General features: G+C 62.6%; 49 protein-coding genes and 1 tRNA gene (2 of these 50 only partly in view). 29 read left to right on the top strand and 21 right to left on the bottom strand.

Annotated elements, in window-relative coordinates; translation table 11 throughout:
• From RC54_RS15170 to RC54_RS15155, 4 genes are all read left to right on the top strand, one after another.
• Positions 1–65: the 3' portion of a CaiB/BaiF CoA transferase family protein gene (locus tag RC54_RS15170; protein WP_061789735.1), read on the top strand. The gene continues 1,126 nt to the left of window position 1, outside the view; 65 of the gene's 1,191 nt are visible here — the last part of the coding sequence; its start codon lies beyond the left edge, outside the window; its stop codon occupies positions 63–65.
• Positions 65–910, top strand: a complete 846-nt coding sequence (locus RC54_RS15165; protein ID WP_061789736.1) for an HpcH/HpaI aldolase/citrate lyase family protein — start codon at positions 65–67, stop codon at positions 908–910. The genes RC54_RS15170 and RC54_RS15165 overlap by 1 nt, the downstream gene beginning before the upstream one ends.
• A gap of 66 nt (positions 911–976) precedes the next feature.
• Positions 977–2,101: a zinc-dependent alcohol dehydrogenase family protein gene (locus RC54_RS15160; protein ID WP_061789737.1), complete on the top strand. Its 1,125-nt coding sequence runs from the start codon at positions 977–979 to the stop codon at positions 2,099–2,101.
• Between the two features lie 320 nt (positions 2,102–2,421).
• Complete coding sequence (locus RC54_RS15155) at positions 2,422–3,453, top strand: TRAP transporter substrate-binding protein (RefSeq protein ID WP_058895933.1); 1,032 nt, start codon at positions 2,422–2,424, stop codon at positions 3,451–3,453.
• An 82-nt stretch (positions 3,454–3,535) separates the two neighbouring features.
• On the opposite strand, the gene RC54_RS15150 is transcribed toward RC54_RS15155, so the two are convergent.
• Positions 3,536–3,799 (bottom strand): hypothetical protein, encoded by a 264-nt coding sequence (locus RC54_RS15150; protein ID WP_044529125.1) that lies wholly within the window; start codon positions 3,797–3,799, stop codon positions 3,536–3,538.
• A 191-nt stretch (positions 3,800–3,990) separates the two neighbouring features.
• The gene (argC, locus tag RC54_RS15145; protein ID WP_061789738.1) at positions 3,991–4,923 is read right to left on the bottom strand and encodes an N-acetyl-gamma-glutamyl-phosphate reductase; all 933 of its coding nucleotides are present in this window, start codon (positions 4,921–4,923) and stop codon (positions 3,991–3,993) included.
• Positions 4,924–5,080: 157 nt separating this feature from the next.
• Here argC and RC54_RS15140 point away from each other — a divergent pair, with 157 nt between their 5' ends.
• Positions 5,081–6,004, top strand: a complete 924-nt coding sequence (locus RC54_RS15140; RefSeq protein WP_058895931.1) for a LysR substrate-binding domain-containing protein — start codon at positions 5,081–5,083, stop codon at positions 6,002–6,004.
• 30 nt (positions 6,005–6,034) lie between these two features.
• On the opposite strand, the gene RC54_RS15135 is transcribed toward RC54_RS15140, so the two are convergent.
• From RC54_RS15135 to prfB, 6 genes are all read right to left on the bottom strand, one after another.
• Positions 6,035–6,469, bottom strand: coding sequence for a response regulator (locus RC54_RS15135; RefSeq protein WP_058895930.1), 435 nt, complete (start codon positions 6,467–6,469; stop codon positions 6,035–6,037).
• 125 nt (positions 6,470–6,594) lie between these two features.
• Entirely contained in the window at positions 6,595–7,134 is a 540-nt protein-coding gene (locus RC54_RS15130) for a DUF4118 domain-containing protein (RefSeq protein WP_058895929.1), read from the bottom strand.
• A 107-nt stretch (positions 7,135–7,241) separates the two neighbouring features.
• On the bottom strand, positions 7,242–8,153 hold the full coding sequence (locus RC54_RS15125) for an alpha/beta hydrolase (protein ID WP_058895928.1): 912 nt from the start codon (positions 8,151–8,153) through the stop codon (positions 7,242–7,244).
• A 413-nt stretch (positions 8,154–8,566) separates the two neighbouring features.
• Entirely contained in the window at positions 8,567–9,238 is a 672-nt protein-coding gene (locus RC54_RS15120; RefSeq protein ID WP_058895927.1) for a glycine zipper 2TM domain-containing protein, read from the bottom strand.
• 274 nt (positions 9,239–9,512) lie between these two features.
• On the bottom strand, positions 9,513–11,054 hold the full coding sequence (gene lysS / locus RC54_RS15115; protein WP_061789739.1) for a lysine--tRNA ligase: 1,542 nt from the start codon (positions 11,052–11,054) through the stop codon (positions 9,513–9,515).
• 73 nt (positions 11,055–11,127) lie between these two features.
• Positions 11,128–12,232 (bottom strand): peptide chain release factor 2 gene (gene prfB, locus RC54_RS15110; RefSeq protein ID WP_123020458.1). Its coding sequence is split into 2 segments (ribosomal slippage): positions 11,128–12,150 and positions 12,152–12,232, totalling 1,104 coding nucleotides; the frame shifts between segments, so codons are not numbered across the junction.
• A 181-nt stretch (positions 12,233–12,413) separates the two neighbouring features.
• Here prfB and RC54_RS15105 point away from each other — a divergent pair.
• A complete protein-coding gene (locus tag RC54_RS15105; RefSeq protein WP_058895925.1) occupies positions 12,414–14,369 on the top strand; it encodes a PhoX family protein in 1,956 nt (651 codons plus the stop codon).
• A 78-nt stretch (positions 14,370–14,447) separates the two neighbouring features.
• Positions 14,448–15,179, top strand: coding sequence for a hypothetical protein (locus tag RC54_RS15100; protein WP_058895924.1), 732 nt, complete (start codon positions 14,448–14,450; stop codon positions 15,177–15,179).
• On the opposite strand, the gene RC54_RS15095 is transcribed toward RC54_RS15100, so the two are convergent.
• The 4 genes from RC54_RS15095 to RC54_RS15080 form a co-directional block, all read right to left on the bottom strand.
• A complete protein-coding gene (locus tag RC54_RS15095) occupies positions 15,150–16,814 on the bottom strand; it encodes a diguanylate cyclase domain-containing protein (RefSeq protein WP_269465385.1) in 1,665 nt (554 codons plus the stop codon). The two genes, RC54_RS15100 and RC54_RS15095, sit on opposite strands and share 30 nt — an antisense overlap.
• A gap of 207 nt (positions 16,815–17,021) precedes the next feature.
• Positions 17,022–18,716, bottom strand: coding sequence for a single-stranded-DNA-specific exonuclease RecJ (gene recJ, locus RC54_RS15090; RefSeq protein WP_058895923.1), 1,695 nt, complete (start codon positions 18,714–18,716; stop codon positions 17,022–17,024).
• A complete protein-coding gene (locus RC54_RS15085; RefSeq protein ID WP_061789741.1) occupies positions 18,713–19,744 on the bottom strand; it encodes a hypothetical protein in 1,032 nt (343 codons plus the stop codon). The genes recJ and RC54_RS15085 overlap by 4 nt, the downstream gene beginning before the upstream one ends.
• A gap of 72 nt (positions 19,745–19,816) precedes the next feature.
• Positions 19,817–21,937 (bottom strand): ATP-dependent helicase, encoded by a 2,121-nt coding sequence (locus tag RC54_RS15080; protein ID WP_061789742.1) that lies wholly within the window; start codon positions 21,935–21,937, stop codon positions 19,817–19,819.
• Between the two features lie 345 nt (positions 21,938–22,282).
• Between RC54_RS15080 and RC54_RS15075 the strand changes: the two genes are divergently transcribed.
• The 10 genes from RC54_RS15075 to pnuC all read left to right on the top strand — a co-directional run bounded on the left by RC54_RS15075 (position 22,283) and on the right by pnuC (position 34,361).
• Positions 22,283–23,548 (top strand): lipoprotein-releasing ABC transporter permease subunit, encoded by a 1,266-nt coding sequence (locus RC54_RS15075; protein WP_058895920.1) that lies wholly within the window; start codon positions 22,283–22,285, stop codon positions 23,546–23,548.
• The gene (gene lolD / locus RC54_RS15070; protein ID WP_058895919.1) at positions 23,541–24,251 is read left to right on the top strand and encodes a lipoprotein-releasing ABC transporter ATP-binding protein LolD; all 711 of its coding nucleotides are present in this window, start codon (positions 23,541–23,543) and stop codon (positions 24,249–24,251) included. Before RC54_RS15075 ends, lolD begins: the two co-directional genes overlap by 8 nt.
• Before the next feature lie 94 nt (positions 24,252–24,345).
• Positions 24,346–25,518 (top strand): acetylornithine deacetylase, encoded by a 1,173-nt coding sequence (gene argE, locus RC54_RS15065; RefSeq protein WP_123020457.1) that lies wholly within the window; start codon positions 24,346–24,348, stop codon positions 25,516–25,518.
• Between the two features lie 298 nt (positions 25,519–25,816).
• Entirely contained in the window at positions 25,817–26,623 is an 807-nt protein-coding gene (locus tag RC54_RS15060) for a TatD family hydrolase (protein ID WP_061789503.1), read from the top strand.
• Positions 26,623–29,112, top strand: coding sequence for a DNA internalization-related competence protein ComEC/Rec2 (locus tag RC54_RS15055; RefSeq protein ID WP_061789504.1), 2,490 nt, complete (start codon positions 26,623–26,625; stop codon positions 29,110–29,112). Before RC54_RS15060 ends, RC54_RS15055 begins: the two co-directional genes overlap by 1 nt.
• Before the next feature lie 111 nt (positions 29,113–29,223).
• Positions 29,224–30,042, top strand: a complete 819-nt coding sequence (locus tag RC54_RS15050; protein ID WP_174526098.1) for an alpha/beta fold hydrolase — start codon at positions 29,224–29,226, stop codon at positions 30,040–30,042.
• 178 nt (positions 30,043–30,220) lie between these two features.
• Positions 30,221–31,873, top strand: coding sequence for a CTP synthase (locus RC54_RS15045; protein ID WP_058895914.1), 1,653 nt, complete (start codon positions 30,221–30,223; stop codon positions 31,871–31,873).
• Positions 31,874–31,987: 114 nt separating this feature from the next.
• Positions 31,988–33,271, top strand: coding sequence for a phosphopyruvate hydratase (gene eno, locus RC54_RS15040; protein ID WP_017450249.1), 1,284 nt, complete (start codon positions 31,988–31,990; stop codon positions 33,269–33,271).
• Between the two features lie 53 nt (positions 33,272–33,324).
• On the top strand, positions 33,325–33,717 hold the full coding sequence (gene ftsB / locus RC54_RS15035; RefSeq protein ID WP_061789506.1) for a cell division protein FtsB: 393 nt from the start codon (positions 33,325–33,327) through the stop codon (positions 33,715–33,717).
• A gap of 35 nt (positions 33,718–33,752) precedes the next feature.
• Positions 33,753–34,361, top strand: a complete 609-nt coding sequence (pnuC, locus tag RC54_RS15030; protein WP_061789507.1) for a nicotinamide riboside transporter PnuC — start codon at positions 33,753–33,755, stop codon at positions 34,359–34,361.
• Positions 34,362–34,368: 7 nt separating this feature from the next.
• Here the strand turns inward: pnuC and RC54_RS15025 are convergent, their stop codons facing one another.
• The 3 genes from RC54_RS15025 to RC54_RS15015 all read right to left on the bottom strand — a co-directional run bounded on the left by RC54_RS15025 (position 34,369) and on the right by RC54_RS15015 (position 37,637).
• Positions 34,369–35,982 (bottom strand): GGDEF domain-containing protein, encoded by a 1,614-nt coding sequence (locus tag RC54_RS15025; protein WP_058895911.1) that lies wholly within the window; start codon positions 35,980–35,982, stop codon positions 34,369–34,371.
• A 278-nt stretch (positions 35,983–36,260) separates the two neighbouring features.
• A complete protein-coding gene (locus RC54_RS15020) occupies positions 36,261–36,914 on the bottom strand; it encodes a response regulator (protein ID WP_058895910.1) in 654 nt (217 codons plus the stop codon).
• Positions 36,915–36,977: 63 nt separating this feature from the next.
• Positions 36,978–37,637, bottom strand: a complete 660-nt coding sequence (locus RC54_RS15015; protein ID WP_058895909.1) for a sensor histidine kinase — start codon at positions 37,635–37,637, stop codon at positions 36,978–36,980.
• A gap of 205 nt (positions 37,638–37,842) precedes the next feature.
• Between RC54_RS15015 and RC54_RS15010 the strand changes: the two genes are divergently transcribed.
• A tRNA-Arg gene (locus RC54_RS15010) sits at positions 37,843–37,919 on the top strand.
• Positions 37,920–38,019: 100 nt separating this feature from the next.
• On the opposite strand, the gene RC54_RS15005 is transcribed toward RC54_RS15010, so the two are convergent.
• Entirely contained in the window at positions 38,020–38,466 is a 447-nt protein-coding gene (locus tag RC54_RS15005; protein ID WP_058895908.1) for a response regulator, read from the bottom strand.
• Between the two features lie 549 nt (positions 38,467–39,015).
• Between RC54_RS15005 and RC54_RS15000 the strand changes: the two genes are divergently transcribed.
• The 7 genes from RC54_RS15000 to RC54_RS14970 all read left to right on the top strand — a co-directional run bounded on the left by RC54_RS15000 (position 39,016) and on the right by RC54_RS14970 (position 45,867).
• Entirely contained in the window at positions 39,016–40,665 is a 1,650-nt protein-coding gene (locus RC54_RS15000) for a methyl-accepting chemotaxis protein (RefSeq protein ID WP_174526099.1), read from the top strand.
• A 242-nt stretch (positions 40,666–40,907) separates the two neighbouring features.
• Positions 40,908–41,453, top strand: a complete 546-nt coding sequence (locus RC54_RS14995; protein WP_017450257.1) for an iron transporter — start codon at positions 40,908–40,910, stop codon at positions 41,451–41,453.
• 114 nt (positions 41,454–41,567) lie between these two features.
• Positions 41,568–41,909 (top strand): cupredoxin domain-containing protein, encoded by a 342-nt coding sequence (locus RC54_RS14990; RefSeq protein WP_017450258.1) that lies wholly within the window; start codon positions 41,568–41,570, stop codon positions 41,907–41,909.
• 57 nt (positions 41,910–41,966) lie between these two features.
• Positions 41,967–42,845: an FTR1 family iron permease gene (locus RC54_RS14985; RefSeq protein ID WP_061789509.1), complete on the top strand. Its 879-nt coding sequence runs from the start codon at positions 41,967–41,969 to the stop codon at positions 42,843–42,845.
• 57 nt (positions 42,846–42,902) lie between these two features.
• Positions 42,903–44,240 carry a 4Fe-4S binding protein gene (locus tag RC54_RS14980; RefSeq protein ID WP_058895905.1) on the top strand — a complete coding sequence of 446 codons (1,338 nt, stop codon included), beginning with the start codon at positions 42,903–42,905 and terminating at the stop codon, positions 44,238–44,240.
• A gap of 163 nt (positions 44,241–44,403) precedes the next feature.
• Positions 44,404–44,739 carry a zinc ribbon domain-containing protein YjdM gene (locus tag RC54_RS14975; RefSeq protein WP_058895904.1) on the top strand — a complete coding sequence of 112 codons (336 nt, stop codon included), beginning with the start codon at positions 44,404–44,406 and terminating at the stop codon, positions 44,737–44,739.
• A gap of 120 nt (positions 44,740–44,859) precedes the next feature.
• Complete coding sequence (locus RC54_RS14970) at positions 44,860–45,867, top strand: bile acid:sodium symporter family protein (RefSeq protein ID WP_061789510.1); 1,008 nt, start codon at positions 44,860–44,862, stop codon at positions 45,865–45,867.
• Positions 45,868–45,961: 94 nt separating this feature from the next.
• Here RC54_RS14970 and RC54_RS14965 read toward each other — a convergent pair whose 3' ends face one another.
• Entirely contained in the window at positions 45,962–47,011 is a 1,050-nt protein-coding gene (locus RC54_RS14965; protein WP_058895902.1) for an NADP(H)-dependent aldo-keto reductase, read from the bottom strand.
• 192 nt (positions 47,012–47,203) lie between these two features.
• On the opposite strand from RC54_RS14965, the gene RC54_RS14960 reads away from it, so the two are divergent.
• On the top strand, positions 47,204–48,478 hold the full coding sequence (locus RC54_RS14960; RefSeq protein WP_058895901.1) for an MFS transporter: 1,275 nt from the start codon (positions 47,204–47,206) through the stop codon (positions 48,476–48,478).
• Positions 48,479–48,494: 16 nt separating this feature from the next.
• Here RC54_RS14960 and RC54_RS14955 read toward each other — a convergent pair whose 3' ends face one another.
• Positions 48,495–51,695: a bifunctional diguanylate cyclase/phosphodiesterase gene (locus tag RC54_RS14955; RefSeq protein WP_058895900.1), complete on the bottom strand. Its 3,201-nt coding sequence runs from the start codon at positions 51,693–51,695 to the stop codon at positions 48,495–48,497.
• Positions 51,696–52,314: 619 nt separating this feature from the next.
• Here RC54_RS14955 and RC54_RS14950 point away from each other — a divergent pair.
• Positions 52,315–53,421 (top strand): S-(hydroxymethyl)glutathione dehydrogenase/class III alcohol dehydrogenase, encoded by a 1,107-nt coding sequence (locus tag RC54_RS14950; RefSeq protein WP_017450265.1) that lies wholly within the window; start codon positions 52,315–52,317, stop codon positions 53,419–53,421.
• A gap of 10 nt (positions 53,422–53,431) precedes the next feature.
• Positions 53,432–54,280 (top strand): S-formylglutathione hydrolase, encoded by an 849-nt coding sequence (fghA, locus tag RC54_RS14945; protein WP_061789511.1) that lies wholly within the window; start codon positions 53,432–53,434, stop codon positions 54,278–54,280.
• A gap of 185 nt (positions 54,281–54,465) precedes the next feature.
• Here the strand turns inward: fghA and RC54_RS14940 are convergent, their stop codons facing one another.
• Positions 54,466–55,389, bottom strand: a complete 924-nt coding sequence (locus RC54_RS14940) for a Gfo/Idh/MocA family protein (protein ID WP_058895890.1) — start codon at positions 55,387–55,389, stop codon at positions 54,466–54,468.
• 38 nt (positions 55,390–55,427) lie between these two features.
• Positions 55,428–56,414: an aldo/keto reductase gene (locus tag RC54_RS14935; protein ID WP_058895889.1), complete on the bottom strand. Its 987-nt coding sequence runs from the start codon at positions 56,412–56,414 to the stop codon at positions 55,428–55,430.
• Positions 56,415–56,529: 115 nt separating this feature from the next.
• On the opposite strand from RC54_RS14935, the gene RC54_RS14930 reads away from it, so the two are divergent.
• A complete protein-coding gene (locus RC54_RS14930; RefSeq protein ID WP_061789512.1) occupies positions 56,530–57,447 on the top strand; it encodes a LysR family transcriptional regulator in 918 nt (305 codons plus the stop codon).
• On the opposite strand, the gene RC54_RS14925 is transcribed toward RC54_RS14930, so the two are convergent.
• On the bottom strand, positions 57,444–57,671 hold the 3' end of the coding sequence (locus RC54_RS14925) for a DHA2 family efflux MFS transporter permease subunit (protein ID WP_058895887.1). Its footprint extends 1,347 nt past the window's final position; 228 of the gene's 1,575 nt are visible here — the last part of the coding sequence; the start codon falls outside the window, past its right edge; it ends in the stop codon at positions 57,444–57,446. The genes RC54_RS14930 and RC54_RS14925 overlap by 4 nt on opposite strands.

Genomic DNA, 57,671 nt, shown 5'->3' with positions numbered 1-57,671 from the left:
TCCTCGGGCAACTGGGATACGACGCCGCAGGCATCACCGCCCTGCGTGAACGGGGAGCCGTGTGATGAGCACCAAGCCAGACTGGGCGATTGCCAGCAGCTACCTGTTCGTGCCGGCCAACCGGCCCGAGCGCTATGCCAAGGCACTGCAGAGCGGGGCCGATGCCGTCATCGTCGATCTGGAAGATGCCGTGGCACCGTCTCAGAAGGAAGCGGCGCGTGCCATGCTGGCGCACTGGCTGCAGGAGCAGGCTGCCCAGCCGCGCATATGGGTACGCATCAATGCCGCCGATACGGTTTGGCACCAGCAGGACCTGTTGACGTTTTCTGCACCATCGCTGGCCGGCATCGTGCTGCCCAAGGCGGAAGATGCGGCCACGGTGGCGTCCGTTGCCGCGCACCTGGGCGCGGGATGCCGCTTGATCGCCTTGATCGAGAGTGCGGCCGGTCTGGCCGCCATGCGCCAGATTGCTGCCGTGCCCGGCGTGCAGCGCCTGGCCTTCGGTTCCATCGACGCCCAGCTCGACCTGAGGATGCAATGCGGCCCGCAAGAAGAGGAGTTGATGCCTCTGCGGGTGGAGATGGTGATGGCCTCGCGCCTGGCGGGGATTGCGCCGCCCATCGATGGCGTGACCACCGATTTCAATGACGACGCCTTGCTCGCGCGCATGGTGCAGCAGGCGCGGCGCCTGGGCTTCGGCGCCAAGCTGTGCATCCACCCGCGTCAGGTGGACGGGGTCCGGCACGGCTTCATGCCCAGCGACCAGGAACTGGCCTGGGCTGAGGAAGTGATGGCGGCGGTGCGCGCCAGCGATGGCGGTGCCATTTCGTTCAAGGGCAAGATGATCGACAAGCCGGTGATTCTGCAGGCTGAACAATTCCTGCGCGTGGCCGGGCGCTGGTTTGATTGAGCGCGGATTGCGCTGGCCGTGGCTCGTGTAACCTAGGCGTTTTCCAACCAGGAGGGAGACGACATCATGAAGATCCATGCCGCCGTGCTGCGCGAGATGACCGAGGTCCACCCGTTTGCGGTGAGCCAGCCGCTGAAGATCGAACAACTCGACCTTGATCCACCCGGCCCCGGTGAAGTGCTGGTGAAGATGAAGGCCGCCGGCCTGTGCCACTCCGACCTGTCGGTCATCACTGGCGTGCGTCCGCGTCCGGTGCCCATGGCGCTGGGACATGAGGCCTCGGCCGAGGTGGTGCAGGTGGGCAGCGGCGTGACCGACCTGCGCGCGGGCGATCTGGTGGTGCTGGTGTTCGTGCCCAGTTGCGGCCATTGCCTGCCCTGCATGGAAGGCCGCCCGGCGCTGTGCGAGCCCGGCGCGGCGACCAATACGGTGGGTCAATTGCTGAGCGGCCAGCGCCGCTTGCATGATGGCAGCGGGCACGTGCATCACCATCTCGGGGTGTCGGCCTTTGCCGATCACGCGGTGGTGTCGCGCCGCTCCTGCGTGAAGATCGAGGCCGATATCGATCCGGTGGAGGCGGCCCTGTTCGGTTGCGCGGTGCTGACCGGGGTGGGGGCGGCGGTCAATACGGCCGAGGTCAAGGCCGGGACCACGGCTGCGGTGCTGGGCCTGGGCGGGGTGGGTCTGTGCGCCATGCTGGGGGCGCTGGCGTCGGGCGCGCGCGAGGTGATCGCGGTCGATCTGCACGATAGCAAGCTGGAAGTGGCGCGTGCACTCGGTGCCACGGCCACCGTCAACGCCCGTGATCCAGACGTGGTGGAGAAGGTCAAGGCGTTGACCCGCGGCGGCGTCGATTACGCCTTCGAGATGGCCGGCTCGGTACAGGCCATGGAAGCGGCCTATCGCATGACCCGGCGCGGAGGCATGACGGTCACCGCCGGCCTGCCGGCGCCGAATCAGAACTGGGCCTTGCAGCAGGTCAGCCTGGTGGCCGAGGAGCGGACCGTCAAGGGCAGCTATATCGGCTCCTGCGTGCCGGTGCGCGACATCCCGCGCTACATCGGCCTGTACCAGGCGGGCAAGCTGCCGGTGGACAAGCTCATGGGCCAGCGCCTGGCGCTGGCCGACATCAATCGCGGTTTCGATCGGTTGCACAGCGGGGAGGGCTTGCGCGACCTGATCGTCTTTTAGGGCCTGTTCACATTTAATCTGCGAGATGCGTTGCCCCCAGAAGGCGTGGTGGCAAGGCGCGCGTCAGGGCTGGTGGTGGTGCCACCAGCCCTGACGTGCAACGCGGCCAGCGCGCCTTCTGGGGGCAACCCTCCGGGAGAGGCCGGCAAGCGTCGCCTGCCGTTGTTGCAGCTCCTTGCCGTAGCACCGCTACGGCGCGTCGCCGCGCCTAGGCAGACAACGCTTGGCGACCTCTCGCACTCGCAGATTAAATGTGAACAGACCCTAACGCCAAAGGGCTGAGGTCATCGGCCTGCTGGCTTCAACCAGAGGAGACACGCATGACCATCATCCCACGGCGCGCGGCATTGGCCGCCTGCGTCTTTGCCACGCTGACCTTGCCGCTGGCGGCCAAGGTCGCGCTGGCCCAGTCCACCATCGTCATCAAGTTCAGCCACGTGGTGGCCAATGACACGCCCAAGGGCAAGGGCGCGGAACGCTTCAAGGAACTGGCCGAGAAAGCCACCAATGGCCGCGTCAAGGTCGAGGTCTATCCCAATAGCACGCTCTACAAGGACAAGGAAGAACTGGAAGCCCTGCAACTGGGTTCGGTGCAGATGCTGGCGCCTTCGCTGGCCAAGTTTGGACCGCTGGGGGCCAAGGAGTTCGAGGTGTTCGACCTGCCTTACATCTTCCCCAACAAGGCGGTCTTGAAGCGTGTCACCGAAGGGCCGATCGGGCAGGGCCTGTTTCAGCGCCTGGAAAGCCGGGGCATCAAGGGCCTGGCCTATTGGGATAACGGCATGAAGGTGATGACGGCCAACCGTCCCCTGCACCAGGTAGCCGACTTCCGGGCGTTGAAGATGCGCATCCAGTCTTCCAAGGTGCTGGACGAACAGTTCCGGGCGCTCAAGGCCAATCCGCAGGTGCTGGCGTTTTCCGAGGTGTACCAGGCGATGCAGACCGGGGTGGTCGATGGCAGCGAGAACACACCCTCCAATATCTATACGCAGAAGATGTATGAGGTGCAGTCCAACCTGACGGTGTCCGATCATGGGTATATCGGTTACGCGGTGATCGTCAACAAGAAGTTCTGGGATGCCTTGCCGGCAGATGTGCGCACGCAACTGGAAGGGGCGATGAAGGAAGCGACCATCTACGCCAACAACATCGCCCAGAAAGAAAACGACGATGCGCTGGCCGCCATCAAGGCCAGCGGCAAGACCAAGGTCTATACCTTGAGCGAAGAAGAGAAGACCCAATGGCGCCGCGCGCTGCTGCCGGTACACAAGTCCATGGCTACGCGCGTGGGGCCCGAATTGATCGAGGCGATCTATAAGGAAAGCGAGGCGGCCGGGGTCAAGATGAATTGAAGCGCTTGCCGCAATAGCCCGATACCACGGCCTGCGAGGATGCAGGCCGTTTTTTTAGGTGGGCTACCGAGGGCTGTAAAACTTACTTTTTCTTGCGTTCGACAATGTAATGCTCGGCCGCGGTAACGGCGTTCTGCAGGGCTTCCATCTTGGAATTGCCCGGCTTGAAATCACCGAACTCGTGGGTGGTGCGGTCCGGTAAGTCGATATGGACGAAGGCCGTCCATTTGCCGTCAGTACGCAATACCGGAGTCAGTTTGATGGTCGCGTCGAGATACTTGCACGCGATGGCGCCTAGGGTGGTGGACATCTTGCTTGGAAGCGGGGCGGCGGCAAGTTCTGCCATGACCGGGGCCCTGCTGTTTGGGTGGCGAATCAAGTGCGCAATGATGCCACAGCCTGAACGATCCTGCCGTGCAGGATGTCAGGGTTTTACCAGATTTTACGAGTCAATGGCTTGACGCAAGGCGTCGCCTGGAGGCAGTGCCTTGCTGGTCAAGCTTGTTTTGCTTGCTTTTTACCTAAGCAATAAGCGAGTCAATTGCCGCCCAGCAGCAAGTCCAGGTTCTGCACGGCTGCGCCCGAGGCGCCCTTGCCCAGGTTGTCGAATACCGCGCACAGCAGGATGTGGCCTTCAGTGGCATTGCCGAACACGCCCAGCGTCATGTCGTTGCTGCCGTTGTGGCGCGTCGGATCGAGCTGGGCCGTGGCAGCGCTTTGTTCGGCATCGAGCACGTGGACGTGGCGCGCCCCGGCGTAATGCGCCTGCAGCACAGCGCGCAGGCGCTCCAGGCTGGCCTGTGCCGGCAGCAGGCGTTGATGCAAGGCGATGGACAGTACGATGCCCTGGCCGAAGGCGCCATAGGATGGCACGAAGATGGGGCGCTGCGACAAGCCAGCGTGCAATTGCATTTCCGGCGGATGCTTGTGCGCCAGGCCCAGGCCATATGTCACGAAAGGTGCGGCGCTGGCGGCTTGCGGGCCTTCGTACTGTTCCACCTGGGCACGACCGCCACCCGAATAGCCGGAGACTGCATGGATGGCCAGCGCATAGTCGGTCGGCACCAGGCCGGCTTGCACCAGCGGACGCAACAGCGCAATGGCACCGGTCGGATAGCAGCCGGGATTGCTGATGCGCTGCGCGCTGGCGATGGCTTCGGCCTGGCCGGGCGCCATTTCGGGGAAGCCATACACCCAGCCTGGGCTGGTGCGATGGGCCGAGCTGGCATCGATGACACGGACCTTGGTATTTTCAATCAGCGCCGCCGCTTCGCGGGCGGCAGCGTCGGGCAGGCACAGCAGGGCGATATCGGCGCTATTGATGGCCTCGGCGCGGCGCCGCGCATCCTTGCGCTCGGCCGGCGGCAGGGTCAGCACGCGCAGGTCGGTGCGACCGCGCAGGCGTTCGTGGATCTGCAGACCGGTAGTGCCTTGGTCGCCGTCGATGAAGATGAGGGGAAGAGTGCTCACGCTGTGCTCCAGTGCAGGAAGGGTTGCGCCGATGAAAGCGGCGGGGGTGGCCAGTGAGTTGCATGGTGCGCCCAATCGTATAATTGGAAAAGTTGAATATGATAAAGAGATCGTTCAGCTTTTCTGAATCAACGTTCTTGTCCCCTGGAGTCTTGTCATGCGTGAATTGAGCCTGGACCGCTTGCGCACCCTGGTCGCCATCGCCGACCTGGGTTCCTTTGCCGCCGCCGCACGCGCCTTGCACTTGGCGCCGCCCACGGTGAGCCTGCACATCAGTGAACTGGAAGAGCGCATCGGCGCGCCGTTGCTGTTGCGCCAGCGCAGTCAGGTCCGGCCTTCGGGGATAGGAGCGACCTTGGTAGCACGCGCACGCCAGTTGCTGGCGGCGGCCGAACAGGCGCTGGAAGAAGTGGGACGGCAGGTGCAGGGCCTGGCTGGACGGGTGCGCCTGGGGGCGTCCACCGGGGCCATCGCCTATCTATTGCCGCAGGTGCTGGAGCGGCTGGGACAGAGCCATCCCGGCATCGATGTGCAGATCCACATCCTGACCTCGCAGGAAACTCTGTCGCAACTGGTCGAGGGCAGCCTGGACATCGGCCTGGTGGCCTTGCCGCAGTCGCCCGTGGGCGGCTTGACGGTGAAGCCCTGGCGGCGTGATCCGGTGATGGCTTTCGTACCGGCGGCGTGGCACGCACCGCGGGTGGTGACGCCGGCCTGGCTGGCGGCGCAGCCCTTGATCCTCAACGCCCCGGAAACCCGGCTCTCGCGCCTGAGTGCAGAATGGTTCGCCGCCGCCGGCGAACATCCGTTGCCGCGCATCCAACTCAATTTCAACGATGCCATCAAGAGCCTGGTGGCCGCCGGCTATGGCGCCACGCTCTTGCCGCACGAGGCCAGTGCCCAGGGCCGCACGGTGCCGCTGGATCCGCGCATCGTGATGCGGCCCTTGCGTCCGGCGCTGTGGCGTCCGCTGGGTATTGCGCATCGCGCCGCGCAATTGGAACCGGCTACCCTGCACGTATTGCAGGCGCTGTGGGAGCTCAAGCAGTTGAAGAAGATTAATTCACATACGCAGTGCTAGGGTCTGCGCATGACCCTGGCGTTGGCCGCTTCAGAGCATTTCGGGCTGGCGTAGGCGTTGTTGCACGCAGCGGGTGACCAGGTTCATGTAGTCGCTGGCGCGTGGCGGCTTGGCGGCGTACCAGATGCGGCAGTCCTGATCTTGCGCGAAGTCGGTCGACAGTGGCGCGGCGGTAAACAGCACCAGCGGGATCGATGACAATTGCTGGTAGACGCACAGGGTGCGCAACAATTCATATCCTTCGGTACCGCCAAAGCTGCGCGGATCCAGCAGGATCAGCGCCGGCAGGTCGCGCGAGTGGCACAGGGCTTGCGTCAGCAGCGAGGCATTGGCCAGTTCCGCATCGTCGAACCATTCGAACTGGCAGGGCAGGTGACTGCGCCAGAGCGCAAAGCGGGCCGCTTCGATGGCGTCCAGATCGGCGTCGACGAGCAGGATACGGGGCAGGTGATGGGTCAGGGACATGGCGGCCTCCTTGCTGTGATGCGTACATCTTAGGAGAGGCCGGCGGGGAGGGATATCAGGGGCTTCCTGATGAGTTGACCTTGCCTGGCGTCAATGGCGCCAGGCAAGACCGTGAGGGCGCTGGGTCAGGCGTTCTCGCCGCTGCCGGAGTTGCTGGCGGGGCTGGTGTTGTTCTCGAACTGCTTGGCATATTCGGCGCGGCGCGCCTGGTCGGATTCGATCAGCAGGCGGTAGCGGGTTTCCGAGACGCGCTGCTGCAGCACGGCGGCATAGCGTTCGCGTTGCAGCCATTCGATGATCAGCGAGGCGGTGGCGACGATGACGATATAGACCAGGATCATGAAGATGTCCTTGTCGTTGAGTCCATCCATCGCATAGAAGGGCTTGCGGAAGAAGAACATGGCCGTTGGAATACTGATGGCCAGCAGGCTCAGCGAATACACGTAGCCGAACAGATAGCTGATGACGATGCAATTGACCGCAAAAAACAGCATCGACAATGCTTCGTCGACGAACGGCGCCAGTGCGTAGCGCAGCCCGAAGGCGGCCACGAAGCCGAAGGCGCTCACGTACAGTGGTCGCAATCCCTGCGGGCGCCAGCTCTTGGCGTTCTTCAATCGGATCAGGCTCATGATGGCTTTGGAATGGTGGCGCGTCGTATCCATCTTGGTTCACATTACACGTGCGTGCAATGAGCTCATGTTAAGAATGCAGTCTGTCAATACGCTTACCGGCGCGAAAAAGCGACCGGGGCGTTGTTTCTATGCCTTAATCAGTGACGTCTATCCTTCAGCGGCGAGGAATGCCCCAGGTATTTGCGGGAGAGCTCGTTGCCATGGATCTCGATGCTGCGCTTGATGAACATCACGGTCTCGTTGGTGACGATCTCGCGTTCATTGTCCACCGTGATGATGTGATAACAGTCGCCCAGCCAGACCACCTTGCGCACTTCGGCATTGATGTGTTGCAGGATTACCTCGGCATTGCGCGGGGAGGCGGTTTCATCGTCGATGGAATGAATGATCAGGGTATCTGTGCGTACCAGCGGCAGCGACTGGCGCACGAAGGCGATCATGCGCAGCGCGGCGCGCAGGTGGCGGGCCGGGATGGCGGCGGCGCCGACGGCGGCTACGCCATCCTTTTCCAGCGCGGCGGCCACGCGGCGGCGCATCTCGAAGTTCTTGATGCCGTAAGGTTCGCTTTCCTTGTAGGACCAGTTGCGCACGCCCAGGTCGTAGACCACGGTCAACAGCTTCCAGTACCAGGGCACCGACCAGCCGTCATATTGCAGCACCGGCGAGAGCAGCACCACCGACAGCAATTCCTTGCTGCGTGCGGCCACCGCCAGGGCCAGCGTAGCCCCCATGGACAGGCCGCACAGCGAGACGGTGCGGAATTCTTCCTTCAGGCGGGCCACCCGGCTTTCGACCACGGCGCACCAGTCTTCCCAGCGGGGGGAGACGCGCGGATTGGTCAGAGCTGCCGAATAATTGTCGATGTTCAGGGGGATGACGGTGCAGCCGGCCTTCTTGAGCTGCTTGGGAATCGAGCCCATTTCCAGCTGCGAGCCGCACAGGCCGTGCAGCAGGATCACTGCATGATCCTTGTGGGGGCCGCCATGGCGGTCGTCGGCACGGGTCGTATCGACCTGGCCACTGGTGTCGGTGGATGACTGTGAGTCCATAAATCTTCAAACGCTTTCGCGCCGCATGGGCGCGGCCTGGCGAATCATTCGCCCCCGTTCAGTACGAGCTGGCGGGCCGACGCTTGGCGCGTTCTTTATCCCGACTGCCTATTCCGCTGCCGTCCAGGCGGATGACTTTGCGCGAAAGTCTAACTGCCCGGCAGGAATGTTGCCAGCGTTTATCAAAAATCCTTCCCAGGGATGCCGGCTGAGGGTGGCTTGGCATTCCGTTTGACGGGAATATCACCGGTGGATGACAGGATAACGTTGTTTGTACGCAATTGGTGTACATCACTTCATATCAAATCTTGCCGAGTGATGTTTTATGCAATACATCAAAAGTATCAAACTACCAAGAAAAAAGCCCTTCGAGGGGCTCGAAGGGCTTTGCAGGGCTTGCCAGTCAGCAGCGATCAACCGCGGCCTTCCAGATGACCGTTGACCACGCGCACCTGGTCACCCACGCGCCAGTTGTCGCCGCTTTGCGGGAAGCTGCGGGTCTTGCCGGTTTCCATGCGCACATCGACCACGTAGCTGGTGGTGGCGCGCACGTTCTTCTCGACTTCGTTACCAGCATAGCCGCCACCGACGGCGCCGGCGATGGTGGCCAGGGTGCGACCGGTGCCGCCGCCGATCTGGTTGCCCAGCAAGCCGCCGACCACGGCGCCACCAGCGATACCGACGCCGCTGGTGGGAGCGGTATGACGCACGGCACGCACGCCGATCACTTCACCGCAGCTGCTGCAGATGGCCGGAGCGCGTTGTGCCACCGGGGCTGCGGCTTGGGCCGGGTAGGCGCCTTGCTGCGGCTGGTAGGAGGTGGTCGGACGAGCTTGCGGCTGGGCCAGTTGTTGTTGGCTCATGGGCTGGCCGGGATTCTGGCCGGGTTGTTCCAGAGAGGCCAATTGCTGCGGCGAATTGGCGCTACGGGAAGTGGGCAGCAGGCCGGTCATGGCGGCCACGCCGATCAGGCTGACCAGGATCACGGCCACCGAGGCGCCGGCGACCAGGGGATGCAGGCGGCCGGAGGAGGGCTTGGCCACGGCGGTGTTGCTGCTCAGGTTTTGTGTGGTGTTGGTTTCCATGATGACCTCTCTAGTTGTTCTGTTGTGGTTGATAAGTGGATGACTGGATTATGGAGTGGTCATCGGCCAAAAAAAATCCCGATTCTGTGTCAGTTGTAAAAACTTGTAATGACGCAACAGGCGCCTCTGTGGCGGGTTTTCGGCTAAACAGCAGTGCTTGGAGATATGCGGCAGGCAAGCGCCAGCGGGGCGGAGAGGTTCTGCATCCCGGGCGGGATGCGGAGGAGGGCACGTCGATGGACGGCGGCAGGCAAGGCCGCCGCCCACTGCCGGATCAGTCTTCGCGGCGCAGGTGCGGGAACAGGATGACGTCGCGGATGTTGGGCGAGTCGGTGATGAGCATCATCAGGCGATCGATGCCGATGCCGCAGCCGCCGGCCGGGGGCATCCCATATTCCAGGGCGCGGATGTAGTCGGCGTCGTAGTACATGGCTTCTTCGTCACCGGCATCCTTGGCCGCTACCTGAGCGTGGAAGCGCGCGGCCTGGTCTTCGGCATCGTTCAATTCCGAGAAGCCGTTGGCGATCTCGCGGCCGGTAATGAAGAGTTCAAAGCGCTCGGTGATACCGGCCACCGTGTCGGAAGCACGCGCCAGCGGCGAGACTTCGACCGGGTAGTCGATGATGTAGGTCGGGTTCCACAGCTGCGATTCAGCAGTTTCTTCAAACAGCGCCAGTTGCAGTGCGCCGATGCCGGCACCGGCCAGCGGGGCCTGGTCGGTCTTGACGCCGAACTTCTTCAGTTCGGTGCGCAGGAAGTCGATGTCTGCCAGTTGCGCCTCGGTGTAGTCGGGGGCGTACTTCAGGATCGCGCCGGTGATGGTCAGGCGGTCGAAGGGCTTGGACAGGTCCAGCTCGCGACCCTGGTAGGTCAGCACGGCAGTGCCGTGGGCGTCGATGGCGGCCTGGCGGATCACCTGTTCGGTGAAGCCCATCAGCCATTGGTAATCCACGTAGGCGGCGTAGAACTCCATCATCGTGAATTCAGGATTGTGACGCGGCGAGACACCTTCGTTGCGGAAGTTGCGGTTCACCTCGAAGACGCGCTCGAAGCCGCCCACCACCAGGCGCTTCAGGTACAGCTCGGGAGCGATGCGCATGAACATCTGCATGTCCAGCGCGTTGTGGTGGGTGATGAAGGGCTTGGCCGCCGCGCCGCCCGGGATCGGGTGCAGCATCGGGGTTTCTACTTCCATGAAGCCGTTGGATTCCATGAAGCGGCGGATCGACGACATCGCGGCGGTACGCGCCTTGAAGGTGCGGCGGGTCTCTTCGCTCATGATCAGGTCGACATAGCGCTGGCGATACTTCATTTCCTGGTCGGCCAGGCCGTGGAACTTGTCCGGCAGCGGACGCAGCGACTTGGTGATCAGCTTCAGCTTGGTGACCTTGATCGACAGCTCGCCGGTCTTGGTTTTGAACAGCGTGCCTTCGGCACCCAGGATATCGCCCAGGTCATAGTGCTTGAAGGCGGCCATGGCGTCTTCGCCGGTCACGTCTTTGGTAACGTAGAGCTGGATGCGGCCATCGGCGCGTGCGCCCGAGGCATCCTGCAGGGTGGCGAAGGCCGCTTTGCCCATGACCCGCTTCAACATCATGCGGCCGGCGACGGTGACGGTGACCGGCTCGGCTTCCAGGGCTTCGTTCTCGAAGCCGTCGTATTGCGAATGCAAGTCGGAAGCCTTGTTGGCCGGACGGAAATCGTTGGGGAAGGCGATGCCCTGTTCGCGGATGGCCGCCAGCTTGGCGCGGCGCTCGGCGATGATGCTGTTCTCGTCGGCTGCCGGCTGGGCGGCGGGGGTGTTTTGCGTGGTCATGGTTGGAATTCTTGAAGGTTGAACGGTCAGTCCGGGAAAGCCCGGCCGCGCAGTGCTACGCGACCGGTCTGCATCAGACGCCCTGTTTCAGCGAGGCCGCGATGAAGTCGTCGATGTCGCCATCGAGCACGGCCTTGGTGTTGCCGGTTTCGAAGTTGGTGCGCAAGTCCTTGATGCGGGACTGGTCCAGCACGTAGGAGCGGATCTGGTGGCCCCAGCCGACGTCGGTCTTGGAGTCTTCCAGCTTCTGCTGCTCGCTCATGCGCTTGCGCAGTTCCAACTCGAACAGCTTGGCGCGCAGCATGTCCCAGGCTTCGGCCCGGTTGCGGTGCTGGCTGCGGTCGTTCTGGCATTGCACGACGATGCCCGAGGGCGCGTGGGTCAGACGCACGGCGGAGTCGGTCTTGTTGATGTGCTGACCACCGGCACCGGAGGCGCGGTAGGTGTCCACCCGCACGTCGGCCGGGTTGATCTCGATCTCGAAGGATTCATCCACTTCGGGGTAGACGAACAGGCTGGAGAAGGAGGTGTGGCGGCCATTGGACGAGTCGAAGGGCGACTTGCGCACCAGGCGGTGCACGCCGGTTTCGGTACGCAGGAAGCCATAGGCGTATTCGCCCTCGACCTTGATGGTGGCGGTCTTGATGCCGGCCACTTCACCGTCGGACTGTTCCAGAATCTCGGCCTTGAAGCCCTTGCGTTCGCAATAGCGCAGGTACTGGCGCAGCAGCATGGAAGCCCAGTCCTGGGCTTCGGTTCCGCCGGCACCGGCCTGGATGTCGATGAAGCAGTTGTTGGCGTCCATGGGGCCGCTGAACATGCGGCGGAACTCCATCTCTTCCACCATCTTCTTCAGGTTCTCGGCATCATCCTCGATGGCGACGATGGTGTCCTCGTCCTTTTCCTCGCGCGCCATCTCGAAGAGGTCGCGGGCATCGGTGAGTTCGCTATCGATCTTGATGAGGGTGTGGACGATCGCTTCCAGCGATTTCTTTTCCTTGCCGAGGTCCTGGGCTCGCTTCTGGTCGTTCCAGACGTTGGGGTCTTCCAGTTCGGCGTTGACTTGTTCGAGTTTCTCCGACTTCACATCGAAGTCAAAGATACCTCCGAAGCTCGGTGGCGCGGGTGGCCAGGTCGTCGAGCAGGGATTGGAGGGAATTGAGGCGTTCTGCTTCCATGATGGTTTCTTTTGCGATCAAACCTTGAATTATACAAGAGGAGGAGGGCAGTTTCACCCGTCACGCGCCTGTCATTTTCCCTCGTTACCATCGGCGCGCTTGTTTGACTGACAAAATCCTGACGGCAGCGCCCGGCGTTGCCCGACACCTGCTATCTGCTAGCCAATACGGAGAACCTTCGATGAGACAGCCTGCCCCCACCGCCCACCCATCCACCGCCGATCAGCCGCAAGCTGCTCGCCGTGGCCTGCTCAAGGCACTCGCCGCCGCACCGCTGCTGCCGCTGACCGGTGGCCTGTCGGCCTCGGCCCTGCTGGCCGGCTGCGCCACTGCAGGGGCGGGCAAGCCCTTCGCCTCGGCACGTTTCACCGGAATGCCGGCGCCGACCCTGGCCAATCCGGCCGCCATGGCCAGCACCACCGTCGGCTCGGCCCTGGAAGTCAGCTTTGCCGATGGCAGCAAGCAAAGCTACAAGTTGGCCTACCAACCCTTCTTCATGACCGGTGACATGGTGCCGGATGGCAAGGGCGGTACCATCCTGGCAGGCGGCTATCTGGACATCCACAACCAGCCCATCATCGACCGCTCGGTTGCGGGCCGGGAGCGCCAGTTCTATTCCGATTGCCCGGACGGCTCCTCGCTGCTGACCCTGCAAAATGCCAAGGTCCCCGGCGTGAAGGGCAATGCGGTATTTGCTGTGGTGCAATTCGAATACACCACCCGCGACCAGAAGCAAGCCGCCATGTATGGCCAACTGCCGTCGCCCATCGCCGTGCTGACGCTGGATCAGGACCCTTCCTCGGGCAAGCTTTCCCTGGTGCAATACCACAATGTCGATACCTCCCAGGTCAACGGCCTGTGGATCACCTGCGGCGCCAGCCTGTCGCCCTGGAATACTCACTTGTCGTCCGAAGAATATGAACCGGACGCATCGGCCATCGCCGCCAACCCGCAATTCAAGGCGTTCAGCAAGAACCTGTATGGCGATGAGAACCGCGCCAATCCCTACCACTACGGGCACCTGCCGGAAGTGACGGTCAACCCGGACGGCACCGGTTCCATCAAGAAGCACTATTGCCTGGGCCGCATCTCGCACGAACTGGTGCAGGTCATGCCCGACCAGCGCACCGTGCTCATGGGCGACGACGCCACCAATGGCGGGCTGTTCATGTTCATCGCCGACCGCGCCGCCGACCTGTCGGCAGGCACGCTCTACGTGGCGCGCTGGGAGCAGGTCTCCGGCGTCGGTCCGGGCGCCGGCAAGCTGTCCTGGGTGCGCCTGGGCAGCGCCACCAGCGCCGAAGTCAAAGCCATGGCGGAGCGCTACAAGGCGTCCGATATCATGGATATCCGCACCACCGATCCGGCCGATGGCTCCTTCTCCAAGATCCCCTTCAATGGCAAGTTCAACTGGGTGCGCGTCAAGCCGGGAATGCAGAAGGCGGCCGCCTTCCTGGAAACCCACCGCTATGCGGCCCTGGCCGGTGGCAGCCTGGGCTTCACCAAGATGGAAGGCACCACCGTCAATGCGCGCGACAAGATCGCCTATTCGGCCATGTCCTACATCCAGACCTCGATGCTCAATGGCTCCGGCCACATCAAGGTTGAAGGCCCCAAGGCTGGTGCCGTGTATGCCCTGAACCTGCGTGGCGGCCAGCGCGATGCCGGTGGCAACGCCATCGACAGTGAATGGGTGGCCATCGACATGGCGCCGCCCGCCGCCCTGGTCGGCGTCGACCTGAAGACCCCGGATGCCCTGGGCAACCTGGCCGACCAGGAACACATCGCCAACCCGGACAACATCAAGTTCTCCGAAAAGCTGCGCACCTTGTTCATCGGTGAAGACAGCGGTATGCACGTCAACAACTTCCTGTGGGCCTACAACGTCGATACCAAGGCGCTCACCCGGGTGTTGTCCTGCCCGGCCGGGGCCGAGTCCACCGGTCTTCATGCAGTCGATGAAATCAATGGCTGGACCTACGTGATGAGCAATTTCCAGCACGCCGGCGATTGGGAGAAGGGTTTGCATGACAAGGTCAAGGACACGCTCGATCCGCTGGTGCGTGCCAACTACAAGGATCGCTTCGGCGCCACCGTGGGCTACCTGACCGGCCTGCCGCACACTGGCAAGGCATAAGCCTGGTCCCAGGCGGGCGGCAACGGAACGCATTCTGCTAGGAGCAGTCCTACCAGCTTGTTTTCGTCCTGCCCGCCGATGACCAGAAAGCTGTTTCCCCTCCTGCCGTTCACTTTGCTGTGCACCGTCTTCCTGGCTGGCTGCGCCTCCACTCCTGCGCCGCATGGCGAGGTAAAAGGAGCCGAAGCCAGTTCCCGCGAGATGGGCCAGTCCGACAGCAATCGCGTGGCCACGCTGGCCATGCGGGCTAATCTGGATAGCCTTTATCTGTTGATGTCCAAGCTGTATCGGCGCAATCCGGCCGAATGGAAAAAGACTGCCGCCAGCCGCGAAGAGGCCGAAAAGAAGGTGCGCCAGGCCATCGAGCAGCGCCAGGCCTGGCCCGAGCTGCAAGGCAAGCGCGATATCCAGGCCATGACGCTGGCCTTGTCGGCCGATTTCAAGGGAGATCGGGTCGCAGCCTTCATTGATGCCACCGCCGATATGATCATTGTCGCCCACGGCAACAAGATCGAATTCTTCCTGGTCGATGGGCTCGATGCCCAGCATCTCTACAATGCCGCGCGCAATGTGGAAATCGCCGCCTGGGTGCTGGCCAGTCGCCGTAGCGCAGCCGGCGTGCCGCTGCTGCTGTCCGACGAAATCGGCAGCGAAGCGCGCAACCTCAGTTTTGAGCGTGAATTCGGCAAGATCGTGGGGCGCCTGGATCTGCTGGCCGAATTCATGACCGAGCGTTATCGCCGGGCTGGCATCAGCTATGTGCAGAACCTCTTGGGTGGCTCATTCCTGCAGTTCCTGCCGGTGCGCTGACGCGTTGGCCGAGCTGGTTGGGCGTGCCGGAGCGATCACGTAGCCGCCGCGCCCATTGCCCTTGGCAGCATACATGGCCTGGTCGGCAGCCTGCAGCAGGCTGTCGGCGTCGCAACTGCCATCACATACCGCAATGCCCACCGAGACCCCCAACTGGTATTCGCCCTGGGCCAGGTGCAGCGGTTCGGAGACCACCTTGATGCATTTCTCGGCCAGCACCTGGGCGCCATGCTCGTAGGGCTGGCCGAGGTCGGTGATGAGCAGCACGAATTCGTCGCCGCCGACCCGTGCCAGCGTATCGCCGTGGCGTGCCACCTGGCGCAGACGTCGCGTCACTTCCTGCAGCACCAGATCGCCAGCCTTGTGGCCCAAGGTGTCGTTGATGGGTTTGAAGCCATCCAGGTCCAGGAACAGCAGCGCTACCCCGGTGCGGGCGCGGCAAGCGTGCGTGAGCGCGGCTTCCATGCGTTCGGCCAGCATCATGCGGTTGGGCAGGCCGGTCAGTACGTCGTGGTGGGCCTGGTGCTGCAATTCGGCCTGGTGCAGTTTGAGTCGCGAGAGCAAACCGTTGAAGGCCAGGGTCAGGTGCCCGACTTCGTCACGCCGCACTACCGGCAGCGGCGAGAGTGGCAATTCGCCGCGGGTCATGCGATCAGCCAGGGCGGCGGCACGCCGCAGCGGGCGGAAGAACCAGACATAGGCCAGCCACAGGAACAGCACCACCGCTACGCCCTGGATGATGCCCCCACGCCCGATCAGGGCGCGCGTGTGCTCCACCGTCGGTAGCGCCGCCGCCAGCGGCAGCGTGACCGCCACCAGCCAGTCGGTGCCGGGGACCGAAGCAAAGGCCTGGATCTCGTTGATGCCATTGGCCGCCAAGCCCACGCCATTGCCGCGGAAGCCTTGCAGGGCCTGGTCCATCAACGGGTCTTGCCCGGTGGGCGGCAGTTGGGTGTAGAGCAGGGCGGCATCGCTGGCGGCGATGATCGTTCTCTGGGAAGGTGAAATCAGCAGGAAACTGCCGCTGCTGCCGCTGGGGCCCAGCCGGGCGCGTTGCAGGTGATCGAGAAAGCCTGGAGCATTCAGTTCGGTACTGCCGCCCAGCACGCCCACCACCTTGCCGTTGGCATCGCGCAGTGGGGTCAGCATGGCGATGATGGGCTTGCCGCTGGCCGGGCTGGTCAGCGGCGGACAGATCACGGTGGCGCCTTGCAAGACCCGTTCATAGTCGCCGTAGCGGGTCAGCGAGAGCGTGCGCCGGCCATTGAGGGCTGGGTAGTCGACCACGATGACGCCATTGCCATCGGCTACGAACAGTCCCTGGCCGAACAGGGGTTGCAATAGCTGATGGTCCTGCAGCCAGTGTTGCAGCTGGGCGTGATCAGCCAGCACGGCGGGGGTAATGTGTCGCGCCAGGCCTTCCAGGTAGCGTACCCGCTCCTGCACGCGATAGCCGATGTCATCGGCCAGGTAGCTGGCGATGGTGCTTTGCTGGTCGGCCGCGACCTGGGCTTGCTCCTTTTCCAGGAAGCCGATCAGGATGTAATAGCGCATGACGGCACTGCCCACGATCAGCAGGATGCCGAACAGGACCAGGCGGGTCGCCAGGCTGCAATGGATGCGCTTGATGTTCATCGGGAATTTGATCTTGTTGTTCTTGCCTGGAGCGTCTTAGCTGTCCACTCTTCCGCTGTCATTGCCGGAAGTCGCTCCAAAACAACATTGTGCCACTGCAACGCCGCAATGTTGGTCTTTTTTTGTATTTGTTGTCGGGCTGCGGTCCCGCGCCAACCTTGGGTTTGCGGCGCGGGAAAGTCATTTTTTGTGAGTATGTCGTCAGTGCTAGGCCGGTTCGGCGTGCTCCACCATCAATTGCACCGTGGTCTTGCCGTTGTACTCGTTGGCATCGAGCCGGAAGGCGACCTGGGCGTGGTCGGGCAGGGCATCGGTGTGGCCGAACCAGATGGCGTCGTATTTGCGACCGCCTTTTTCCAGTTGCAGCTTGAGATGCTTGTCCTTGAGGATGCGCTGGTTGAGCACCCGGAAATGGTCGCAGAACACCGGTGGCGCAAAGCCCTGGCCCCATACCTGCTGGTCCATCAGGCCGATGAATTCCACTGAATAGTAGGCATCCTCCAGCGCGCCGTCGGTTTCGATGACGCGCTCCAGCTGGTTTTGCGTGAGCCAGTCGCGGCCCACCGCTTCGAATGCCTGGGAAAAGGCGTCGAAGGCTTCGGCATGGATGGTCAGGCCGGCCGCCATGGCGTGGCCGCCAAACTTGGTCATGACCGAGGGCGCGTGCTTGGACACCAGATCCAGCGCATCGCGCAGGTGGAAGCCGGCAATCGAGCGACCGGAACCTTTGATGAAACCTTCGTCACCGGGGGCGAAGGTGATGGTGGGGCGGTAGAACTTGTCCTTCAGGCGCGAAGCCACGATGCCGATCACACCCTGGTGCCAGGAGGGATCGAACACCGCGATGGTGCGGCGGTCGGCTGGATTGTAGTCGTCCAGCAGCAGCAGCGCGGTATCTTGCATTCCGGCTTCGATGTCGCGCCGTTCGCGGTTGATGGCATCGAGTTGCTGGGCGATGGCCCAGGCGCGGCCTTCGTCGTCGGTGGTCAGGCATTCGATGCCCAGCGACATGTCGGCCAGGCGCCCAGCCGCATTGAGGCGCGGGCCGACTGCAAAACCCAGGTCGAAGGGCGTGGCGCGACGGGCTTCGCGACCCGCGGCGCGAAACAGGGCGGCAATGCCGGGATGCATCTTGCCGCTGCGCATCCGTTTCAAGCCTTGTGCCACCAGGATGCGGTTGTTGGCGTCCAGTTTCACCACGTCGGCCACCGTGCCCAACGCCACCAGGTCCAGCAGGCTATCCAGGCGCGGCTGGGTCTGGGCATCGAAGAGGCCGCGCTTGCGCATTTCGGCGCGCAGCGCCAGCAGCACGTAGAACATCACCCCCACGCCCGCCAGGTTCTTGCTGGGGAAACCGCACTGCGGCTGGTTGGGGTTGACGATCACACGCGCCTGCGGCAGGGTGTCGCCGGGCAGGTGGTGGTCGGTTACCACCACGTCGATGCCGCGTCGCTTGGCTTCGGCCACGCCGTCGATGCTGGCGATGCCGTTGTCGACCGTGACGATGATGTCGGGTTGCTTCTCGCGCACGGTCAGTTCGACGATCTCGGGCGTCAAGCCATAGCCGTACTCGAAGCGGTTGGGCACGATGTAATCGACCTGCGCCCCCAGCAGGCGCAGGCCGCGCAGGCCCACCGCACAGGCAGTGGCGCCGTCGCAGTCGTAGTCGGCCACGATCACCAGTTTCTTGTTCGCGGCAATTGCGTCGGCCAGATAACTGGCCGCGGCTTCGATGTGCAACAGGCCGGAAGGGGCAAAGAGGGCATTGAGTTCGCTGGCCAGTTCGCGCGCCGTGGACAGGCCGCGCGCGGCATAGACGCGCGCCAGCACCGGGTGTACGCCTTCTGCGATGAGCTGCTCGGCCTGGCCGATATCATAGGGGCGGGTGGTTACACGGATCATGCTGATAGCCCCGAAAGTGAAGGTTTGCGCCAGAAGCGTCGCAGCGCTGGGCGCGTGACGGCCACCTCCACGCTGCGATCGGCGCCGGTCAGCACCAGCTTCAGCGAGGCCAGCGTGCCGGTGCGCAGCGACACCAGCAAGAGTGCCAGCCAGTCGCGGTCCAGGTGTTCCAGATGCTGCAACCACAGGCCCCATTCCTCGGCCAGCGCCGCTTCGGCCAGGGCGTCGAGCACCAGCAGGCGCGGGCCGCTGCCCTTGGCGACTTCGGCCGCACCGGTCTGACCGCTGTCGGCACCGAAGGCGCGCAGCCAACCGCGCAGGCCGAAGCTTTGGGTGTAGTGCGCCTGGGCGCTGATGCCGGCGTTGGCGCCGCCCCAGATCCAGATCGAATTGATGGCCTTCTGGCCGCGCATTTCACGCTGTTCGTTGAGCGACTCGGCGAACCACTGCATCTGCACTTCGTTTTGCAGCTTGCGCCAGGCCAGTTCGCCCGGACCTTCCGGCATCCAGATGTCGATATTGCGCCCGCTGGCCGCCGACGGCGTGGAGGTGCGCAGCCCGGCCCAGGCGTCGGCCCGGATGAACCAGGTGCGCTCGTCGCCATACACCAGTTCGTGGCCGATCTCGGTAAACAGCGGCAGGGCGGCGGCGAACAGGCGGCGCGATTCTTCCTCTTGCAGTTGTAACTGGCCGATGTCGGTCAGGACCAGGTGGTCGCGCGCCACGTGGATATGGGCCGGGTGCAGCACGAACCAGTGGCCAGCCTGGGGTGCATGGCCCAGGCTCTGCATCAGCGCGCTGGCGGCGGCTGGACTGGAGTCCTGGGCGCCGGGCGGCAGGCCGAAGCGTTGTGCCAGCCAGTGTTCATGCGGCAGGGCGCGGGAAAACGGGTCATGTGCCAGGCGCGGCGCCGCCTTGCCACGCCCCAGCAGCATCGCCAGCGCCGGCGCATGGCTCTGGCGCAACAGATCGCGCGCCAGCTCGGCGGGGGGCAGGGCGAAGGGGATGAGGATATCGAGTTGATTCATGGGGCGCTATTTTAGCGGCTGGCGGGCCGCTTGGCCTTGATGGCCTGCGCAAGTGTTCACTTCAAAGCGGCGTCAGGGTTTGCTCCAGGCGCTCCTGGCGCGTTGCCGGATCAACATGCGCACGCTCTCGGGCATGGGCGTGCGGGCGCCATTGGTCTCGGCCGACAGCCACAGACTGTCTTCGAAATGCGGCAACATACGCGGGGTGATGAAGCGGCTGCGGATGCCGTTGACGTGGCGCTCGCCCTGGGCGGTCTGCTGGGTGAGGTAGAAGCGTTGCGGCACCACCAGGTGCAGGTACTCCTTGGCACGGGTCATGGCCACATAGAGCAGGCGCCGCTCTTCGGCAATCTCGACCTCGCTGCCGGTGGCCAGGTCCGAAGGGATGCAACCATCGACCACGTTGAGCACATGCACCGAGCGCCATTCCTGGCCCTTGGCGGAGTGGATGGTGGACAGGGTCAGGTAATCCTCATCGCGATAAGGTACGCCCGAGAAGTCGCTGCTGGCCTCGGGTGGGTCCAGGGTCAGCTCGGTGAGCAATTTCTCGCGCGAGGCATAGCCCTGGGCCAGCGCCACCAGTTGCTCGATGTCGAGCAGGCGGGCATCGGCGTCTTCATAACGCTGCTCCAGCAGCGGCAGATACCAGTCGCGTGCAGCCTGGAGATCGGCGGGCCAGGTGGCGGTACCGCGCATGAAGGCATAGGTCTGGGCAAAGTCCCGCCATTGCAGGGCGATGCTGGCGGGGGGCTGGAAATCCTGCAGGGCCTGGGTCGGGTCGCTGGCCGCGGCCATTCGGTCCAGTACCTTCTTGGCGGTGGCCGGCCCCACGCCAGGGATCAGCTGCAGCACCCGAAAACCCGCCATGCGCGCGCTGGGGTTGTGCGCCAGGCGCAGCAGGGCGAGCAGGTCCTTGATGTGGGTGCTTTCCAGGAACTTGAGGCCGCCGAATTTCACGAAGGGGATGTTGCGGCGGACCAGTTCCAGCTCCAGCGCGGCAATGTGGGTGGCGGTGCGAAACAGCACCGCTTGCGACTTCAGCGTGAGCCCTTCTTCACGATGGGCCAGGATGCGGTTGGCGACCCATCGCGCCTGCTCGGCTTCGTCTGGAATGACCACCAGTTGCGGCTTGTGCGAGGAGATCTTGTCACTCCAGAGGTTCTTGAAGTGACGTTCCGGGGCATCGGCAATGACGGCATTGGAGGCTTGCAGGATGGCTTGGGTGGAACGGTAGTTCTGCTCCAGCGTCAGTAGGCGTGCCGGCTGCGCAAACAGCGAAGGGAAGTCGAGGATGTTGCGCACCGTGGCGCCGCGGAAGGAATAGATCGATTGCGCATCGTCGCCCACGGCGGTCACGCCGCCGCCATCGGGCTTGATCCTTTGCAGGATCTCGGCTTGCAGGCGGTTGGTGTCCTGATATTCATCGACCAGTACGTGGTCGAAGCGCGCACCCACCGATTGTGCGATCTGCGTATCGGAGAGCATCTCGGCCCAGAACAGCAACAGGTCGTCGTAGTCCAGCACATGCTGGTTTTCCTTGGCTTGCACGTATTGACTGAAGAGCTCACCCAGTTGCCGTTCCCATTCCCGGCACCAGGGAAAGTGGCTTGCCAGCACCTGGCCCAGGTCTTGCCGGGTATTGACCACACGTGAATAAATGGACAGGCAGGTGGCCTTCAGTGGAAAGCGCTGCTCGGTGGCCGACAGCCCCAGCTCGTGACGCAGCAGGCCGAGCAGGTCTTCGGAGTCGCCGCGATCCTGGATGGTGAAGTTTTCTTCCAAGCTGATCACGGCCCCATAGTCACGCAGCAGGCGCGCGCCGATGGCGTGGAAGGTACCCGACCAGGGTAGTTGCGGCGGGTTGGCGCCGGGCGCCAGTCCGAGCACTTCCGCGATCACCTGGCCCACGCGCCGGCCCAGGTCGGCGGCGGCGCGGCGCGAAAAGCTCAACAGCAGGATGCGCTGCGGATCGGCGCCATCCAGGATCAACCGCGCCACCCGGTGCGCCAGGGTATTGGTCTTGCCGGTGCCGGCACCGGCCACGATCAGCAAGGGCGCCTGCTGTGCCGGCGGCAACTGGCTGCCATGCTCGACGGCGGCGCGCTGCTGCGGGTTCAGGCGCGCAAAGGGATCGTGCTGGGCAGCGGCTGCGCTGCGGGTGTCGGGGGCGTCCTGGACGAAATCTGGCGACATGGGGAGCAGGGAAATTCCTGGTAGGAATAGGGTGGAGCAGATGGGTACGGTGGTAGTACTGTAGGTACTGTATATATAACCAGGTTCGGATGCAACACTCCTGATACCTGAAATATGAAGCCGGTCCTGGCGAACCTCTGCCGTGGAAGTGGATCTATAGGCTGCACGACGGTGTCACGAAGGGCAAGCGCAAGCACAGCAGGGCCGGTCAGGGGATGGGCCGAGCGTCCAAACTGTGGCAAACTTCGCGCTTTGCCTTCGCCCGTGTTGGCGTGCGGCCCGACCATCGCATCCTGGCGCGACCGGTTTGGCTGCATTGTTTGCAGGTCCTCTCCCGGAGCAATTTTGAGTCTGATTAAAAACCTGCCGTTCGAATGGCTGGTCGGTATCCGCTATACGCGGGCCGGCAAGCGCAGCGGCCGCAATAGTTTTATTTCCTTCATTTCCCTTATTTCCATGGCCGGCATCGGGCTGGGCGTGGCCGCGCTGATCGTGGTGCTGTCGGTGATGAACGGCTTCCAGAAGGAAGTACGTGACCGCATGTTGTCGGTGTTGCCGCATATCGAGGTGTTCGACGCTTCCGGTTCCATGCACGACTGGCAGGCCGTGGCCAAGCAGGCTTTCCAGAACCCGGAAGTGCTGGGCGCGGCACCCTACGTGGCCGGGCAGGGCATGATGACGCGTGACGACAACCTGCGCGGCGTGATGGTGCGCGGCGTGCTGCCCGAGGAAGAGCCCAAGGTCTCGGACGTGGCCAAGCAGATCAAGCAGGGCAGTTTCGATTCGCTCAAGCCCGGTGAATTCAACATCGTCATCGGCGGCGAGCTGGCACGCGGGATGCGTGTGGGCCTGGGGGACAAGGTCACGCTGATCGTACCGCAGGGCCAGGTGACGCCGGCCGGCGTGCTGCCGCGCTTGAAGCAGTTCACCGTGACCGGCATCTTCGAGGCCGGTCATTATGAGTTCGATTCCTCGCTGGCCTTCATCGACATCAAGGATGCCGAGACCCTGTTCCGCATGGACGCCCCCACCGGCGTGCGCCTGCGCATCCGCGACATGCTGCAGGCCCCGGAAGTGACCCAGCAGCTGGCGCGCACCCTGAGCGGGGACCTCTACCTGCGCGACTGGTCGCAGCAGAACAGCAACTGGTTCGCGGCGGTCAAGACCGAAAAACGCATGATGTTCATCATCCTCACCCTGATCATCGCGGTGGCTGCCTTCAATCTGGTCTCGACTCTGGTCATGACGGTTACCGACAAGCAGGCCGACATCGCCATCCTGCGCACGCTGGGTGCTTCGCCCGGTTCCATCATGAAGATCTTCGTGATCCAGGGCGCGCTGGTGGGCCTGATCGGCACGGCGGTGGGCGTCGGCCTGGGGGTGTTGGTGGCGCTCAACATCGACGTGCTGGTGCCGGCCATCGAGCACGCTTTCCATGTGCAGTTCCTGCCCAAGAGCATCTACGTGATTTCCGAATTGCCTTCCGAACTGATCTGGTCGGATGTCTACACCATCGGCGGCGTGGCCGTGGTGCTGGCGTTCCTGGCCACGCTGTACCCGAGCTGGGCCGCCGCTCGCGTCAAACCTGCGGAGGCGCTGCGCTATGAATGATCCGATCAAGAACCGCCAGGCCGTGCTGTCGTCGCGTGGCCTGGGCAAGACCTTCACCCAGGGCAAGTATTCGGTGAAGGTATTGGCCAATGTCGATATCGACGTCTACCACGGCGAACAAGTCGCCATCGTCGGCGCCTCGGGCTCGGGCAAGTCGACCCTGCTGCATCTGCTGGGCGGGCTGGATACCCCCAGCACCGGGACCGTGAGCTTGCTTGGCAAGGACTTTGCCGGCCTGGGCGAGAGCGAGCGGGGCGCCTTGCGCAACCAGTCGCTGGGCTTCGTCTATCAGTTCCATCACCTGCTGCCGGAATTCTCGGCGCTGGACAACGTGGCCATGCCCTTGATGATCCGCCGCGTCAAGCGCGACCAGGCTCAGGAGCAGGCGCGCGAGATGCTGGAGAAGGTCGGCCTGGCCCAGCGCGTGAGCCACGTACCGGGCGAACTCTCCGGTGGCGAGCGCCAGCGGGTGGCGCTGGCACGCGCCCTGGTGACCCAACCGGCCTGCGTACTGGCCGATGAGCCGACCGGCAATCTGGACCGCAGCACGGCCGATCGCACCTTCGAACTGATGATCGAACTCTCGCGCACGCTGGGTACGGCCTTCGTGATCGTGACCCACGACATCGAACTGGCAGGGCGTTGCGGACGGATCCTGCGCTTGTCCGACCAGGGCTTGCGCGTGGCCTCACAGCGGCCCTGACACTTTCCGGGTAAGCTTGCAGTCTTTCGCCGCCGTCTTTTCGGAGACGGCGGCGTGCTTTTGAATAGATGAACAGATGGAACATGGAGTCAGCATGAACACCCGCCAATGGCTAGAGACCCTGGTCGCCTTCGATACCACCAGCCGCAATTCCAACCTGGAACTGATCACCACCGTGCGTGACAGCCTGCAACAGCAGGGCATTTCCTCCTGGTTGGCACACAACAAGGAGCAGACCAAGGCCAACCTGTTTGCTACCCTGCCAGCTACCGCCGGCCCCAATGCGGGCAGCACCGAAGGCGGCATCGTGCTCTCCGGTCACACCGACGTGGTGCCGGTCGATGGCCAGAAGTGGGATACCGATCCCTTCAAGATCACCGAGAAGGACGGTAGCCTGTACGGCCGCGGCACGTGCGATATGAAGGGTTTCATCGCCACCGCGCTGGCCCTGGTGCCGGAGTTCCTGACCATGCCGCGGGTAAAACCCATTCACCTGGCCTTTTCCTATGATGAAGAAATCGGCTGCATCGGCGCGCCGGTGATGCTGGAAGAAATCGTCAAGCGCGGCATCAAGGTCGATGGTTGCGTGGTGGGCGAGCCCACCAGCATGAATGTGGTGGTGGCGCACAAGGGCATCAACGTGTTTGCCTGCAAGGTGCATGGCAAGTCGGCGCATTCTTCGCTGACGCCCCATGGCTGCAACGCCATTGAGCACGCCGCGCGCCTGATCTGCGCCATTCGCGACTTCGCCGATGGCTACAAGGCCAATGGCCCCTATGACCAGGCCTTCGACGTGCCCTTCAGCACCATGACTACCAACCAGATCCGGGGTGGTATTGCGGTCAATACCATTCCTGAACTGTGCGAATTTACCTATGAATTCCGTAACCTGCCGGGCATGGGCGTGGGCGACATCCAGGCCCAGATCGACCAGTACATCGCCCAAGTCCTGCTGCCCCGGATGCGCGCCGAATTCCCAGACGCGCGTGTGGAAATCGATAACTTCGCCGGCAGCCCGGCGTTGGAAGCCGCCGAGCAGGCCGCCATCACCGAACTGGTGCGCGCGCTTACGGGTGATCGCCAAACCCGCAAGGTGGCTTATGGCACCGAGGCCGGGCTGTTCCAGCAGATCGGTATCCCGACCATCGTCTGCGGCCCTGGCGACATCGGCAACGCCCACAAGCCCAATGAATTCGTGGCGCTGGCGCAGATGGAACGTTGCGAGCAATTCCTGCGCAAGCTGGGCAAGTCGCTGCAAGCTGCCTGATCGCGCCGGGCCAGCGCTGAGGACGCGAGCGATCGCGTCTTTTTTATGTTCGCTCCCTTCGTGATGGGTAATTCTTTACGATTGTTAACGGCTGCAAGAGGGCGTTAAACGTTACACTCCCGTGTCTGCATCCTGTGCGAACAGGTTACGCTGTACAAATAACAAGACGCTTCGGGGGAAGCGAGCCGGATCAGCCTGTGGCTGGACTTGCCGCTAGCGAATCCCATTGCGTGTGTCGTCACCCGGAACCGGCGCCCGATGTGCCGGTCTTTCCGATTTTCGCCAAGCCAGTCAGCACATGTGGGTCGATACACACTGCCATCTCGACGCCGGGGAATTCGGCGACCGTTCCGCTGCCGTGGCCGATGAGGCCGCGCAGGCCGGGGTACGGGCCATCGTCATCCCGGCCATTGCCCGCGTCAATTTCAGTCAGGTCGCACAGCTGGCGCGCGAGCTCGGCAATGCCGTCTACGCACTGGGTATCCATCCGCTCTATGTGCCTACGGCCGAGCCCGCCGATCTTGACGTTTTGCGCGAGGCAATTGCGGCGGCCCTGGACGACCCGCTCTTCGTGGGCATTGGCGAAATCGGTCTGGATTTCTTCGTGCCGGCGTTGAAGGAAGGTCCCTTGCGCGAAAAGCAGGAATTCTTCTTTGCCGAGCAGCTCAAGCTGGCGCGCGACTTTGACCTGCCGGTGCTGCTGCATGTGCGGCGCTCGCAGGACATCATCCTCAAATACCTGCGCCGCATCCGCGTGCCCGGCGGCATTGCCCATGCCTTCAACGGCAGCCACCAGCAAGCCGAAAACTTCGTCGAACTCGGCCTGCACCTTGGCTTTGGCGGTGCCATGACTTTCCCGCGCTCCTTGCAGATCCGCCGCCTGGCGGCCGAACTGCCGCTGTCGTCCATCGTGCTGGAAACCGACGCCCCCGATATCTCGCCGGCCTGGCGCCATCCTGATACCAATACGCCCGACCAGATCCCGCGCATCGGCGCCGTGCTGGCCGAGTTGCGCCAATTGTCGTTGACCGAGGTGGCCGCCACCACTACTGCCAATGCCCAGGTCGCACTGCCGCGCCTGGCCTGTTCTGGATTGAAGCTCTGATGCGCGCCTTGATCATCGGTTTTGCCATTGGCGTAGGGCTGTTGCAGGTGCAGGGGCAGTTGCCGGGCCTGGAATGGTATGGGGTGGGCCTGGTGCTGGCAGCCTTGCTGGCCTTCACTGCCTGGAAGTTCTGGCAGCCCTTCTTGCGCGTGCCGGTGCTGCTCACTTGCGGTGCCTGGCTGGGTTTTTTGTGGGCGGCTTCCTTTGCTCTGTATTACCTCGACCAGGAGTTGCCCAGCGCCTGGGAAGGCCGTGACATCACCGTCATCGGCACCGTGGCCGATTTGCCGGTCCATAACGATCAGGGCGTGCGTTTCCGCTTCGATGTCGAACAGGTGGTGCTACAAAGCGGCATCAAGCCACCGGTGCCGCCGCGGCTGGCCCTGTCCTGGTATGGTAACCAGCGTTACCAGCAGCCCACCGAAGATGGCGAACAGGCTGCCCCAGCCCCGCTGGCCGTGCCCGATCTGCGGCCCGGCGAACGCTGGCGCTTGCAGGTGCGCCTGAAGCGCCCGCACGGCAATGCCAACCCCGATGGCTTCGATTACGAATTGTCGCTGCTGCAGGATGACGTGCGCGCCACCGGCTACGTGGTGGGGCGCCCGGCCGCCGCCAGTGCGCCGGCCACGGCCTTGAACCGACGTATCGATACCTTCGTCTGGACTCCTTCGCATGTGATCGATAGCGCCCGCGGCTGGCTGCGCGACCGCATCTACACGGCCTTACCCGATGCCCCCTACGCCGGCGTGATCGCCGCCCTGGTCATGGGCGACCAGCGTGGCATCCGGCAGGATGACTGGACCGTCTTCAATCGCACCGGCATTGGCCACCTGATGGCTATCTCCGGCCTGCACATCACCATGCTGGCGGCCTTGTGTGGCGGCCTGGCGGGCTGGCTGTGGCGGCGCTCGTTTTTCACGGGCGCGCAATTGCCGCTGCGCCTGCCGGCCCAGAAGGTGGCGGTGATCGCGGGCATGGTGACGGCCTTGCTCTATGTGCTGCTGGCGGGCTTCGGCGTGCCGGCCCAGCGCACGCTGTACATGTTGATCGTGGTGGGGATCGCTTTCTGGCGCGGGCGCATAGTGCGTGTCTCGGTGGTGCAGTGCCTGGCCCTGGCGCTGGTCTTGTTGCTGGATCCCTGGGCGGTGCTGTGGCCGGGTTTCTGGCTCTCTTTCGGGGCGGTGGCCTTGTTGCTGTATGGTTCGGTCGGGCGGATGCAGCCACCACGGGCGATGGCGGCGGCCGCCGCCCGCAAGCACTGGTGGCCGGCGTTGCTGCAGCGGATCAAGGAAGCCAGTCATGCCCAATACGTGGTCACGCTGGGGCTGGTGCCGTTGACCATGCTGCTGTTCGGGCAGTATTCGCTGGTGAGCCCGATTGCCAATGCCATTGCCATCCCGCTGGTGTCGCTGGTGATTACGCCGCTGGCGCTGGTGGGCAGCATCCTGCCGACCGTGCTGGCCCAATTCGTGCTGCAGGTGCCGCACCAGTTGCTGTCCTGGCTGGCCGATTTCCTGCAAACGCTCAATGCCATGCCCTGGGCGGTATGGCAGACACCCTTGCCAAGCTGGTGGATGTTTGCCTTAGCCCTGGGCGGCACCTTGCTGGTGCTGGCGCCGCGCGGCTGGCCGGTGCGCTGGCTGGGTCTGTTCGGCTGGCTGCCGCTGCTGCTCAATACGCCGCTGGGCCCGGCCGAGGGCACCATGCGCGTGACCGCCTTCGACGTCGGGCAGGGCATGGCGGTGCTGGTGGAAACGCCCGGCCATCGCCTGCTCTATGACACCGGTCCCTATTACACGGCCGAGTCGGATGGGGCGACCCGGGTGATCCTGCCGTATCTGCGCGCGCATGGCATCGATCATCTGGATCGGGTGGTGATTTCGCACAATGACAACGACCATTCGGGCGGCGCCTTGTCCTTGTTCAAGAGCCTATCGGTGGATAGCGTCTATTCTTCCTTGTCGCCGGACAGCCGCATCCTGCGCAGTGCACCTGTGAATACTCGCTGCCAGGCCGGCCAGACCTGGAACTGGGATGGCATCGGCTTTACCGTCCTGCATCCCGCTGCGGCCAGCTACGACAGCGACAAATGGCGGCCCAATGCCCGCAGTTGCGTGCTGAAGGTGCAGATTGGACGCCAGTCGGTGCTGCTGACCGGCGATATCGAGGCCACCCAGGAAGATGAACTGGTCAACGGCCCGCTGGCTGATCGACTGCCTTCGACCGTGCTGCTGGCACCGCATCACGGCAGCGGCACGTCCTCCACCGAGCCTTTCCTGCGGGCGGTGCGGCCGGAACTGGTGGTGTTCCAGGTCGGCTATCGCAACCGTTTCAATCACCCCAAGCCCGAGGTATATGAACGTTATGGTCGCCTGGGCATTCGCCGGCTGCGTACCGATGAATCCGGCGCACTGACCATGACCCTGGGTGACCAGTTACAGGTCGAGCAATACCGCAAGCAGCACGCGCGCTACTGGTACGGTCATTGAGGCGTTCTCCCTGAAGGAGGTGCGGGTGCATTTCGCGATGCGGGAAAATAGCACGCTCGCGATCTTGGCCGTTTTGCTATGCTGCGGCCATTGCATCGCATCTGCCCGTCCATGAGCCTTCCCATCCTGCATTTCGCCCACGCCAATAGTTATCCGGCAGGGACTTACGGCATGTTCTTCGAACAATTGCGCGCCCATTACGATGTGCGCGCCTTGCCCATCCACGCCCATGATCCGCGCTTTCCGGTCGATGACGGCTGGCGCACGCTGGCGCGCGAGCTGCGCGAGGAGCTGGAGCGCAGCTACACCGAGCCGGTCATTCTGGTGGGGCATTCCATGGGCGGCATCCTGGCGCTGATGGCCGCGCGCAAGCGACCGCACCTGGTGCGCTGCGTGGTGCTGCTGGATTCGCCCATCGTGGCGGGTTGGCGGGCGCAGGTGTTGCGCCTGGCCAAATGGTTCAAGTATGAAAGCCGCCACTCGCCTTCGGTGGCTTCAGCGCGCCGCCGCGACCAGTGGCCCGACATGGAGTCTGCCTACCAGCACTATGCCGCCAAGGCGCTCTTTGCCGCCTGGCCGCCGCAGGTCTTGCGCGACTACCTGCAGCATGGGCTGGTGCCGCAGCCGGGTGGTGGCGTGCGACTGCGCTTTTCGCGCGAGACCGAGACCGCCGTCTACCGCACCCTCCCGCATCACCTGGGACCGCTGGTGCGCCGGCCCTATCCGCTGCCGATCGGCTTTGTCCGCGGGATCGATTCGGTCGAGTGCCGCATGGCCGGCCTGGAGGCCACGCGCCGGCTGGTGGGGTCGCATTTTCGCCAGATCGCCGGCGGCCACCTGTTCCCGATGGAGTCGCCCGTGCAAGCGGCGCAGGCCACCCACGCGATGATAGGCGAGCTGTTGCAGGGGAGGGCGCAGCACGGCCAATAGCGCCGGGATGAACCAAACTGCCGGGGCGATGGTCAAGAAGGCAGTCCCCGGGGCGTGCATGTTTTCTTGCTGCAAGTTTGGTGAAGTAGAGACACTAATCGCAGACGGTCTTAAAAAACGAGCGTATTTTGGGGTATAATTTGAATTTCCCGCATGTGCCGTTCGGCACTCATCTGTAATGACCAAGTTTGTATTTGTCACTGGCGGCGTCGTGTCTTCCCTCGGTAAAGGGATTGCCGCCGCGTCCCTGGCTGCGATCCTCGAATCGCGCGGCCTCAAAGTCACCCTCCTCAAGCTCGATCCCTACATCAACGTCGACCCCGGCACGATGAGCCCGTTGCAGCACGGTGAAGTGTTCGTCACCGACGACGGCGCCGAGACCGACCTCGACCTGGGTCACTACGAGCGTTTCATCTCGGCCAAGATGAAGAAGGTGAACAATTTCACCACCGGCCAGGTGTATGAATCGGTGATCCGCAAGGAACGTCGTGGCGAATACCTGGGCAAGACCGTCCAGGTCATCCCGCACATCACCAACGAGATCCAGGAATTCATTCATCGCGGCGCCGAAGGTTTCGACGTGGCGCTGGTGGAAATCGGCGGCACCGTCGGTGACATCGAGTCGCTGCCCTTCCTGGAAGCGGCGCGCCAATTGAGCCTGCGCTCGGGCCGCAACGCCACCGCCTTCGTGCACCTGACCCTGGTTCCCTTCCTGGCCTCGGCTGGCGAATTGAAGACCAAGCCCACCCAGCACAGCGTGCAGAAGCTGCGCGAGATCGGTATCTCGCCCGACGCGCTGCTGTGCCGTGCCGACCGTCGCATTCCCGACGATGAACGCGACAAGATCTCGCTGTTCTCCAACGTCGCTGCCGATGCCGTCATCTCGGTCTGGGATGCCGACACCATCTACAAGATCCCGCAGATGCTGCACGACCAGGGTCTGGACACCATCATCTGCGAAAAGCTGGGCCTCTCGCCCAAGCCGGCTGACCTGTCGATGTGGGACAAGCTGATCGATGCGCAAAATAATCCTTCGCACGAAGTCACCATCGGCATGGTCGGCAAGTATGTCGACCTGACCGAGTCCTACAAGTCGCTCACTGAAGCGCTGCGTCATGCCGGCATCCATACCGGCAGCCGCGTCAATATCGAATACCTGGATTCGGAAGAGATCGAAGCCAACGGTACCGACACCCTGCGCAAGTACGACGCCATCCTGGTGCCGGGCGGCTTCGGCAAGCGCGGCGTGGAAGGCAAGATCGCTGCAGCCCGTTATGCCCGCGAAAACAAGGTGCCTTACCTGGGCATCTGCCTGGGGATGCAAGTGGCACTGTTGGAATACGCCCGCAACAAGGCCGGCCTGACCAAGGCCAATTCGACCGAGTTCGATCCCGATACCGAGCAACCGGTGGTGGCCCTGATCGACGAATGGCAGAACCATGACGGCAAGGTCGAGCGTCGCGATGCCAATTCCGACCTGGGCGGCACCATGCGCCTGGGCGCGCAGACCTGCGCCGTCAAGCCGGGTACCCTGGCTGCCGAGATCTACGGCGACAGCGTGACCGAACGTCACCGCCATCGCTATGAAGCCAACAACTTCTACCTCGGCCGCGTGGAAGAGGCGGGCATGATCGTCTCGGCCCGTACCCCGAGCGAAGACCTGTGCGAAATCATGGAATTGCCGCGCACCGGCGAGAACGCTCACCCGTTCTACATCGGCGTGCAGTATCACCCGGAGTTCAAGTCCACTCCGCGTGATGGTCACCCGCTGTTCATTTCGTATATCCGCGCGGCGCTGGCGCATCACGCAGCGTCGAAGGGCCAGGCATAAGCAGCTGGCCTGGCGCGTGAAACGGCTGCCGTCGGGCGGCCGTTTCAACATGGGCGCCCCGGCCACCGGGCCTGCACCCGCCAACAATTTTTAAAACCTCGATGGAGATCTGGAATGAGTGCAATCGTTGATATTATCGGCCGCGAAGTGATCGACTCGCGTGGCAATCCCACCGTGGAATGCGACGTGCTGCTGGAGTCTGGCGTGCTGGGTCGCGCTGCCGTGCCTTCGGGCGCATCCACCGGTTCGCGCGAAGCGATCGAACTGCGTGACGGCGACAAGAGCCGCTACTTCGGCAAGGGCGTGCTGCAAGCCTGCGAAAACATCAACACCGAGATCTCGGAAGCCATCATGGGCCTGGACGCCAATGAGCAAGCCTTCCTGGACCGCACCCTGATCGACCTGGACGGCACCGAGAACAAGAGCCGCCTGGGCGCCAACGCCATGCTGGCGGTCTCGATGGCCGTGGCCAAGGCCGCTGCCGAAGAATCGGGCCTGCCGCTGTATCGCTATTTCGGTGGCAGCGGTTCCATGCAGATGCCGGTGCCGATGATGAACGTCATCAACGGTGGCGCCCACGCCGACAACAACCTGGACATCCAGGAATTCATGATCATTCCGGTGGGCGCTCCGAGCTTCCGTGAAGCCCTGCGCTATGGCGCCGAGGTGTTCCATACCCTGAAGAAGATCCTGCACGATCGCGGCCTGGCCACTTCCGTCGGTGACGAAGGTGGCTTCGCCCCCAACGTCTCCAGCCATGAAGAAGCCATCAAGCTGATCATCGAAGCCATCGAGAAGGCTGGCTACGAGCCGGGCACGCAAGTCGCCCTGGGCCTGGACTGCGCTGCCTCCGAATACTACAAGGACGGCAACTACCACCTGGCCGGTGAAAACATGGTGCTGACCCCGGCCCAGAAGACGGGTCTCTTGGCTTCCTGGTGCGACAAGTACCCCATCATCAGCATCGAAGACGGCATGGCCGAAAACGACTGGGCGGGTTGGAAGCTGCTGACCGAAACCCTGGGCAAGAAGGTGCAACTGGTGGGCGACGACCTGTTCGTCACCAACACCAAGATCCTCAAGGAAGGCATCGACAAGGGCATCGCCAACTCGATCCTGATCAAGATCAACCAGATCGGCACCCTGACCGAGACCTTCGCCGCCATCGAAATGGCCAAGCGTGCCGGCTACACCGCCGTGATCTCGCACCGTTCGGGCGAAACCGAAGACTCGACCATCGCCGATATCGCCGTGGGCATGAACGCGCTGCAGATCAAGACCGGCTCCATGTCGCGTTCGGATCGCATGGCCAAGTACAACCAGCTGCTGCGTATCGAAGAAGATCTGGGCGATATCGCCAGCTACCCCGGCCGCGCTGCGTTCTACAACCTGAAGTAACAAGCTTGCGGCGCCCACCCCAAAGGCAGGCGCCGCATTGAGAGCTCCCGGCTATGCGCCTGATCATCCTTTGCCTGTCCTTCCTGCTGGTCGTGATCCAGTATCCGCTTTGGCTGGGCAAGGGCGGCTGGTTCAAGGTCTGGGAGCTCGACCGCCAGGTGCAACTGGCGCACAAGAAGAATGATGAACTCAAGGAGCGCAACGCCAAGTTGGCTTCCGAAGTGGATGACCTGAAGCAGTCCAAAGGCGCCGTGGAAGAGCGTGCCCGCTTCGAGCTGGGCATGATCAAGCAGAACGAAGTCTTCATCCAACTGCTCGACGGCAGTTCCGGCAAGCCCGCTTCTGCCGTCAATCCCAATCCCTTCATGCCCAATTCCGGGCAGCCTGGCAGTGTCTCGGTTCCTGCCAACGCGCCGGCTGCGTCCAGCCATGTCGCAACGCGCTAGCGTGCCGTTGCCGTATCCCATCTTCCCCGGGCTGCATGAGTCTTGATACCCCGCTGACCTGGCTTGGTCTGACCACGACCCCGCTGGAGCTGGTCTCCTTCGTGCTGGCTATCGTCACTGTCTGGCTCAATATCGGACAGAACCATTGGGCCTGGCTTTTTTCCATCCTCTCTTCCTTGCTGTATGCGGCCGTGTTTGCCGATGCCCGCCTGTATGGCGATGCCGGCTTGCAGTTCGTGTTCGTGGCGGTCTCGGTGTGGGGTTGGTACCAGTGGCTGCGCGGCGGCGAACAACATCGGCCCCTGCGGGTGTCCCGGCTGGCACCCGGCGGCTGGGCTTGCATGGTCGGCGCCTGGCTGGCCGGATGGTGGCTGCTGTCCTGGTTCCTGCAGCGCTATACCGATACGGATGTGCCGCACATGGATGGCTTTCTCACTGCAGGCAGCCTGGTCGGGCAATTCCTGCTCTCGCGCAAGAAGCTGGAAAACTGGCTGGTGTGGATCGCAGTCGATGTGCTCTACGTAGGTTTGTACGTGTACAAGCACCTGACGCTGACGGCCGTGCTCTATGCCTTGTTCGTGCTGATGGCCGCGGCCGGATGGCGTAGCTGGCGACGCACGAAAGGCGACGCCGGAGCAGTCTGACCCCGGCTCAAGCGTCCGGTGGCGCGGCCGGAGGTGGCTCGGCAAAGACGATGCGGTTCTTGCCGGCGTTCTTGGCCTTGTACAGCGCCACGTCGGCGCGCTTCAACAGCTCGGCCTGCGATTCGCCCGGGTAATACAGGGCCAGCCCGGCGCTGAAGGTGATGAGCAGGCGCTGGCTCTCATGCATGAAGATGCGCTTGGTCAGCTCACGCTGCACGCGGGTGATGATCTGTACCGCATCCTGGGGTTCGGTCTCGGGCATGAGCACTACGAATTCCTCGCCACCGAAGCGAGCGATCACGTCCAACCGGCGCAGCGTTTCGCGGATCACCTGCACCAGGTGGACCAGTACTTCGTCGCCGGTGGCGTGGCCGTGGGTGTCGTTGATGCGCTTGAAATCGTCCAGGTCCAGCAGGGCCACGCACAGCGGCGTCTCGCGGCGCAGCGCATTGGCGATCTCGCGGTCCAGCGATTCGTCCATGCCGCGCCGGTTCAGACTGCCCGTCAGCTGGTCTTCGCGCACCAGTTCCCCCATCTGCAGCAATTGCTGTTCCAGTGCATGGATGCGGTCCTCGGCCTTTTCCACCTCCTGGCGCGCATCTTCCATGGCGTCGCGCGAGCGGGTGGCTTCTTCTTGGGCCTTCTGCGTCTCGGTCATGATCTCGCTCAACACGCTGTTGAGGTCGGCGATGTTGCCGGCCTGGCTGATCTGCTGCGAGAAGCCGCGGATGGTGCGCTGGTAGTTGTCGGTGGTGGAGACCATGGCTGAGAGCCGGTCCACGAAGGTCAGCATCATGTTCTTGACCACCACTTTTTCCTCGGACAGGGTGTTCTTCAGCAAGCCCTGCTTGTAGATCACTTCCTTGAGGTTCTTGGTGGCATCGGCCAGCGAGGTGCTGCTGAGAGGCCCGGCGATCAAGCTTTGCACCGTCTCGATCTGGCTGGACAGCCAGGAACCCTGCTCCAGCAGGCCATTGATGTTTTCCAGCAGCAATTGGAACAAGCGCATCAGCAATTCCTGCTGCTGGGCCATGTCGTCGGTCTTGAGTTCGATCTGGAAGCTCAACTGCTTGACCCGGGCGATGATGTCATTCATCGATTGCTCGGAGAAGGCCATCTTCAGTTCCTGGCCACTGTTACGCGATTCATTGGCCAGTTCCGGCGCGGTCGACAGCAGCGAGGGCAGGTTGAACACCAGGACCCGCACCAGCATTTCGCGCAGCATCTTCTCTTTCTTGCTGTCGCGAATGAATTGGCGTTCGAGATCGATTGGCACCAGTTCGCCATGTGGCACCACGGGTGCGGGAGGAGCGGCGGGGCGGCTTTGCCAGTTGGCCTCGGCAAATTCGATCAACTGGCGTTCGAAGGACGACCAGTCGCCATTTTCACGCGCCCGCACCAGGCGCGTGCCCAGCAGGCCATTCTCGCCCGGCTGGCGCGACAGTCGGGTAGCGAAGTTGTCCATCACCGATTCGGCGGACACGCCCGGCAGGTCGCCCTGGATCTCCTCATAGGCAATCCGGTAGGCATCAGGAGTGGGCGCGATGCGCCGGGCTCCCAGCCTCTGGAAAGCTTCTCTGGCGATCTCGACAGGCGTGAGCGTGGTCGGTTTCTTGGACATGCCGGCTGACTATATTGTTGGTGTACTTGTCTGTTTGCGACAGGGAATTTCCTACGGTATCGGCGCACCCGGACATTGCTTGAGTATCACCACCATGGCCATCATGCGCGCGCGGCCTGATCCCTTCAGTCGCACCACACTGCCTTCCCGTGGAGTGGGGGGAGGCAAAATGACAACTTATTGTACGTCAGAGCAGGTCCTCTGGATGCCTTTAATAGGAGGAGAAAATCCCCGTTTCAGCCCGTGCTGGCGAGCTGATCCGGGCATTTTTGTGAGTTTTATTCCACCAGGTCGTTCTTGAGGGCGTAATGGGTCAGTTCGGCGTTGTGGCGCATCTTCATCTTGGCCAGCACTCGCGAGCGGTACATGCTGATGGTCTTGACCGACAGCAATAGTTCGGCGGCGATGTCGCTGACGGTCTTGCCGGAGGCGATCATGACCATGGTCTGGTATTCGCGGTCGGAGAGGGTTTCGTGCAAGGGGGTGTCGTGGTCGAAACCGATCTGGTTGGCCAGTTCCTGGGCCAGCGAAGGGCTGACGTACTTGCGACCGGCGGCGGCCTGGCGGATGGCTGCTATCACCTCGCTGGGCGACGCCTGTTTGTTCAGAAAGCCGGCGGCACCGGCTTTGAGGGCACGGATGGCGTACTGGTCTTCGCGGTGGATGGACAGGATCAACACCGGCAGTTCCGGTTGTTCCTTGCGGATCTGCTTGAGGATGTCGATGCCGTTGCGATCGGGCAGCACGATGTCCAGCAGCATGACATCGCCATCCCCTTCGCGGGCCAGCTTGATCGCTTCCAGTCCGTTGGCGGCGTTGCCGGCCACGACGATGTCCTTGCTGACGGCACAGATCTGGCGCAGACCCTCGCGCACGATGGCGTGGTCGTCGGCGATCAGGACCTTGATGGCGGCGGTGGCTTTCTTGCTCATGGGCGTACTGCGAAACTCCTCTGGACGAACCGGTTGGGCGAGGCCGTATTCTATAGCGTTCGTTCAGTGTGCGACAGGCATCTCCAGGCGCACTAGCGTGCCGCCTCCGGCGCGCGCTTCCAGCACCAGGCTGCCGCCCAGCGCCTGCGCCCGCTGGCGCATGTTGGCCAGGCCCTGGCCTATGCGCCCGCCGCGCGGGGCCCGATCCGGATCAAAACCGCTGCCGTCGTCGGCCACGCTCAGTTGCAAGCGTTCCTCGTCCACTTGCAAGCGCACCTCGATATGGCGGGCATGGGCGTGGCGCGCGGCATTGTTGAGTGCTTCGCGCAGGATGCGCAGCAGGCTCAGGACCACGAATTCATCCTCAGGCTGCAGTGTGCAGTCGCACTGCAGCTTGCATTCCAAGCCACTTTGGCGACTGAAATGGCGGCACTGCCAGGTCAGTGCATCGACCAGTCCGAACTCCACGATGGGCGGGTGCAGGTCATCGATGATGCGCTCCATGCCCTGGCTGGCCTGTTGCAGCAATTGCTGGGCGTAGTCTGCCTGGGCCAGCCAGGGATGCTTTTCCTGGGCCAACTGTTCGCGCAACTGGCCCAGCGCCATGCCGAGGCCGCTCAGTTGTGCACCCAGTTCATCATGCAGGTCGCGGGCGATGCGCGAGCGTTCTTCTTCCCGGATGCGCTGTACTTGCGATGGGTCGGGGAGGGGCAGGGCGGACATGGAAGGGGTGGCTTGAGGCAGATATGAACATGGCTTCATCATAGCCGCCTGCGAAGGCCCGGTCATCTGTCCGTTATCAGGGCTTTGATGAAGAACAAGGTAATGAAGGGCAGGCTGTGCTGTCGATGCAGAGGAGGGGCGTCTGAAAAAAATATCACAAGGGGCTATTCAAAAAGCAAAACATGCTGCTATAATTTTGTTTTTCGCGGCTGTAGCTCAGCTGGATAGAGTACTTGGCTACGAACCAAGGGGTCGTGGGTTCGATTCCTGCCAGCCGCACCAGATATAAAGGGTCCATCGCAAGATGGGCCCTTTTGTCTTTTCTGCACCTGATTTTGCGCGGGCTTATTCCGTATCCCTGTCCCGCGCGTCTCTTCCTTGCCTATGTAGTGGGTGCGTCCGCCTCCCGCGATGGCGCAAGGGGCAGCCAGTGCGCTACGGTCTGATTGATCAATTCCATGAATTCGCGGGCGTCCACCGGCTTGACCAGGTAATCATTGGCGCCGGCCGCGTGCGAGCGGGTGGCGTCGGCTTCGTCGTAGGAGGTGGCGAACATGATTACCGGCAGCGCGCGCGTATGCGGCTGGCTGCGCAGCATGTGCAGCAGGTCCACTCCTTCCATGCGTGGCAAGCGCGGCTCCAGGAGGATCAGGCAGGGCAGAGTGTCGGGGTGGTCCACGGCGTGCGGACTGAACAGCGACTCCATGGCCCGCTCCGCATCTTCGAACCAGCCGAAGGCGCAATCGAGCTTGCTGCGCCAAAGGCTGAAACGCGCCAGTTCCACCGACTCAGGACTGGGGTCGACCATCAATATGCTGGGGCGGGACATGCTTATGCTTATGAGTGAAACTGGGCGTTGTTATTGGAATAGTGCGCTTCTGGTATCGGCAAGTTTGACATAGCAAGTCACATAAATCCATTGCTCAATGTGCGTGCCGCAGCGCCTAGCAAGCCGGCAAGGGGCTTTTTTTCGTGTTACCGCGCTGCCGATCCGATAGACCAGGGAGCTTACGTGAGAATTACAAGGCGGCGTGATTGCCGGGCTGGGCTCATTGAATTTCTGAATGCCAGATATGCGGGAATAAAATCGCGAAGTGAAGGATTCTTCAGTTGCTGCTCGGCTATATTCTCTCCATGCGTATCACTTACGTTGCCGCAGCCATCGCTGACGGGACGGCGATGCTTGGGGGCGTCGCGATAAAAACGCCGATCAGGGGTAGATGAAGGTTTCTCCAGGGCGCCATGAAAATGCGTTGCTCTTCGTGCGGTCTCGGCTTCAGGTCTGGCTTTGCCCTCGGTATGGCGGGCAGCGTTCTTTCCTGGGTCGATGCATTAGCGTGTGGTGCGACCCTTCATTTTCATCGGTGGATTTTCAATCATGACCATTACCAAGCGCCTCATTCTCACTCTCTCGACAGCCTTGCTGGCGCTGCTGTTCGTCGGTGCCGACGGCCTGTGGCAGCTGCAACGTGCGCAGCAGCGGCTGGAACTGATCCAGAACCGCATCATTCCCGGCATGGATAGCCTGAACCAGCTCAAGGGCTACCTGGCCGATTCGCGCCTGGCAGGTTATCGCCTCTCGGTCTTTGCCAACCTGGCCGACAAGAGCGAATTGCAAAAGGCGGTCGATGCCGCCAACAAGTCGCTTGATGAAGAGTTCGCCCACTATGAGCGCGATCTCATCTTCGATGACCAGGACCGTGCCCTGATCCAGGCCGACCAGGCCAATATCGAAGTCTATCGCAAGGCCCTGGTGCCGTTCTTCGCCGCCGCCTATGCCAACGACATGGAAGGCGTGCGCGCCAGCCTGCAGGCTGGCACGCCGCTGGCTATCTCGGCGGCCGCCGCCAAGAAGGGTTTTGAGGACCACATCCTGATTGGTCGCAAGAAGATCGACGCCATCAAGCTGGAAAGCGATGAGGCCTATGCCTTCGCCCTGCGTACCATGATCGCCGTGATCGTGGTGGCGGTGCTGCTCACGGGCGTGCTGGGCATCCAGATGCTGCGCATCGTGATCCATAGCCTGGGTCGCATCCAGCAGACCTTCGAACATGTCAGCCAGACCCTGGACCTGTCGCGCCCGGTGCCGGTGGAGCGCATGGATGAGATCGGCCACACTGCCGCTGCCTTCAACAAGCTGCTGGCGCGTATCGTCGAGGTGGTCTCCACCACCCGTAGCTCCACCGATTCGGTCACCGTGGCAGCCCGCCAGATCGCTGCCGGTAATGCCGACCTGTCGGCACGCACCGAGCAGCAGGCCGCAGCGTTGGAAGAGAGTGCCTCCAGCCTGGAGCAACTGACTTCGGTGGTGCTGCAAAACACCGAGAATGCGCGCCAGGCCAACGAGCTGGCGCAATCGGCTTCGCACATTGCTTCCCAAGGCGGCGACGTGGTGCGCCAGGTGGTCGATACCATGAATTCCATCAATCAGTCCTCGCGCAAGATCGTCGACATCATCGCCGTCATCGATGGCATCGCGTTCCAGACCAATATTCTGGCCTTGAATGCGGCGGTGGAAGCCGCCCGCGCCGGCGAGCAGGGCCGCGGCTTTGCCGTGGTGGCCTCGGAAGTGCGTTCGCTGGCGCAGCGCTCGGCGGCCGCTGCCAAGGAAATCAAGGAATTGATCGATGATTCGGTAGATAAGGTCGGTAGCGGCAGCAAGCTGGTCGAGCAGGCCGGCAGCACCATGAGCGAAATCGTCGACAGCGTGCAGCGCGTGACCCAGATTGTGGCTAGCATCGCCGACGCCAGCGTGGAACAGAGTGCCGGCATTTCCCAGGTCAACCAGGCCATCTCGCAGATGGACCAGGGCACCCAGCAGAATGCCGCGCTGGTGGAAGAAGCTGCCGCTGCGGCCCAGGCCCTGCAAGGCCAGGCCGAAAAGCTGGAGAGCGTGGTGGCGGTATTCCAGTTGGGAAGCCGCACCGCCTTGCCCGTGCGCAGCGTGGACGTCACGCCAGCGACGAACCGCTTGCCGGACGCCGCCGCACCAGTGAACCCTCAGGCGCTGGAGATGGAGGAGTTCTGAGCGCCTGATGTCCTGATCCCGGTCAGGTGACAGCCTGAGAGCCTGGTGCGTCGCCGAGCTGGCTGGGTTACCCCTGTATTTCGATAGTAGCCGTCCGTTGTTTTTGGACGGCTTTTTTACGTGCTTTTACATAGCAGTCAGCATTGTTATGCACTATTGCACTATGGGCGCGATCCGGGCTGGCTCAAAGGATGATATACTTAATGCTAATCATTATCATTTGACCACCAGGAGAATACGCAATGATCGGTTTCAAGAAACTTGCCGTCGCCGCTGTACTGAGCATGGCCTTTGCTGGCGCCGCCTCGGCTGCTGAATACCCCATCGGCAAGCCGCAGATCCAGAACGGTTTCGAAGTCAACGCCGTCTACCTGCAGCCGGTGAAGATGGAGCCGGACGGCATGATGCGCAAGGCCGAAGAATCCGACATCCACCTGGAAGCAGACATCCACGCCGTGGCCAAGAACCCCAACGGCTTCGCCGAAGGTGATTGGATGCCCTACCTGGTCGTGAAGTACGAACTGACCAAGGTCGGTTCCACCAAGTCCATCAAGGGCGACATGATGCCCATGGTGGCCAACGACGGCCCGCACTATGGCGACAACGTCAAGCTCGAAGGTCCGGGCAAGTACAAGTTGAAGCTCACCATCTCTTCGCCCCAGGCCAATGAACATGCGCACTTCGGTCGCCACGTCGACAAGGAAACCGGGGTCGGCCCGTGGTTCAAGACCTTCGAACTGAACTACGACTTCACCTTCGCCGGTATCGGCAAGAAGGGCGGTTACTAAACTGCTTAAGCTGCTTACTGGATGCGCTCCAGTTGACCAGGCAGTATTGATGTGACCCCGGCTCGCACTGTTCGCGGCGGGCCGGTGTGATTTTTCAGGATTACCGGAGTCTTCATGATCGCAAGAATTGTCCGTCTCAGTTGCTTGGCGCTGGCCTTGCTGGGGCTTGCTGCTCAGGTGCAGGCCTCTGACCTGCCGACCTTCAAGCTGGAGATGCAGGACGGCAAGCTGATCCCGCCGCGCATCGAAGTGCCGGCCGGCCAGCGCATCAAGATCGAAGTGCATAACACCGGCAAGTCTGCCGTCGAGTTCGAAAGTGTCGAACTGCGCAAGGAAAAGGTACTGGCGCCGGGTGCCCAGTCCTTCGTGGTGATCGCCCCCTTGCGTCCGGGTGAATACAAGTTTTTCGATGACTTCCACCTCAACATGCCGCAGGGCGTGATCGTGGCCAAGTAAGGACCAGGCCGCACGCAAGCGACACGGAAGTCAGGTTTTTCCAGGAAGGGAAGTTTGATGGGACAGGTCATGTTCATCGTCTGGCGCGAAAGCGTCGAGGCGCTTCTGGTGGTCGGCATTCTCTATGCCTGGCTGAAAAACGGCGATGTCGGCGCGCGCCGCGGCATCCCCTATCTGTGGGGCGGCGTGGCTGCGGGCGTAGTGCTGGCCGCGGCCCTGGGCGCGGCCCTGCTGGGCTTTTCCGAACTGCTCTCGGGCGACGCCCAGACTTACTTCCAGATCGCCATCGTGCTGATTGCGGCGGTGCTGATCGTGCAGATGGTGTTCTGGATGCGCAAGCATGGTCGCACCCTCAAGAAGGAAATGGAAAGCTCCATGCAGTCCAGCTACGAGAGCGGCAACTGGTGGGGCGTGTTCGTGCTGGTGATGCTGGCCATTGCTCGCGAGGGTAGCGAGACGGCGGTGTTCCTCTACGGCATCGGCCTGGGGCAGCAGGATGCCAGCACGGTCTCGCTGGTGCTGGCCGGCGTGATCGGTTTTGGCCTGGCCTTCCTGACCTTCTATCTGTTGCAACTGGGCGGCAAGATCTTCTCCTGGCGCCGCTTCTTCCAGGTCACCGAAGTGATCCTGCTGTTGCTGGCTGCGGGTCTGTTGGTGACCGGCGTGGAAAAGCTCTTCGACGTCCTGTTGGAAAACTCCGATGCCCTGGCCTCGGCCAACTGGACCATGATCCTGACCGGCCAGCTCTGGGATACCTCGGCCTTGCTCGACGATTCGTCCACCTTGGGCAATCTGGTCTCGACCCTGACTGGCTACCGTGCCCGTCCGGCGCTGCTATCGGTGATCGTCTACGTCCTCTACTGGGTCGTGGTATGCTCGGCCCTCTATCGAAAACCCAAGCCTGCGCCCCAGGGCAAAAGGCAAGAAGCAACCTGAAGCCTGATGACGACCTGTACGCAATCGCCGACTCTGCTCTCGCGTACCGGAGACTGGATGCGCCGTCATGGCGCATTCATCCGTGGCCTGCAATGGATCGTGGTCGCCCTCTATGCGCTGCTGATCCTGGTCCCGGTGTTTCTCCCCCTGCCTGATGAAACCGCCCACCTCTGGTCCAACCTCACCCTGATCGCCCAGTTCGCCTTCTGGGGCGTCTGGTGGCCGTTCGTGCTGGTGAGCATGGTGCTCATGGGGCGCGTGTGGTGTGGCGTGCTTTGCCCGGAAGGCGCGCTCACCGAATTTGCCAGCCGCCATGGCCGTGGCCGCGCCATTCCCAAGTGGGTGCGCTGGGGCGGCTGGCCCTTCGTCGCCTTTGCCCTGACCACCGTCTATGGCCAGATGGTCAGCGTCTACCAGTATCCCAAGGCCGTGCTGCTGGTGCTGGGCGGCTCTACCGTGGGCGCCATGATCATCGGCTACCTGTATGGCCGCGACAAGCGCGTCTGGTGCAAGTACCTGTGCCCGGTCAATGGCGTCTTCGGCCTGCTGGCCAAACTGGCCCCGGTTCACTACAAGGTGAACGAAGATGCATGGCGCGCTTCCTACCATCCCGATCACAAGATCATCCCGGTCAATTGCGCACCTCTGGTGCCCATGCGCAATATGAAGGGTGCTTCCGACTGCCACATGTGCGGCCGCTGCAGTGGTCACCGTGATGCCATCGCCCTGAGCTTCCGCCCGCCGGCGGTGGAAGTGGTGCAGTTCGGCAAGACCAGCAACAGCCTGTGGGAAAGCGCCCTGGTGCTGTATGGACTGCTGGGCATCGCCATCGGTGCCTTCCACTGGACGGTCAGCCCCTGGTTCATCGCCATCAAGCAGGACATCGCCACCTGGCTGATCGACCGCGACATCATGTGGCCCTTCGGCACCCAGGCGCCGTGGTGGCTGCTGACCAATTATCCGCAGCAAAGCGATGTCTTCACCTGGCTCGACGGCGCCATGGTGGTGGGTTACATCCTCACCACCGGCCTGGTGCTGGGCACCGGCGTGGCTCTCATGTTCGGCCTGGCCACGCGCCTGCTGGGCAAGTGGGAGTGGAGCCGCTTCAACCACCTGGTGCAGGCGCTGATCCCGCTGGCGGGCTGCGGCGTCTTCATCGGCCTGTCGGCCACTACCATCAGCCTCTTGCGTGCCGAGCACTGGCCGGTGTACTGGGCCAACGATGTGCGCGCCGCCTTGCTGGCCACCATGACCCTGTGGAGCCTGTGGCTGTGCTGGAAGGTGGTGGCGCGCCATGCTACCCACCGGTTGCAGCAGGTGCTGGCCATGCTGCCTTTGATGGGCGGGCTGGCGCTGGTGAATACGGCCTGGTGGCTGATGTTCTGGGGCTGGTAAGGACGATTTTGCTTCCGGGATATGAAGGAAAACGGCAGGCCTGCTCGCAAGCCTGCCGTTTTTATTTGTGCTTTATTTGATCGGTAGGACTCGGATTTATAGCGCAGTTAGCCACTGAAGCAGTACAATCGCTGCCTTTTCACGCTAATTGCTGGAGTTTTATATGAGCACCTTGCCCGCCTGTCCCCAATGCCAGTCCGAATTCACCTATGAGGATGGCGGCCAGTTCGTCTGCCCCGAATGCGGCCACGAGTGGAGTGCCCAGGCGGCGCCCGCCGAACAGGTCCGGGTCTGGCGCGATGCCTCGGGCAACGTGCTGCAGGATGGCGATACCGTCACCGTCATCAAAGACCTGAAGTTGAAGGGCGGTGGTGGCGTGGTCAAGATGGGCACCAAGGTCAAGAACATCCGCCTGGTCGAGGGCGACCACGACATCGATTGCAAGATTGACGGCTTCGGCTCCATGGGCCTGAAGACCGAATTCGTGCGCAAGGCCTGATACCTTCCCGCCCTGGCTTGCACTGCCCTGCAAGCCAGGGGCCTGTCACGTAGAATGGCGCTTTGCCTGCAGCCAGCATGGGTGTGGGCGCTCCATCGATTCCTACCCCATCCAAGCTCCATGGCCCGTCCCCGCTTCCTGCCTGACAACATGACCCTGATGCTCTTGGCCGTCGTGCTGACCGCATCCTTTCTTCCCTGTACTGGCCAGGTGGCCGAGGTCTTCGACAGCCTGACCACCTTCATGATCGGCCTGCTGTTCTTCATGCATGGCGCCAAGCTTTCGCGCGAGGCGGTGGTGGCCGGGTTCACGCACTGGAAGCTGCATGTCACGGTGCTGCTTTGCACCTTCGCCCTGTTCCCCCTGATCGGCCTGGCCCTTAAGCCCTTGCTCACGCAATTCATCACGCCCGAGCTCTATCTGGGTCTGCTGTTCCTGTGCGTGCTGCCGTCCACGGTGCAGTCGTCGATCGCCTTCACCTCGGTGGCGCGCGGCAATGTGCCGGCCGCGATCTGCGCGGCCTCGGCTTCCAACCTGCTGGGCATCTTCCTCACGCCGTTGCTGGTAGGCGTGCTGGTGGTGGCGCATGATGGCAACGGGCATTCCTCGCTCGATTCCATCCTGAAAATCGTTTATCAATTATTGCTGCCCTTCGTGGCCGGCCAGATCGTGCGCCCCTGGATCGGTCGCTGGGTCGAGCGCAACAAGTCCTGGCTCAAGTTCGTCGATCAGAGTTCGATCCTGCTGGTGGTCTACGTGGCCTTCAGCGAAGCCGTGGTGCAGGGCTTGTGGCACCAGGTACCGCTCTCCATGCTGGTGGCGGTGCTGCTCATCAACGCCGCGCTGCTGGCCATCATCATGGGCATCACTACTTTCGGTAGTCGCCGCTTGGGTTTTAGCAAGGAAGATGAAATCACCATCGTCTTCTGCTGTTCCAAGAAAAGCCTGGCCTCCGGGGTGCCGATGGCCAAGGTGCTTTTTTCCAGCGGCGCCATCGGCATGGTGCTATTGCCGGTGATGTTGTTCCACCAGATCCAGTTGATGGTGTGCGCGGTGCTGGCAGCGCGTTACGGTGCGCGCCAGGACCAGGTGCATGCTGCCATGGCCAGCGAAAGCGGTGGCGACTGAGAGCGCATTACAGGCTGCTGCAGGACCTAACAAAAAACCGGCGCGAAGCCGGTTTTTTATTGCCTGCCGAATGCTTCGAATCGTTCTGAATCGTTCAGGGCGCCGGATTGGGCTGCTTGCGATGGATGGCCTCGATACCGGCCAGCACCTCCTCGCTCAACTGCAATTGCGCGCTGTCGATGTTGCTGCGCAGTTGTTCCAGCGTGGTGGCACCGATGATGTTGGAGGTGAGGAAAGGGCGGCTGTTGACGTAGGCCAGCGCCATCTGCGCCGGGTCCAGTCCATGCTGGCGCGCCAGGGCCACGTACTGGGCGGTGGCGCCTTCGGCCTGCGGGTTGGTATAGCGCGAGAAGCGCTCGAACAGGGTCAGGCGACCACCGGCCGGGCGCGCGCCATCGAGGTACTTGCCGCTCAACATGCCGAAGGCCAGCGGTGAATAGGCCAGCAAGCCCACCTGTTCGCGATGGGCAAACTCGGCCAGGTTGACTTCGAAGCTGCGGTTGAGCAGGTTGTAGGGATTCTGGATGGTGACGATGCGTTCCAGCCCATGCTGCTCGGCCGCGCGCAGGAATTGCGCCACGCCCCACGCGGTCTCGTTGGACAATCCGATGTAACGGATCTTGCCGGCCTTGACGAATTCGCTCAACACTTTCAGCGTCTCTTCGATGGGCACCGTGGTTTCGTCTGCCACGTGCTGGTAGCCGAGCTGGCCGAAGCTGTTCACGCTACGGTCCGGCCAGTGCAATTGATACAGGTCCACGTGATCCAGTTGCAGCCGCTCCAGGCTGCCATGCAGTGCTTCGGTCAAGCCCTTGCGGTCGAGGTCGTTGATGCCGCCGCGGATGTGGCGCGGGTTGTGGGGTTTGCGTGCCGGGCCGGTGCACTTGGTGGCGATGAGCAACTGATCGCGCTTGCCGGATTTCTTCAGCCAGGTTCCCAGGTAGCGCTCGGTCAGGCCCTGGGTTTCGGCCTTGGGCGGGACCGGGTACATTTCGGCCACGTCGATGAGGTTGATGCCGCGCTCCACGGCATAGTCCAGTTGCGCATGGGCTTGCGCTTCGGTGTTCTGTTCACCCCAGGTCATGGTACCTAGCGTGATGAGGCTGACCTTGGCGTCGGTGCGGCCGAGTTGGCGATACTGCATATCGGTTCTCCTTGTGAGTGCGGGGCAGGGCGAGCGTGGGCACATCCTGCCGGCTGGCGCGGGATCGGGTAGTATAGCTGCGCCCGTCCTGGCTTGCAGGGCAGGGCCGCAGCGGCGCCAAGACCGCTTGCGCAGTGCCGGCAGCAGTGCTGCCGGGCCAGATTACATCACGCCATCCCACCATCCCGAGACATGTCATCCACGCCTAGTCACACGGCCCCTGATGAGGCCAGCGAGCAGCAACTGCCTTTGCGCCATCACACCCCCTTCAAGCTGTTCTGGTGCGCCAGCGTGGCCTCCACCATCGCCTTGCAGATGCAGATCGTGGCGGTGGGCTGGCAGGTCTACCAGCTCACCCACAGCGCCTTCGACCTGGGCATCGTGGGGCTGGTGCAGTTCATCCCTTCGCTGATCCTGGTGTTTGTGGTCGGCCATGTGGCCGATCGTTTCGATCGCCGCAATGTGGCGCGCATCAGCGCCCTGGTCGAAGCCTCGGCGGCGGCCACGCTGGCGCTGGGTAGCCTGGGCGGCTGGCTCAATCGGGAAATGATCTTCGTCATCGTGGCCGTGATCGGTGCCGGCCGCGCCTTTTCCAAGCCCACCATGTCGGCCCTGCTGCCCAGCCTGATGTCGCCGCGAGCCTTGCCGGGTGCCGTGGCCGGTTCGGCCTCGGCGACCCAGTTCGCCATCATCATCGGCCCGGCGCTGGGCGGCTTTCTCTACGTGGCCGGTCCGGCCGTGGTCTATGCCAGCAGTTGCGCCCTGTTCGCACTGTGCAGCCTGCTGCTGTGGCTGATCCGGCGCCCGCCGCAAGCCGACCTGGCTGGCGCGACCAAGCCCACCGGTGCCAGCCTGTCGTCGGTCTTTGCCGGACTGGCTTTCATCCGCAGCAAGCCGGCCATCTTCGGCGCCATCTCGCTGGACATGTTCGCCGTCCTGTTGGGCGGCGCCACCGCCTTGCTGCCGGTGTATGCCAATGACATCCTGCATACCGGAGCGGTCGGCCTGGGCCTGCTGCGTTCGGCACCGGCTGCCGGAGCGCTGGCGGTGGCTTTGCTGCTGGCACGTCGTCCGCTGGCCGGGCGCGTGGGGCGCACCATGTTCATTGCAGTGGGTGTGTTCGGATTGGCTACCATCGTCTTCGGCCTGTCGCGGTCCTTCCCGCTCTCGCTGGCGGCATTGGCAGTGCTGGGTGCGGCTGACATGATCAGCGTGGTGGTACGGTCCTCGTTCGTGCAGTTGGAAACGCCGGACGCCATGCGTGGTCGGGTCTCGGCCGTCAACTCGGTTTTCATCGGCACTTCCAACCAATTGGGCGAGTTCGAGTCGGGGCTGACCGCGGCTTGGTTCGGCGCGGTGCCGGCGGTGCTGATCGGCGGTATCGGCACGCTGCTCATCGTGCTGTTGTGGATACGCCTGTTTCCCGCGCTCTACCAGGTGGATCGATTGGCCGCGCGCCGCTCATGAGAGCAGGGCGATCACGTCAGTGCAGATCGTCTGCGGCCATCTGCAATTGATGCGCCTGGCGCTGGGCTTGCTGCTGCAATAGCATCTGCAGGAACTGCGCATAGGGCACCGGCTTGCTGAAGTAATAGCCCTGGTATTCATCCGAACCGAACTCGCGCAGCGCCTGCCATTGCCTCTCCGTTTCAACGCCCTCGGTAACCACCTTCAGATTCAGCGCATGGCTCATGGCGATGATGGCCTGCACGATGGCGCTACTGTTGGCGTCATCGGGAATGTCGTTGATGAATGATTTGTCGATCTTCAGCGTATTGACCGGGAAGCGCTTGAGGTAGGCCAGCGAGGAATAGCCGGTACCGAAGTCATCAATGGAAATGGTGAAGCCCTCGGCGCGGATGCCATCCATAATGGCGATGGCGCGGTCGCGGTTGCGCATCACCATGCTCTCGGTGATCTCGAACTCCAGGCAGGCCGGTGGCGTCCCGTGGCGCTGTACCACGCCCTTGATGTCCTGCAGCAGGTGGGCGTCGCCGAACTGGCTGCCGGTCAGGTTGATGGAAATACGCCCACATTCCAGTTGGTGCTCCAGCAGCAGGCCAATGTCGCGGCAGGCAATGTCCAGCACCACCAGGCCGATCTGGTCGATCAGGCGGCTCTCTTCGGCCATCGGGATGAATTCGTTCGGCCCCACCAGTCCGCGCACCGGATGCTGCCAGCGCACCAGCGCCTCGGCACCGACGATCGCGCCGCTGGCCAGATCGACCTTGGGCTGGTAATGCACCACGAACTCGGCGCGCTCGATGGCGCGTCGCAGCTCCGCTTCCAGGGCGATGCGTTCCACCGTGTTGGTGTTGACCTCATCGGAGAAGAAACGATAGTCATCCTTGCCATGGTGCTTGGCGCGATACATGGCGATATCGGCGTTCTTGATCAGGGTCTGCGCATTGTCGCCATCGCCGGGATAGGTGGCAATGCCGATACTGGCCGACAGCGTGGCTTCCTGACCATCGATGATGAAGGGCTTGCGCGCCTCGGTGAGCAGCTTTTGCGCAATCTCGCCCAGTTGCAGCGGATCGTCGAAGTCATCCACCAGCACGATGAATTCATCCCCGCCCACGCGCGCCAGGATATCCAGTTCACGCAGGCTATGGCGAAAGCGCTGAGCGATTTCCTGCAGCACCGCCTCGCCCGCCTGGTGGCCGAAGGTATCGTTGATGTTCTTGAAGCGGTCCAGGTCCATCAGCAGCACCGCCACCAGGCCATTGCGGTGCTCGGCATGGGTAATGGCATTGGAGACGTGCTGGGTGCACAGGAAGCGGTTGGGCAGGCCGGTCAGCTCATCGTAGTGCGCCAGGTGGCGGATGCGCTCATCGGCGCGGCGACTCTCGATGGCCACGCTGGCCAGGTCGGCGGCGATGTTGGCCAGTTGCAGGTACTCATTGCTGGGTGCCTGGTTTTCCTTGAGCAGGGCGGCGAACACACCCAGCAATTGCCCCTCCTTGCCCATGATGGGCCAGGCCCCGCAGGAGGGATAGATCTCCACATCGATCAATACCCGCAAATGCTCGGTCACCGGGTCACGGGAGATATCGGTGACGATGCAGGGTCCGCGCCGCAGGGCCGCCTCGGCGGCCACGCCACAACCGTGGCGGATCGGCATCCCCTGCAAGGCGCGCAGCAGGCGGGGAGGGTAGCGTCGGCTCAATACCGAGGTGAAGTGCGAGGCTTGTTCATTGACCAGCATCACGCTGGAGGCGCCGTAGGGAATCTGGGTATCGGCGAAGCCGACGATTTCGTTGAGGATGGTATCGAGATCCTCATCGGCCATGACCATGTGCAGCACCCGGTTCTGTTCGCTTTGCAGCAGTTCGGCGCGCTTGCGGGCACTGATGTCGCGCAGGATGGCGAAGATCGCATAGCCGCGCTCGAACTCGGCGCGATTGAGGGTGACATCGGTATGGATGATCTTGTTGCGACGAACCGTCACCCACTCGAACTGCTGTGGCTGGCCCGCCAGTACTCGGCCCACCAGCTCATCGATATCGGGTTGCTGGGCCTGGCGCGACTTCTGGCGCGAGAATAGACCGACCTTGCGGCCGATGATGCGTTCCTTGTCGGGCAGGCCGAAAAAGCGCAGCGCGGCACTGTTGCAGTCGAGGTAGCGCAATTCGGCGGAGATCAGCACGATGGGGTCGCTACCTTCCTCGTAGAGCTTGCGGTAGCGGTATTCACTGGCCGACAGCGCATGGTCCAGGCGGCGCTGGTAGCGGTAATAGACCAAGAAAGAAATGAGCGCCAGCAGGATGAAGCCGAGGATGCCCGTGGTCAGCAGGATGCGGTTTTCGGTACGGCTGCGCCAGGGCGCCAGCACATCTTCCATGCGCCGTGCATAGACCGCGACCAGGGACCACTTGTCGAGCCGCTTGTAAGAAAACAGCAAGGCTTCGCCTGTCAGGTGGGAGGCTTCTTCAAAGCTGCCTTCCTCGGCCCCGGCGCGGATGCGTTTCATGCTCTTGGCATTGGCCAGGCTGATGTTGAGCCAGCGTTCCTCGAACGGCGAGCGCAGCATCATGGAACCGCTGTCGGTGCGCAGCGAGACGATGGTTTCGAAATTGGTGATGCGCTTGTAGAAGTCGAAGAAGGTCGATGCCCGCAACTCGGCCACCAGCAAACCGATGGGACGGGCGCTGCGGTCATAGAGGTTCATGGCCACCGGCAGCACCAGTTCGCGGTTGTAGCGACTGCGCATGAGCTGGCCCACGAACAGGCCGGGCCGCGCCGGGTTGCCGTCCACGTGGGTCAGCTTATGGTCGTCGGCGATGCTGGTGGTATCGAAGGCCCGCAGCGAACTTGCGCGCGTGTTGCCATTGCGGTCAATGTAGCGCAGCACCATCACGCTGGGCATACGCTGCTGCATGTCCGACAGCAGATGGTACAAGCCCTGATCATCGTCGAGCAGTCCAGGCTGATCGGCATGGAGGTGTTGCGCCGTGGCCCACAGCAACTGGTCCAGTTCGCCAAACACCCGATCCGCATGTTCCTGCACGCTGCGCACGGCGGCCATCGAGCTGGAGCGTTCGGAGTCGATGGTCAACTGACGGTCCTGGCGAATTTCCCACCAGGTCTGCACCATGATGAAGGAGCCGACCAACCCGACGAAGAGCAGCAAGGTCTTCAGGGTATAGCCTGGTCGTCCCGGCGATTTGTTCTGTTTTTCCATGTGAAGAACTATCACATCACCCTGTCGTTAGGCAGCTCAACGCTGCATCCCCTGGCCCCGCGCCCCTCGTATGAGCATCGACAGCCCTTGCACGCAATCGGCATGACCTTGCCAGTTTCTGCCGACTTGCCACTATGACATGTTGTATAACGATGTGCCATGTCATGATGACAAGCCGCAGGCAGTCACCCAGGCGACTGGCTGACGCAAAAATTACGTGGATGCCCCCACTACGTGATACGCGAGATATTGAAATGCTATCCCGTGTCCTGCCGCGCTTTTCCGAATCTGTTCGGCTTCCCGTGCTGTTCTGCGCTGTTTTGCAGGAGTTTGCCGCGCGCTCTTCGTTTGTTTTGTAGCAACCTTACCCCAAGCCAAGAGCTTTGTCATTAAGCAGGCTACTTGCTCACAACGCGACAGTGAGATTTTCATGTCAGGGTGTGACATTTCACTTGTTTCGACATCAAGATGAAGGGGCAAGTTGCACTGGATATGCGTTTTCGTTTGCAATGCGATAATACGGCCCAGCCGATGAATTCAGCCGATCATTCGTTCTACTGAATTTTCCTGAAAGAGCAAGACGTTTTACTTCACCCCATCAAGCAAAGGACCCATCCCTATGAAGACAAGAGCAGCGGTAGCATGGCAGGCAGGCAAGCCCTTGACCATCGAGGAAGTCGAACTCGGCGGCCCCAAGGCTGGCGAAGTCCTGGTCGAGATCAAGGCCACCGGCATCTGCCACACCGACTATTACACGCTCTCGGGTGCCGATCCGGAAGGTATCTTCCCGGCCATCCTCGGTCACGAAGGCGCGGGCGTGGTGGTCGACGTCGGCCCGGGCGTGAAGTCGCTGAAAAAGGATGACCACGTCATCCCGCTCTACACCCCCGAATGCCGCGAGTGCAAGTTCTGTCTCTCGCAAAAGACCAATCTGTGCCAGGCCATCCGCGCCACGCAAGGCCGCGGCCTGATGCCCGACGCCACCAGCCGCTTCTCGCTGGATGGCAAGCCCCTGTTCCACTACATGGGCACCTCGACCTTCTCCAACTACATCGTCGTGCCCGAGATTGCCCTGGCCAAGATCCGTTCCGATGCCCCTTTCGACAAGGTCTGCTACATCGGCTGTGGCGTCACTACCGGCGTGGGTGCGGTGCTGTTTACCGCCAAGGTGGAAGCGGGCGCCAACGTGGTGGTGTTCGGCCTGGGCGGTATTGGCTTGAACGTGATCCAGGCGGCCAAGATGGTGGGCGCCAACAAGATCATCGGCGTGGACCTGAACCCGGCCCGTGAGTCCATGGCCCGCAAGTTCGGCATGACCGACTTCATCAATCCCAAGGACGTACCCAACGTGGTCGATGCCATCATCGGCATGACCGATGGCGGCGCCGACTACAGCTTCGAGTGCATCGGCAATACCACCACCATGCGCCAGGCGCTGGAGTGCTGCCACAAGGGCTGGGGCCAGTCCATCATCATCGGCGTGGCGGCCGCCGGCCAGGAAATCTCGACTCGCCCGTTCCAACTGGTGACCGGCCGCGTCTGGAAGGGCTCGGCCTTCGGCGGCGCGCGTGGTCGCACCGACGTGCCCAAGATCGTTGACTGGTACATGGAAGGCAAGCTCAACATCGATGACTTGATCACCCACAAGCTGCCGCTGGAGCGCATCAATGAAGGGTTCGATCTGATGAAGAGCGGCGAGTCGATCCGCTCCGTGGTCGAGTTCTGAGGAGAGCGCGATGCTGGAGACTCTCTCCGAGCACGGCTGTTTTGGCGGCGTGCAGGGCTTCTATCGCCATGCCGCGCCGGCCATCGGCCTGGACATGCGCTTTTCGGTGTTCGTCCCCCCGCAGGGCAAGCAGGGCGGCAAGTTGCCGGTACTGTTCTACCTGGCCGGACTGACCTGCACCGAAGAAACCTTCATGATCAAGGCCGGCGCCCAGCGCGTAGCGGCCGAGCTGGGCCTGATCCTGGTGGCCAGCGACACCAGCCCGCGTGGCGCCGGCATTGCCGGGGAAAGTGAGAGCTGGGACTTCGGCGTGGGTGCCGGTTTCTACCTTGACGCCACCCAGGCGCCGTGGAGCCAGCACTACCGCATGGAAAGTTATGTGGTGCAGGACTTACGCCGAGCCGTGCTGGAGCACTTCCCGGCCGATCCCCAGCGCATGGGCATTTTCGGTCACTCGATGGGGGGCCATGGTGCGCTCACGCTGGCCTTGCGCCATCGCGAGCTATACCGCTCGGTGTCGGCCTTTGCCCCGATTGTCGCGCCGCGCCACTGCCCTTGGGGCCAGAAGGCCTTCGGCAATTATCTCGGCCCGGACCAGGAAAGCTGGAAGGAGCACGATGCCAGCGAATTGATGCGCAAGCTGTACGCACCGTACCCGCAGGGCATCCTGATCGACCAGGGACTGGCCGACAAATTCCTGGTGGAGCAATTGCTGCCGGACCGCTTTGAAGCCGCTTGCAAGGAGGCTTCACAGCCCTTGAGCTTGCGGCGGCATGAGGGATATGACCACGGGTATTACTTCATCGAGAGTTTTGTGGAGGAGCATTTGCGCTTCCATCATCGCAACCTGATGGCGTGAAGTCGCTGGTATATCGCGGGTCCGATGATGGGGGAGGTGATGGACATCATCTCCCCCATTTTTTATGCATCGTCCAATGGTGAGAATTGAATGCGCTGGAGAGCTTCTGCTCTAAAGAAAAAACCGGCCCATGTGAAGCCGGGCCGGTCAGTTGAAGCGATGCGACCCCAGGCCGCATGTCCTCATCAAACGAATGCATCCGTGACGATATGCTCCCCCAGCATGAACGCATCAGCCACATGCCGCAGCGGTGCGACGTCCACATCGGACTCCCGGTTGCGGATAAGTTTGCAGAAATATTCATACAGCGAGGGATACTCGCCCTCCACAGGCAGTTCGCACGGCACTTCATTGATCAACAGTTCATGTCCGCCCTTTTTCAGGTGGACCCGGGTGCTGTCGGTCTCGATGCGGATGTCCCAGGTCTGCTCGCCGGTCTGGCGCCAGTCGAAGTCGGCTTGCACGTCCGTGCCCAGGGCGTCGGTGAAGGCCAGGCGCGCTGCAATCGGGGTCTGGCGGTTGGCCGGTACTTCCAGTGCGGCCTTGGTCAGGAACATCATCTGCGGCAGGATTTCCGTGACGATGGACAAGGCGTTGATGCCCGGATCGAACACGCCCAGGCCGCCCGGTTGCCAGATCCATTCCTGATCAGGATGCCAGTGGCGCACGTCTTCGCGCCAGATCACCTCGACCTGGCGCGGGGCATGTTGCTGCAGATGGCGCTTGACCACCTGCACGGCAGGCGCATGGCGCGAGTGCCAACTGGCAAAGAGCGTCACGCCATGCTGGGCGGCCAGGTTCTTGAGCGATTCGACTTCCGACAGGGTGGCGCCGGGCGGTTTTTCCAGGAACACGTGCTTGCCGGCGGCAATGGCCTGGCGCGCGGCGGCATAGCGATACTGGGGCGGCATACACAGGGAAACGGCCTCGATCTCGGGCGCGGCGGCCAGCATCTCGGCCATGCTCTTGTAGGCGCTCACGCCATCGATGCTGTGATTACGGCTGGCGGTGGCGACCAGTTCAAAGTCCCGGTTGCCGCTGATGGCCGGGGCATGTTGGTCGTAGACGATTTTGCCGACGCCGGCAATGGCGAGCTTGATGGGTGTCATGGTGTCCTTGGATTGTTATCGTTGCATGGGCGCACAGATTACCAGCGTTGATGCACATGCGGGGCGATGTCGTGCAGATAGAGTTCGCGCAAGGCTTGCATCACCTCCTGTGCAAGCGGCGGCAGGTCGCTGGCCGCACTGTTGGATTGTGCCTGCTGTACGTTGCGCGCACCGGGAATGACGGTACTCACGCCGCTTTCCATGAGGATCCAGCGCAGCGCGAACTGTGCCATCGACACGCCTGGCGGCACCAGCGTGCGGATCTTTTCTACGGCCGCCAGGGCAACTTCATACGGCACGCCCGAGAAGGTCTCGCCGACATCGAAGGCTTCACCGTGACGGTTGAACTGGCGATGGTCGTCGGCGGCAAAGGTGGTCTGCGCGCTCATCTTGCCGGTCAGCAGGCCCGAGGCCAGCGGCACGCGGGCGATGACGGCGATGTCGCGGCGCTGCGCTTCGTGCAGGAACAGCGAGATGGGGCGTTGGCGGAAGATGTTGAAGATGATCTGGACGGATTTGACGTTGGGGTATTCGATGGCCTTCAGGGCTTCTTCGACTTTTTCGACCGAGACGCCGTAGTGACGAATCTTGCCGGCAGCCACCAGCTCATCCATGTAGCCGAACACTTCCTGCTGGTAATAGACCTCCGTGGGCGGGCAGTGCAGTTGCACCAGGTCCAGGCAATCCACCTCCAGATTCTGTAGTGAACGTTCGACGAAGGCAGTGAGGTTGTCGCGCTGGTAGCCGCTGGCCACATGCGGCGAGAGCCGGCGTCCGGCCTTGGTGGCCACGAAGGGGCGGGGGCCGCCGCGTTCCTTGAGCACCTGGGCAATCAGTTGCTCGGAGCGGCCATCGCCATAGACATCGGCGGTGTCGATGAAGCTCACGCCGGCATCCAGCGCTGCGTGCAGCGCGGCCTTGGCATCCTGGGCCGAGACATCGCCCCACGAGCCGCCGATGGCCCAGGCGCCAAAGCCGATTTCCGATACCTCTGCGCCGGTGCGGCCAAAGCGTCTTGATTTCATGTCTGTTCTCCGTGAATGCCTGATTGATGAAGCCGTATTTATACCGCGTGCCACGTGCGAGGGCGGCTGGTTTAAGATGAGCCATATTCATTCTTGAAGTGATTCAAATTCATCTATGTCGCTCCTCGACCATATCGAATTTTCCGATCTGCGGGTGTTCGTGACCATCCTGCGCACCGGCAGTTTCAAGGCCGCCGCCATCCAGCTTGGCTTGACGCCCTCGGCCACCAGCCATGCCATGAAGCGCTTGGAAGAGCGGCTGTCCACGCAGTTGCTGTACCGCTCCAGCCGCGCGATCTCGCCCACGGCGGCGGGCAGTGAACTGGCGGCCAGGCTGGAGGAGGGCTTCGAGCAGATCGCGCTGGCGCTGGGGCAACTGGAGAGCTCGGCAGAAGGGAGTCTGGGCGAATTGCGCATCAATGTGTTTGCCGATGCTGCGCATCTGTTGATTGAGCCGGCCATTCCCGAGTTCGTGCGCCAGTGTCCCAAGGTCAAGCTCACCATCGTGGTTGATGACAAGCCCATCGACATCGTCAGCGAAGGCTATGACGCCGGCATTCGCTATGGCCACTACGTGCCGGAGGGGATGGTGACTGCGCCGCTCACGCGTGCGCATCGCTGGGTGGCGGCGGCCTCGCCGGACTATCTGGATCGGCACGGGCGGCCACTGACGCTGGAGGACTTGCAGCAGCACACCTGCCTGCAATTACTGTTGGGGGATAACTCCAGCTACCAATGGGAGTTTGGCCGCGGCAAGTACCGCCAGCGTATCCGCGTGCCGGGTCTGGTGACGATCAATAATACCGCCGCCACCATTGCGGCGGCCAAGGCCGGGGTCGGCATCGCCTATCTGCTGGAGGCAAGGATCAGCAAGGAAATCGATGAAGGCTCGCTGGAAGCCATCCTGGAAGAATGGGCCGCCCCCAGCGCGCCTTTTCACATGTACTACAGCAGCCGGCGCCATGCGCATCCGGCGTTGCGCAAGCTGATCGATATCATCCGCTTGCAGCATGGGTTGGCGCGCTTGCGCTAGTGCGCCGCCGACGCCTCTGCCGCACCGGCGCCGCCCTTGGAGGGCTTGATGATCCAGATCAGCGGGATGATGACGATGAAGATCACCGCCGAGACATAGAAGATATCGTTGATGCCCAGCATGGCGGCCTGGAAGGTGATGGTCCGCTCCAGCATCCCGGCGGTCTGCTCGGCGTTCAGTCCCAGAGTGCTGCTGATGTTGTTGACGCTCTCTTGCAGCCACGG

Source organism: Herbaspirillum rubrisubalbicans (assembly GCF_003719195.1).
Classification (GTDB): Bacteria; Pseudomonadota; Gammaproteobacteria; order Burkholderiales; family Burkholderiaceae_D; genus Herbaspirillum; species Herbaspirillum rubrisubalbicans.
Note: the sequence above shows the minus strand (reverse complement) of the source record. Positions and strands in the feature narration are given on the sequence as shown.

Coding starts and splice junctions, on each gene's coding strand:
- RC54_RS15165 (WP_061789736.1), top strand. CDS start 65: ATGAGCACCAAGCCAGACTGGGCGATTGCCAGCAGCTACCTGTTCGTG.
- RC54_RS15160 (WP_061789737.1), top strand. CDS start 977: ATGAAGATCCATGCCGCCGTGCTGCGCGAGATGACCGAGGTCCACCCG.
- RC54_RS15155 (WP_058895933.1), top strand. CDS start 2,422: ATGACCATCATCCCACGGCGCGCGGCATTGGCCGCCTGCGTCTTTGCC.
- RC54_RS15150 (WP_044529125.1), bottom strand. CDS start 3,799: ATGGCAGAACTTGCCGCCGCCCCGCTTCCAAGCAAGATGTCCACCACC.
- RC54_RS15140 (WP_058895931.1), top strand. CDS start 5,081: ATGCGTGAATTGAGCCTGGACCGCTTGCGCACCCTGGTCGCCATCGCC.
- RC54_RS15135 (WP_058895930.1), bottom strand. CDS start 6,469: ATGTCCCTGACCCATCACCTGCCCCGTATCCTGCTCGTCGACGCCGAT.
- RC54_RS15130 (WP_058895929.1), bottom strand. CDS start 7,134: ATGGATACGACGCGCCACCATTCCAAAGCCATCATGAGCCTGATCCGA.
- RC54_RS15125 (WP_058895928.1), bottom strand. CDS start 8,153: ATGGACTCACAGTCATCCACCGACACCAGTGGCCAGGTCGATACGACC.
- RC54_RS15120 (WP_058895927.1), bottom strand. CDS start 9,238: ATGGAAACCAACACCACACAAAACCTGAGCAGCAACACCGCCGTGGCC.
- lysS (WP_061789739.1), bottom strand. CDS start 11,054: ATGACCACGCAAAACACCCCCGCCGCCCAGCCGGCAGCCGACGAGAAC.
- RC54_RS15105 (WP_058895925.1), top strand. CDS start 12,414: ATGAGACAGCCTGCCCCCACCGCCCACCCATCCACCGCCGATCAGCCG.
- RC54_RS15100 (WP_058895924.1), top strand. CDS start 14,448: ATGACCAGAAAGCTGTTTCCCCTCCTGCCGTTCACTTTGCTGTGCACC.
- RC54_RS15095 (WP_269465385.1), bottom strand. CDS start 16,814: ATGAACATCAAGCGCATCCATTGCAGCCTGGCGACCCGCCTGGTCCTG.
- recJ (WP_058895923.1), bottom strand. CDS start 18,716: ATGATCCGTGTAACCACCCGCCCCTATGATATCGGCCAGGCCGAGCAG.
- RC54_RS15085 (WP_061789741.1), bottom strand. CDS start 19,744: ATGAATCAACTCGATATCCTCATCCCCTTCGCCCTGCCCCCCGCCGAG.
- RC54_RS15080 (WP_061789742.1), bottom strand. CDS start 21,937: ATGTCGCCAGATTTCGTCCAGGACGCCCCCGACACCCGCAGCGCAGCC.
- lolD (WP_058895919.1), top strand. CDS start 23,541: ATGAATGATCCGATCAAGAACCGCCAGGCCGTGCTGTCGTCGCGTGGC.
- argE (WP_123020457.1), top strand. CDS start 24,346: ATGAACACCCGCCAATGGCTAGAGACCCTGGTCGCCTTCGATACCACC.
- RC54_RS15060 (WP_061789503.1), top strand. CDS start 25,817: ATGTGGGTCGATACACACTGCCATCTCGACGCCGGGGAATTCGGCGAC.
- RC54_RS15055 (WP_061789504.1), top strand. CDS start 26,623: ATGCGCGCCTTGATCATCGGTTTTGCCATTGGCGTAGGGCTGTTGCAG.
- RC54_RS15050 (WP_174526098.1), top strand. CDS start 29,224: ATGAGCCTTCCCATCCTGCATTTCGCCCACGCCAATAGTTATCCGGCA.
- RC54_RS15045 (WP_058895914.1), top strand. CDS start 30,221: ATGACCAAGTTTGTATTTGTCACTGGCGGCGTCGTGTCTTCCCTCGGT.
- eno (WP_017450249.1), top strand. CDS start 31,988: ATGAGTGCAATCGTTGATATTATCGGCCGCGAAGTGATCGACTCGCGT.
- ftsB (WP_061789506.1), top strand. CDS start 33,325: ATGCGCCTGATCATCCTTTGCCTGTCCTTCCTGCTGGTCGTGATCCAG.
- pnuC (WP_061789507.1), top strand. CDS start 33,753: ATGAGTCTTGATACCCCGCTGACCTGGCTTGGTCTGACCACGACCCCG.
- RC54_RS15025 (WP_058895911.1), bottom strand. CDS start 35,982: ATGTCCAAGAAACCGACCACGCTCACGCCTGTCGAGATCGCCAGAGAA.
- RC54_RS15020 (WP_058895910.1), bottom strand. CDS start 36,914: ATGAGCAAGAAAGCCACCGCCGCCATCAAGGTCCTGATCGCCGACGAC.
- RC54_RS15015 (WP_058895909.1), bottom strand. CDS start 37,637: ATGTCCGCCCTGCCCCTCCCCGACCCATCGCAAGTACAGCGCATCCGG.
- RC54_RS15005 (WP_058895908.1), bottom strand. CDS start 38,466: ATGTCCCGCCCCAGCATATTGATGGTCGACCCCAGTCCTGAGTCGGTG.
- RC54_RS15000 (WP_174526099.1), top strand. CDS start 39,016: ATGACCATTACCAAGCGCCTCATTCTCACTCTCTCGACAGCCTTGCTG.
- RC54_RS14995 (WP_017450257.1), top strand. CDS start 40,908: ATGATCGGTTTCAAGAAACTTGCCGTCGCCGCTGTACTGAGCATGGCC.
- RC54_RS14990 (WP_017450258.1), top strand. CDS start 41,568: ATGATCGCAAGAATTGTCCGTCTCAGTTGCTTGGCGCTGGCCTTGCTG.
- RC54_RS14985 (WP_061789509.1), top strand. CDS start 41,967: ATGGGACAGGTCATGTTCATCGTCTGGCGCGAAAGCGTCGAGGCGCTT.
- RC54_RS14980 (WP_058895905.1), top strand. CDS start 42,903: ATGCGCCGTCATGGCGCATTCATCCGTGGCCTGCAATGGATCGTGGTC.
- RC54_RS14975 (WP_058895904.1), top strand. CDS start 44,404: ATGAGCACCTTGCCCGCCTGTCCCCAATGCCAGTCCGAATTCACCTAT.
- RC54_RS14970 (WP_061789510.1), top strand. CDS start 44,860: ATGGCCCGTCCCCGCTTCCTGCCTGACAACATGACCCTGATGCTCTTG.
- RC54_RS14965 (WP_058895902.1), bottom strand. CDS start 47,011: ATGCAGTATCGCCAACTCGGCCGCACCGACGCCAAGGTCAGCCTCATC.
- RC54_RS14960 (WP_058895901.1), top strand. CDS start 47,204: ATGTCATCCACGCCTAGTCACACGGCCCCTGATGAGGCCAGCGAGCAG.
- RC54_RS14955 (WP_058895900.1), bottom strand. CDS start 51,695: ATGGAAAAACAGAACAAATCGCCGGGACGACCAGGCTATACCCTGAAG.
- RC54_RS14950 (WP_017450265.1), top strand. CDS start 52,315: ATGAAGACAAGAGCAGCGGTAGCATGGCAGGCAGGCAAGCCCTTGACC.
- fghA (WP_061789511.1), top strand. CDS start 53,432: ATGCTGGAGACTCTCTCCGAGCACGGCTGTTTTGGCGGCGTGCAGGGC.
- RC54_RS14940 (WP_058895890.1), bottom strand. CDS start 55,389: ATGACACCCATCAAGCTCGCCATTGCCGGCGTCGGCAAAATCGTCTAC.
- RC54_RS14935 (WP_058895889.1), bottom strand. CDS start 56,414: ATGAAATCAAGACGCTTTGGCCGCACCGGCGCAGAGGTATCGGAAATC.
- RC54_RS14930 (WP_061789512.1), top strand. CDS start 56,530: ATGTCGCTCCTCGACCATATCGAATTTTCCGATCTGCGGGTGTTCGTG.